Origin of the sequence: Gilliamella sp. wkB292 (assembly GCF_001690235.1) — a bacterium.
GTDB classification, from domain to species: Bacteria; Pseudomonadota; Gammaproteobacteria; order Enterobacterales; family Orbaceae; genus Gilliamella; species Gilliamella apicola_F.
Window position 1 is genome coordinate 57672 of the sequence record NZ_LZGO01000020.1, and the last position, 41120, is coordinate 98791.

Consider the following 41120-nt stretch of genomic DNA (forward strand, 5'->3'; position numbering starts at 1 on the left):
ACAAGGTGATCTGCTTGGTTACGAATTTGAGCTAACTCTTCAAACTTACGGTCAGCTTCCGCATTCGCCTCAGCATCATTTACCATTTTTTGAATCTCTTCTTCACTTAAACCAGAAGAAGCTTTAATAGTAATATTTTGTTCACGTCCTGTGTTTTTATCTTTTGCTGATACATGTAAGATACCGTCAGCATCAATATCAAATGTTACTTCAATTTGTGGCATACCACGCGGTGCAGCTTGAATACCATCAAGATTAAACTGACCTAATGATTTGTTATCACTTGCACGTTTACGTTCACCTTGTAACACATGAATGGTTACCGCTGATTGATTATCTTCAGCTGTTGAGAACACTTGACTATGTTTAGTTGGGATAGTTGTGTTTTTCTCAATCAAGGTAGTCATCACACCACCCATTGTTTCAATACCTAAAGATAATGGTGTTACATCAAGTAATAACACATCTTTAACATCACCACCAAGTACACCACCTTGTACTGCTGCACCTACTGCTACAGCTTCATCAGGGTTAACATCTTTACGTGGTTCTTTACCAAAGAAGTCAGCAACCGCTTTTTGCACCATAGGCATACGAGTTTGACCACCGACTAAAATAACATCTTTAATATCAGATACTGATAAACCAGCATCTTGTAGTGCAGTTTTAACCGGATCCATTGAGCGTTTTACTAAATCTTCAACTAATGATTCAAGTTTAGCGCGTGTCACTTTAATATTTAAGTGTTTTGGACCTGATGCATCAGCAGTGATATATGGTAAGTTGATATCAGTTTGTTGTGCTGATGATAATTCAATTTTCGCTTTTTCTGCCGCTTCTTTTAAACGTTGCATTGCAAGTGGATCATTTTTAAGATCGAATCCTTGTTCACGTTTAAATTCATCAACTAAATAGTTAATTAAGCGTGAGTCAAAGTCTTCACCACCTAAATGAGTATCACCATTAGTTGCTAATACTTCGAATGTTTTTTCGCCATCAACATCATCAATTTCGATAATTGAGATATCAAATGTACCACCACCAAGGTCATATACAGCAATAGTGCGGTTACCTACATCTTTATCTAAACCGTAAGCAAGTGCAGCGGCTGTTGGTTCGTTAATAATACGTTTAACATCTAAACCAGCAATACGACCCGCATCTTTAGTTGCTTGACGCTGTGCATCATTAAAATACGCTGGAACAGTGATAACTGCTTCAGTTACTGGCTCACCAAGATAATCTTCTGCGGTTTTTTTCATTTTCTTCAATACTTCAGCAGAGATTTGCGGTGGCGCAATTTTTTGACCTTTGACATCTACCCATGCATCGCCATTATCAGCTTTAACAATTTTATAAGGCATAATAGCAACATCACGTTGTACTTCGGCATCATCATAACGACGACCAATTAAACGTTTAATTGCAAATAGTGTATTTTGTGGATTGGTTACTGCTTGGCGTTTAGCGGGTTGACCAACTAAAATTTCACCATCTTGTGTATATGCAATAATTGACGGGGTTGTACGATCGCCTTCGGCGTTTTCTAATACTTTTGCTTGACCATTGTCCATTACTGCAACACATGAATTTGTTGTACCTAAATCAATACCAATAATTTTACCCATAATCTTTTCTCCTCAAAACCTGTATTTTATTTCTTGTATATAAGTCTTAAATATTTATTTTCAAGAGCTTATTTTTCACAAAGAAATGTTATTGTTTCCACATAAATGGGAACATTATTATCAATATCAAGGGGGAAAAAAAATTATTTTTTCTTAAATCTTGATTATCAGCTTTTCTACACTTATTATTGCCGCTCTTTTTTATTATGATAATTATTTATAGGATCCTTATGGAACAAACTAAACTTGCAAACCCAGGTCCACTTGGCTTGATGGGATTTGGCATGACCACCATTTTATTAAATATTCATAATGCAGGATTTTTCCCTGTGATGACAGCAATCGTTTCTATGGGTATTTTTTATGGTGGGCTTGCGCAAGTCATTGCTGGAATTTTAGAATTTCGCAAAGGTAACACGTTTGGTACAACTGCATTCACCTCTTATGGTTTCTTTTGGATTGCATTAGTGGGAATTTGGTATTTACCAACATCACCAGCAACTGCACCAACTGATGCAACTTTTGTCGGTATTTTCCTTGCGTTATGGGGGATTTTTACCGCTTTCATGTTTATAGGTACCTTAAAAGCTAATCGTGCATTACAATTTGTTTTTGCTAGTTTAACGATTTTATTTGCTTTATTAGCAATTGGTAACATTTGTGGCAACCATGACATTATTCATATAGCTGGTTTTGAAGGTATTATCTGCGGAGCTAGCGCTATTTACCTTGCCATGGCCGAAGTACTTAATGAACAATATGGTCGTACAATTTTACCAATTGGCGCGCCTAAAGGTGCTGCACATTAATAATATTAAGTCGTCATGCAATGACGAATAAGCGAGTAATAAAAACGGGGGTATACCCCGTTTTTTTTATAAAAAATTACTCAATTAATGAATTATTTAGTGTGTTTGGTGAGTAAAGCCTTGCATACATTTACAAGAGATTGAGTATGCTTGGTGATTATTTGCTCTGATAGATAATTATCTTTTGAAGAGCTAGCATTCTTGATAAGAATTTTACTATCTTGATCGATATTACCAGATGTAATCATTAAGTAGTTGGTTAATTGTGTTGCCATTTCACCAGAATGAAAAGTCACACCATCTAAAGTTAGCATTGATGTTTTCGGTTTTAAAAAAATTAAATCATCCCCATTACCAATACTATCGATAAAAATAAATTTTTTATCTTTTATTTGTTCCGAATAGCTTTCTAACATTTTTAAACCATATTGGCCACCATTACCATCGTCGTATAAAACAAACGCAATTTTTTTCTTTTCTTTTTTATCAAACTTATGAATTAAATTAATAATTGTAATAATACTTGAAGTATTACAAACAAAATTCTTTTGATTGGGAATGCCATTTTTGTATTTTAAAACAATAAAAAATAATAAAATGGTCGAAATAATCGACAATATGCCGGAAATACTAAAAAATCCCTCAAATTGAATTTTAGGAATAAAAACAAAGTAATTTAATATCAGTGACGCGATAAATAAGATAATAATAGGTAAAATACCTACAAAATAACCTAATTTACTAAATTGAGGCGTGAATGCGTATTTTTTCTGAAGATTAAAATTTTTAATACCTGTATCATAATAAGTACAAATAATTAATTCAGCATTATTTAAATCACCAATATAAGCATTGTAATAATTTTCATATCGTCTTGTTGCTAACTTTAATTTTGCTAATTTGGCTTCAACACTATAACCTAATTGAATCAGTTCTTTCGATATTACTCTTAAAAAAGTAATTTTCTCTTTAGACGTAAATCGTTTACCAAAAATGACACAATATCTTAGTACAAGGTCTTTAAATTTATCCATTTTTAATCATTATTTGAATTTAGAAAAACTGTTAGTGCGATTTATCATTCACACTAACAGCGAAACAAATAGATAATATTAAAATGATGATTATCTATTGAAGATGTAAGTTTAATCAATAATCATCTTCGTTTTGAGATTGGGCTAAATTAGCCATATTGCCAATAGCTTCTTGAATATTTTCTTGTCCTGCCTCAATAGACTCTTTTGCTAAATCCAGTAGTGATAATGAATCCCTATTACATACAGCATTAATGACCATTGGCAAGTTCATACCGGTAATTATCCGAACATTCATACCTAATTTTTCCCACTCAGGCAAACATCGCATTGATGCGTTATAAGGCGAGGCACCAAACAAATCGACAAAAATTAATACACCTTTACCACTATTAAGTGACTTTGAACAATTAAACAAATCGGTTTTTAATTGATTAATATCTTGTCCTGGATTGAGCGATAATGATGCAAATTTATCTTGTTCGCCAACAATCATTGTGACACTATCTTTAATCCCTTCAGCCATCTTGCCATGACTAACTAATAATACACCTATCATATTATTTTCCTCGATTATTCAAACATTTTAATCGCTTCACTTAACGTTACTTTTTTCAAAGAAGGGGTTGCTTGAAAATAGATATCCATATTGGGATAGCTGTTTTGTAAATCGATTAGCAAATCAAGTTGTTGTTTATTAATTGATACTTCTTTAATTATTGACGTTGCTCCCGGTACAAGTGGTAAACCTCCAATATTAAGATTGGTTATTGGCACGCCCGCTTTAATAATTTTATACATGACTTCAATATTTTTAGTAATCAAAATAACATTAAAATCATCATACTGGCGATCATTCCAATATCTTACTGCACCATCTTCTTTTAATACTCTTATTTTATGTCCTGTACTGGCACCAGCACCTAAAATAATATTTTTAGTAAACTCATCATTTGCAGAGTAATCATCAGCTACAAACAACGCATTTGCTCCGGCTGCTTTAGAAACATTAGTGGCAACTTGACCATGAATAAGGCGACTATCTACGCGCGCTAAAACGACTTTTCCCATAATTTAACCTCTATATTTTTTAACTTTATAAAATGCCAATAGCTGCTAATACACCGAGTATTACTGTTAATCCAACTAATGCTTGAGTTACCTTTAATCCTTTCTTATAAAAATAGAAATATAATCCCATCACAACCATAAGTGGCAAAACACCAGGCAAAATTTTGTCCAACGTGTCTTGGATCACAAAATCTTTGCCTGATAAAGTAAATTTTAAACTTGATGATACTTTAATATAACTAGCAGCTAAAATACCCATCATGAACAACCCTAAAATGGATAGTGCTTCAATAATCATCTGCATTTTATTACCAACAACTTCAGTTGCCGCATTTCGACCTAATTTAAAGCCTAACTGAGCAAAATAATACCCCACAAAAAGTTGATAGATAACAAAAGCAAAGAAAGGAAATAAAGCACCGATTGCTAGACCTTCTTGAGCCCAAGGTAGCGCAATGGCTATGAAGATATACTGAATGGTTCCTGAGTCAATCGCGTCACCAATTCCCGCTAAGGCCCCCATTAAACCCGCTTTGGTATTATAAAGTACATCATTATCAATACTGATCGATTTTTTCTGATAAACTTCATCAGCTCTTACAGATTCTAATGAAGCCATAATGCCTGAGATAGTGCCGCCTCCCCAGGTTATCTGAGTATTAAAAAACAGCAAATGTCTTTGGTAAGCAGCAGCTAACTCACTTTTTGATTTATATAATTTTTTAAGAATTGGCATTAATCCCCACATTAAAGAAGCAGCTAGATAACGGTCAAATGAGTGTGGGATCTCATTAGCATAATACCACCGTAACCAAGCAAAAGTGATATCTCGTTTAGTAATTGCCTCTGGTTTTAGATCGATACTTTCTTGTACTATTTGTGTCATTATAAAATTCCTCTTTCTGATCTATTAATCAAATAGTTACAGATTAATAATCATCATCATCAATTTGATTGTTATTATTTGAATTACTTCTTGGTTGATCTGCGACAGAATTAACTGCTTCACTTTTTGCTAGAACAAAAATAAATGCAATGATAGCGCCAACAATCGCGTAAGTGACCATGGTGATATTAAGTGGTTTTGCCATTACAGCCATAAAATACGCAAGTAAAAAGAAAATAATGTAACTTTTTTTACCAATAACATAGATAGTTAATGCAATACCAACAGCAGCAAGTCCGCCACCAATAACATTAAGAATGTGGAAAACTAATCCCCCTGCATTTGTTTTAATAACATCCGCAATAATTGGTGCACCAAAATACAGTGCTACAAACATAAATGGGACGAAAAGAACAAAGCTACAAATTATTGGTAGTATGATGATTGATAAAGTTAGACCAGAGCTATTTGCCTCTTGTGCATACTTTTCAGTTAATTTCATAATCATCGTATTAAAGAAAAATCTTAACTGATATAGGTAAGATCCCAATAATCCAACAGGCACTGCAACAGCAACTGCGGCAGTTGGTTCCATTTTACCCAGTAAAGCGACAGGAACCGCAACGGCTGTTGCTATAGCGGGTTCTGATGGCATTTGCCCGCCTGGTGAAAAAACGCCCATGTAGATTAGCTGAATAGCTGCTGTGGTTATCATGGCATTATGAATATCATTAAAGACAATACCGACAATTAAACCCGTCATCATCGGTGTAAATCTGAGTGTCAAAGTTGCGCCACCTAGTCCGCGAGACATAACCATCGCAACCCATATTGAAATAATAGCGGCTTGTAGAAATGTAACATGCATATCTTGCATATCTAAACTCCTTGATATTGTTATTATCAATTAAACTTTAAAATAACCCCTTAAGAAACAACGGATTGCAATTGTAAATTATTGACAAAATTTTCTACATCCTGCACACATTTTTCACCCATACCTTGTAAACATTCAATGGCATAAGCTGAAGTATGAGGTGTGACAAGCACTTTTGGATGCTGGACTAAGGGATTATCGTTATATGAAGGTTCAACGTACATTACATCTGTTGCATGTCCTGCAACAATACCACTATCTAGGGCGTTAATTAATGCACTTTCGTCAATCAATTCGGCTCGTGCGGTATTTGTAATATAAACACCTTTTTTCATCAAAGAAAATTGAGGTTGTTTTAAAATATGGTAGCTTGTTTCGTTTAATGATGCATTTAAAGAGATGATATCAGCATTTTTTAGCAAATAATCTAACTCAACAATTTCAATATTGTGTTTACTCGCCCATGTTTTGTTAACCTTAGGATCAACAACCAGCAATCGAGCATTAAAACCGTGTTTAAATATCTCTGCTACGCGGCTACCAATATTCCCACATCCTATAACACCAACAGTTTTACCCGTAACATTGATGCCTAGAAAAGAGGCTCTTTTTTTCCATTCATTTGCCTTAACCGCAGCTTGAGATTGAACTGTTTGTCTAATTAATGCTAATAAATTAGTCACAGCATTTTCGGCAACCGCATCACGCTCCACTAAAGGCGGCACAATAGTGACGATAGTTCCATGCTCTTTAGCTGCTACAACATCAACATTATTAAAGCCGATGCCATGGCGTGAAAGTAGGAGTAGAGGTTGTTTTTTATTATCAAAAAACGCCTTGTTAAAAAAGGGTCTAACACTTGCTATAACAATATTGAATTCTTGCAATGCGTCGGCGAGTTCTATTCCGGGAATATTATTTTCGAAAGTAAAATGTTTTACTTCACCAATTTTTTCTAATCGTTTTAAATGATCAGGAAAATATTTTCCAAAACTACTTGAGTTGATTATTGCAATTTTATAATTTTTCACTCAATGCTCCTAATTAATCATACACCCTTACGTATTAATTATCGGAAAATAAAGATAATTTACTTTCCAAACAGCCATAATGTGACTGGTAACATTTAGTATAGTTTATAAGATTTAGAAAAAAGTGAATTTAGATCACAGATTTAATAAAAAACTTTTCTATTAAATAGAGCCCAAAAACCAGAGATATTGGAAAGCCAATAAAACCATTTTTGATAAAAATCTTAATGCAATTTAATCGATCAATTATCAAATTAACCAATCCAATTGAATCATACTGAAAATGAGTATCGGTAATAGAAATAATTAATCACGGCAGGTGAATGATAAGATCCCGAACAGATAGGACCATAAAGAAAGCATTTAGACTTCACTGAAAATAAAAAAGGGCATATAGCCCTTTTTATAATTAACTCAGATAAATAAGCGAGTATTTAAATTTGATATATTACTTTTTATAAGCATCATTATGCACGCCTATCGCAGCACGACCTGATGGATCATTGAGGTTTTTGAATGATTCATCCCACTCAATCGCTTTTGCAGTTGAACAAGCAACAGTTGGACCACCCGGTACACAGTGAGCAGCACTTTCAACTGGGAATAATTCATCAAAAATTTCACGATACATATATGCTTCTTTTGAAGCTGGTGTGTTATACGGAAAACGGAATTTAGCATTTGCTAATTGCTGGTCAGTAATTTTACTTTCAGCAATCTCTTTTAATGTGTCAATCCAGCTATAACCTACACCATCAGAAAACTGTTCTTTTTGACGCCAAACAACAGATGCGGGTAAATAAGACTCAAATGCTTCACGGACAATATGTTTTTCCATTTTGCCGTTGCTGCCACACATCTTATCTTTAGGGTTAATACGCATAGCCACATCTAAGAATTTTTTATCCAAGAATGGAACACGAGCCTCAACACCCCATGCTGCCATTGCTTTATTAGCACGAGCACAATCATACATATGAAGTGCCGCTAATTTACGAACCGTTTCTTCATGGAACTCTTTGGCGTTTGGCGCTTTATGGAAATACAAATAACCACCAAATACTTCATCGGCACCTTCACCCGATAAGACCATTTTAATGCCCATCGCTTTAATTTTTCTAGCCATCAAATACATTGGTGTAGAAGCTCGGATGGTTGTTACATCGTAAGTTTCAATAAAATAAATCACATCACGAATAGCATCAATACCTTCTTGAATAGTAAAGTTAATTTCGTGGTGAACGGTACCAAGATGGTCAGCAACAGCCTGTGCAGCTTTAAGATCAGGCGCGCCTTTCAAGCCAACAGCAAATGAATGCAATTGTGGCCACCAAGCTTCAGATTTTTCATGATCTTCAACCCGTCTTGCTGAGAATTTTTTGGTAATAGCTGAAATAACCGAAGAATCAAGTCCTCCAGAAAGTAGTACGCCATAAGGTACATCAGACATAAGATGGCTTTTAACCGACTCTTCTAATGCTACACGAAGTTCGTTAATGTCAGTTTTATTATCTTTGACATTTTCGTAATCCATCCAATCGCGTTTGTAATAAGTTTTGATTTCACCTTCAGTGCTTGATAAATAACTGCCCGGCGGGAAAGCTTCAATTGTTTTACAAACTGGGACTAATGCTTTCATTTCAGAAGCGACGTAAAATGTACCATTTTCGTCATAACCCATATACATAGGGATAATACCAATATGGTCACGACCAATAAAGTAAGCGTCTTTATTAATATCATAAAGAACAAAAGCGAACATACCTTGTAAGTCATCAAGGCAATGAATGCCTTTTTCTTGATACAGGGCAAGGATCACTTCACAGTCTGATCCTGTTTGAAATTCATAACGATCTTTGTACTGATTTCGGAGTTCTTGATGATTATAAATTTCGCCATTAACTGCTAAAACTAATGTTTTATCTTTATTATAAAGTGGCTGGGATCCAGTATTGACGTCAACAATTGATAAACGTTCATGAGCAAGAATTGCTTTATCAGAAGCAAAAATACCAGACCAATCAGGTCCACGATGACGCTGTAGACTTGATAATTCTAGTGCTTTTGTTCGTAGTTGTTCTGGATCTGATTTAATATCAAGAATACCTAAAATCGAACACATTGATTTTCTCCATTTAAAATCGCATACGCGATACTATTACAAAATAAAAAACTAACTATATAAAAAATTCACACCATTGTTATTAGTAAAATAAGGTATGTCAAACTATCTGTTTAACAGCATACACATTATTCATACACAATTAAAGTACAATGTGATTATACTTTTCCTATTACTGCGAAAAGCTAAAAATTATTTTTTTAACCAGCGACCTTGTTGCTTAATATATTGCCCTGTTGGGGTTTTCTCTTGGGCTTTACTACCCGCTCTTTTTTCAACTTCACTTAAAGACACATTAGTTTCAGCAGAGACTTTTTGATATTGTGCTTTACGAGCCTGGTTAATTAATTGAGCAATTTCACTTGCATTAGCTTCATTTTTAACTACACCTAAATAACCATCATCTTGCTCACCGACAAAACCTTGTGCTTTAGCTTGACTCAATGCATCCATTGCTTGATCTAAATTTAATGCAAAAACGGAAAAAGATAAAACCATCGACAATAAAACACATGATACTTTTTTATAGATTGTCATAACAACCCCCTAAACAATTACATCATAATTTATTAAATTGAATATAAATAACAAAAGTTATTGATATACCATATTAGATTTTTATTTATTATTTTTAAAAATGCCAATCAAACACTAAAATCCAATCATTTAATATAAGCCAGATTTATTAATAATATTATCTAATGCTTTATCAACTTTAATATTAATTTGGTGATCTATCTTTACATTTAAATTAATATTAATAGGTTCACTTGGCGCTTCTACTTTAACTGTAGGTGAACATCCACTTAATATAGTGGCAAATATCACCATTGCAATAACATTTCGTAGCATAAAATAACCTCTTATTTAAAAGATTCCTTCTTTAAATGTGCTTCAATACGTTGACGAATCGGTTCACTAATGTGATCTGATAATTGTAAGCTCATCAATAATTTAACAATATTTTCTTGTAGATTGATATTTAAATTAACGGCTTTGCCTTTTTTTATTTTTGGATTTTTGCCTTGAATGTTAATCGCTAAATTTGCTATTTCATCAGCATAATTAACACTAGCCGCAAGTTTAGTATATTCAAAATTTTGTAACACATTGGTGACTAATTGCATGTTAGGATTGTTTTTTGCATAATCTTGCAATGCTGAATTATTAAATGCTAAATACCCTGATGCAGTTGTAGCAAGTTCACCGTTTTCAATAGAGACATTATACCTATTATTATTTGCTGTTGAAATCTGAGTTATTTTGATTGGTAACATACCATCAATAGATCCTTCACCTTTAAGTCCCTCAACCGGATAAGTGGTTAAGATATCTTTTAATTGGATTGCTTTTAAATAGACTCTGATAGTTTGCTTAAGTTTATTGAAATTTATTGTGCTATTGTTAACCAAAATTTTTCCAGAAAAAAGCTTGGACTCAAAGCGATGCCAACTTAATTTTCCTTTGCTTATGGCTTCAAAAGATGCTAAATATTCTCCGGCAAATTTTACATTTTCAAATAATATGCCGACATTCACATTTCGTATTTTTGTATTAAATGTTTCAATCAAGAATTTATTATCTTTAACTAAAAGTTGCCCACCACTTGATGCTGATTTAATTTCAACATTATCATAAATACCATCCAAATTTTGGATATTGAATCTTCCATCAATTATGACATCTTCAATATTGACTGGAATTTTAGATTGCATTGCAAAATTAAGTGTGCCATTAAGATTAGCTAACATTATGTTGGGTGAAATATTTACTTGCTCTGCATTTATTGTCGAGTTACTGACATTGAGTGAAAGGCGATCATTTTTTAGCCAGCCATTAAAAAGAATCGTTATTTTGGCATTTTTTATATCAGCTTGATTTAAGATAGTATTAAATTCAGCAGTGGTTATATCCACTCGAGATTCAGCACGATTTAACAATAAATTAGCTGAAAGTTCACCACTATAATTTTTATTGAATGAGGCGTGAAGTTGCAATGAATCTAGCTGCTTTTCGACACTAATTTTAATATCAATAAGTTCATTTTGTTGCTGATAAAAACGTAATGAATCAATATGTATTAATTTTGGAAGCCATGCATAAAAACTAGCGAAATTGGAAAAGGGGCTATCTGATTGTTCAGTATGACTTTTATCATCTATTGGCAATGAATCTGTATCGATTTTACTTTGATTTGCTTGCCAGTAAATTTCTAAATCTGTTGCCGATAAATTCGACCATGAAAATTTTAAATTTTTACCGGTAATTGTCAGTTGAGATTGTTTAGTTAGGGTCAGTTCATCAAAACATAAACCATTAAAACTAATACTCATACCTCGCCAATCAACTGTAAGGCCGAGTTCTTGTTTTAAAGTCTGCCAATACCACCATCCAAATGAACTAAATAATAGCACAATGAGTAATAGAAAAGATGGGATCGAATAACGCTTCTTTAAACGTACCATTTAATATTCCTAACCCATAACATTCATTGCCGGTTTTGCCGGCAATGATAATTAAATCACACTGATGTCTGTTCTCGTTGAGCAATATAAGCAAGCGCTTTATCTATGCGCGCTAAAGTACGTTTTTTACCTACAGCAAAAACGGTTGCATCAACCGATGGAGATTGACCAATACCCGTTACAGCAACGCGTAATGGCATACCCACTTTACCCATACCAACCTCAAGCTCAGTTGCGGTTGCTTCAATAGCATGATGAATTTTATCAATTTGCCAATCAAAATCAGCAATCGCCTCAATTTTCGCTTTAATCGTTAATAGTGGCGCTTTAGCAACTGGGCGTAGGTGTTTTTTAGCTGCATCAGCATCAAAATCATCAAAATCTTGATAACAATACGCACATGACTCAGCCATCTCTTTCAAAGTTTTACAACGCTCAGCAAATAATTTAATTATGGTTATAAGATCAGGACCTTTACTTAAATCATAGCCATGTTGGTTCATATGCCAAACTAAATGCTGCGCAACATAATCGGCATCCAAATGATTAATATAATGATGATTCAACCAAAGTAACTTTTCGGTATTAAATGCACTAGCAGATTTACTTACTGCATTTAACGAAAATAAATCTATCATTTCAGATATTGAAAATATCTCTTGATCGCCATGTGACCAACCAAGACGCACCAAATAGTTGAGTAATGCTTCAGGTAAATAACCATCATCACGATACTGCATCACACTTACTGCACCATGACGTTTTGATAATTTTTGCCCATCGTCACCTAAAATCATTGAGACATGCCCGTACTCAGGAAGCGGTGCACCTAATGCTCTAAGAATATTAATTTGACGAGGCGTATTATTAATATGATCTTCACCACGTATAACATGCGTAATTTGCATATCCCAATCATCAACAACTACGCAAAAATTATAAGTAGGTGAACCATCAGTTCGGCGAATGATTAAATCATCAAGTTCTTTATTGGCAATTTCAATTGGACCACGGATTAAATCATTGAAAACAACAACACCATCAACCGGATTAGCAAAACGCACAACATGCGGCTCATTATGATTATGCTGTTGTTGTACAGCATCACAACGACAATGCCCATCATAACGGGCTTTTTCCCCTTTTGCCATCTGCTCTTCGCGTAGTTTTTCTAGACGCTCTTTAGAACAATAGCAACGGTAAGCTGTCCCTTTGGCCAACATTTCGTCAATAACTTGATTATAACGATCAAAACGCTTTGTTTGGAAATATGGACCTTCATCCCATGACAATTTAAGCCAATTCATACCATCCATAATAGCTTCAATCGCTTCTGGTGTTGAACGCTCAAGATCAGTGTCTTCTATACGTAAGACAAATGAACCTTTGGCATGGCGAGTATAGAGCCAAGAATAAAGTGCAGTACGAGCACCACCAACATGTAAATAGCCTGTTGGACTTGGCGCAAAACGAGTTTTAATTTTCATGAAATAATCCTAATAATAACAAAAGTAAGCTTGGTCATGAAAACTCAAAACCAACGCTTTTTTTCTCTAATTCGACCCAATCAGTCAATAGAATAACTTTTTGATATAAATTCAGTTTAGTTGCTTATTCTAGCATGGTAAAAGGTTTCGGCAATAGCCGATTACTATCGGCAACATTATCGCGACAATCGTTAATACAGTTAAGTTGATTTAGACGATTTAATATAAACCGCTGAACAACTAAATCTATTGGTGTTTTAACTAAAAATTAATGTGCTTCATCCCAATTATTACCCACACCAACATCCACTTTTAACGGGACTGATAATTGGTAACAATTTTCCATAATAGATTTAATTTCAGTTCGATACGCATCAACTAATTCATGCTTAACCTCAAACACTAACTCATCGTGCACTTGCATAACCATTCTTATATTGCCAGCTGGCTGTTTTTTAATCCATTTGTTCATCTCAATCATGGCGATTTTGATAATATCAGCAGCAGTGCCTTGCATCGGTGCATTAATCGCTGCGCGTTCTGCGCCGCGGCGCTCAATACCATTTGTTGAGGTAATTTTTGGTAGATATAAACGTCGCCCCGATAATGTTTCAACATAACCATGTTCAGCGGCAAACTGACGCGTTTGTTCCATATAAATTTGCACACCGGGGTAGCGTTCAAAATAACGATCAATATAAAATTGTGCTTCTTTACGAGCTACATTGATCTGTTTCGACAAACCAAAAGCACTCATGCCATAAATCAGCCCAAAATTCACCGCTTTTGCTCGACGCCTTTCTTCTGATGTCACTTCTCTTTCTGATTTACCTAAAATTTCGCCCGCAGTTACACGGTGAATATCTTTGTCATGAGCAAAAGCATTAAGTAGACTTTTATCTTGCGATAAATGCGCCATTATACGTAGCTCAATTTGGGAGTAATCAGCCGAGATGATTTTATACCCTTCTGGGGCGATAAACGCTTGACGAATGCGGCGACCCTCTTCATTTCTAACTGGAATATTTTGTAAATTTGGGTCATTAGAAGATAAGCGCCCAGTCACTGTACCAATTTGGTTATAATTGGTATGGATACGATGATCAATAGGGCTAATCATTAACGGTAATTTATCGGTATAGGTATTTTTTAATTTTGCCAAGCCGCGATAGAACAAAATTATACGTGGCAATTGATAATCGTTAGCAAGTTCACTTAATACCTCTTCACTGGTTGAGGGATCGCCCTTAGGTGTTTTTTTCAATACCGGCAATTGATGTTTATCAAATAAAATAGCTTGTATTTGTTTTGGCGAAGCTGGATTAAATTTTTCGCCAGCCAGTAATTGTAGTTGCTGCTCGGTTTCCCTAAGTTTGGTGTCCAATTCCTTTGAATATTCATTGAGTAACTTAGCATCGACTAATACCCCTGTTCTTTCCATCTCGGCAAGTACCAGAGCAAGCGGCATCTCAACATCAGTAAAAAGTTTGATTAATTTTGGATCTTTTTCAAGGCTTGGCCACAATTTATTATGCAGCTGTAACGTAATATCCGCATCTTCAGCGGCATATTGGGTGGTTCTTTCAATATCAATGGCATCAATAGTTAGCTGTTTTTTATCTAACTTAGTCAGCTCATTATAAGTAATAGTTTTATGATTCAAGTAACGATTAGCCATACTATCCATATCATGGCGTTCGGTGCTATTTAAGACATAAGATTCAAGCATCGTATCAAAAGCAATGCCTTGCACTTTAATATCATAATTAGCCAAAACACTATAATCAAACTTAGCATTTTGCGCGATCTTTTTGATATTAGGATTTTCTAAAATTGGTTTTAATTTTGCTAATACTTCATCAAGTGGTAACTGATCTGGAACTCCTAAGTATTGATGAGCTAGAGGAATATAAGCGGCTTGATAAGGAACGACACTTAACGATATTCCAACGAGTTTAGCATGCACATGATCAACACTATCTGTTTCTGTATCAAAAGCAAATTGCTTACTACTACTTAACTTAGTGAGCCATTGCTCAAGTTGTGCTGAAGTTAAAATGCATTGATAATCAGTTTCACGCTTCGCTTTAGCTGTACTCTCATCGTCAGTAAACAGCGAAAGATTATCATTAATTTCGGTTACTCGTCCTTTCTGCTGTTTTAAAAAGCTACCAGCCATTAACTCTTTTTGCCAGCGGTGAAAACCGTAGTAGGCAAATAATTCGTTTAATGCATTGACATCAATATCACTTACCATCAGTTGTTCGCTAGTAAAATCCAATTCTACATCAGTTTTAATGGTGGCAAGTAGATAAGAGAGTTCAGCCTCTTTTTGGTTATCAATCAGTTTTTGTTTTAAAGATTTTGCGCCACGAATTGAAAGTTTTTCAATTTCATCAAGACGAGCATAAATATCTGTGATGCCACTAAATTCAGCTAATAAGCTTTGAGCTGTTTTTTCACCAATACCAGGAACGCCAGGAATATTATCGGAAGAATCGCCACGCAGTGCTAAATAATCAATAATTTTCTCGGGTGGAACACCAAATTTTTCCATCACCCCTTGAGGATTAAGTACGGTGTTATTCATAGTGTTAATTAAAGTAATGTTATTACTCACTAACTGAGCCATATCTTTATCACCAGTACTAATTAGCACATCCAAATTTTCGCTTTCAGCTTGTCTGGCTAACGTACCAATAACATCATCGGCTTCAACACCTTCAATACATAGTAAAGGTAATCCCATCGCTTTCAAAATAGTATGAATAGGCTCAATTTGCGGTCGAAGATTTTCAGGCATCGCCTCTCGGGTTGCTTTATATTCGCTATAAATCTCATTACGAAAAGATCCCCCTTTAGCATCAAAAACCACAGCGATATGAGTCGGATTAAATTGGTTAATTAAACTACGAATCATATTAATGACACCAAAAATAGCCCCTGTTGGTTCACCTTTGGCATTAGTTAACGGAGGACATGCAAAAAAAGCACGATAAAGATAAGAAGATCCATCAATTAAGATAATGGGTGTGTTATTTGGCATCATAATCACCTAGGTTATGCTATATAATAGTCAATAGTATAACCTAATTGGCAATAATATTCTTATTATGACCGATAATATAACGTAAAAATGTTTAATGTAAGTCATACACTTTAGTATAAAAAACGCGTAAAAAACTGTATCTTACACTGTGACTGTTATATAATATCGTATCTATTTTTTGCCTGAGTATTTGATAAATGACACAATTAAGTCTAGCTGCGCAAAAAGTCAAAGCGGCCTTAGCTGATAAAAATCTTGAAACGCCATCATGTCGTCTAGCTATGGATAATAGTGAGCGTAAGGCTAAAATTGAGGCTCATTTTCGTGAAATTATGAAGTTAATGGAACTTGATTTAACAGATGACAGTCTGGCTGAAACACCACATCGAGTTTCTAAGATGTACGTTGATGAGATTTTTTCGGGGCTTTACTATGAAAACTTTCCGAAAATCACCTTAATTGAAAATAAAATGCAAGTTGACGAAATGATAACCGTTAGGGATATTACGCTTACCAGTGTTTGCGAACACCATTTTGTCACCATCGACGGCAAAGCAACAGTTTCTTATATTCCTAAAGATAAAGTGATTGGTTTATCAAAAATTAATCGTATAGTTGAATTTTTTTCGCAGCGCCCTCAAGTACAAGAACGACTGACCCAACAAATTTTAGTCGCACTACAGACCTTATTGGGAACGGTCAATGTAGCAGTATCTATTGATGCAACCCACTATTGTGTTAAAGCGCGAGGCATTAAAGATTCAAGCAGTAGAACAACGACAACAGCTTTGGGCGGCGGGTTTAAAACAAACCCAAGTACTAGACAAGAATTTTTACGAGCACTCAATCATTATTAACAACAATAACCCGATTTGATTGATATTGATGTTAAGCCCAAACTTAGCATTAAATATCGGTCCAAAACATATTAAAATAAGTGATGTAAGACAATAACAAATCCGGCTTTATATTGCGTGCATCTTCAAGAAAGATTGGTATAATTCTCGGCTACTTAATATAAATAACATTGTTTTCATGAAGATTATCCGTGGTATCGCTAATTTAAAAAATCAATTTTCTCAATGCGTTTTAACATTAGGAAATTTTGATGGTGTGCATTTGGGTCACCAGCAATTAATTCATCATCTTATTAAACAAGGTAAAAAATTAAATTTACCGACTGTTTTAATGTTATTTGAACCACAGCCATTAGAGTTTTTTAATCCTAATAATGCGCCCTCACGGTTAACATCATTTCAAGAAAAGGTGATTTTTATTAAAGAACTTGGGATTGATTATATTATAGCGATTCCATTTACTCAGACCTTTGCCCGCATGTCAGCTGATTGTTTTATTCAAGATTGGTTAATCAATAAGCTAAAAGCCAAATTTATCACTATTGGTGATGACTTTCGATTTGGATTCGAACGGCAAGGTGATATCAACCTTTTACAACACTATGCACATCAACACGATTTTACTGTGGAAAATATGCCAACATTTGTTTGGAATCATTTAAGAATTAGTAGCACAGCAGTGCGCCAAGCTTTGTTGAATAATGATTTTCAATTAGCACACAGTTTATTAGGGCGTGATTACACCATCCAAGGTCGTGTGGTACACGGTAATGCGTTGGCAAGACAACTTGGTTTTCCAACAGCTAATATTCATCTACATCGCAAAAAGCCAGCATTGCAAGGGGTTTATGTGGTTAAAGTTAAAAATTGCTGTAACCAACAATATTATTTTGGCATTGCTAATATTGGCTTAAGACCGACTATTCAAGGAAAAAAAGCAGTTTTAGAAGTGAATCTATTTGACTTTTCGGGTGACATTTATGGACAATATTTAGACGTGACATTTGTCCAAAAATTACGCGACGAGAAAAAATTCAACTCATTGGCTGAGTTAAAACAACAAATTACACAAGATGTTTGCACTGCCAAACAGATCAGTGCACAATTAACCCATTAAAAAGAAGTAGTATCAACCAAATTAACTGGAATAAATCAGCATGACAGATTATAAAAATACACTAAACTTACCGGAAACGGGCTTTCCAATGCGAGGCGATCTTGCTAAACGAGAACCGGCAATGTTACAAAATTGGTACGATAAAGAACTTTATCGTAAAATCCGCCAAGTAAAAAAGGGTAAAAAAGCCTTTATTTTGCATGATGGACCTCCATATGCCAATGGCAAACTTCATATTGGTCATGCAGTTAACAAAATAATTAAAGATATTATTATTAAATCAAAAGGTTTAAGTGGTTATGATTCCCCATATATTCCAGGTTGGGACTGTCACGGTTTACCGATTGAGCAAAAAGTTGAAGAACAAGTAGGAAAACCGGGCGTAAAAGTAACACCTGCTGAGTTTCGTCAAATTTGTCGTGATTATGCCGCTTCACAAGTTGAACTACAAAAAGCCGACTTTATTCGTATGGGTGTACTGGGTGATTGGCAAAATCCATACCGTACAATGGACTATGATACTGAGGCGAATATTATTCGGGCTTTAGGTAGAGTGATTCAAAATGGTCATTTAGTCAAAGGCGCTAAACCTGTTTATTGGTGTACTGATTGTATGTCATCGTTAGCTGAAGCCGAAGTTGAATACTACGATAAATCTTCACCAGCCATTGACGTAAAATTTAAAGCGATGGATAACCAAGCTGTTGCCAGTAAATTTGGTGTTAATACTGATTTAACTATCTATGCCGTGATTTGGACAACAACACCTTGGACATTACCAGCAAGCCGAGGTATTGCCTTAAATGCTGACGTTGAGTATCAACTAGTACAAATCAATGATAAAGAGTGTTTAATTTTAGCGACTGATCTTGTCGAATCCGTTATGAAACGTGCCGAGATCTCAGCGTGGAAAATTATTGGCAGCTGTAAAGGTGATGCTCTAGAACTATTACGCTTTAAACACCCTTTCCTTGACTTTGACGAACCTATTGTACTGGGTGATCATGTTACCGTTGATGCCGGTACAGGTGCAGTGCACACCGCACCAGGTCACGGCGCGGAAGACTTTATTGTCGGTCAAAAATATGGTCTTGAAGTGGCTAATCCTGTTGGTGGCAATGGCTGCTATTTACCGGGTACAGGTGCAGGTTTAGATGGCTTATTTGTATTTAAAGCTAACAAAGTTGTAATTGAAATTTTAAAAGAAAATAATGCATTACTGCATTTTGAAAACATTGAACATAGTTACCCATGTTGTTGGCGACATAAAACACCGGTCATTTACCGAGCAACACCACAATGGTTCATCAGCATGGACAAGCAAGGACTACGTACACAATCATTAAAAGAGATCAAACAAGTTCGTTGGATCCCTGATTGGGGACAAGCGCGAATTGAAACCATGGTAGCAAACCGTCCAGATTGGTGTATTTCTCGTCAACGCACATGGGGCGTACCAATGACGTTATTTGTGCATAAAGAGACCGAAGCGCTACACCCAGACACATTAGCGTTAATTGAAAAAGTCGCTAAATTAGTTGAACAAAATGGTATTCAAGCTTGGTGGGATGCTGATATTAAAGATCTATTAGGTCCTGATGCCGATGATTACCGTAAAGTACCCGACACATTAGATGTCTGGTTTGATTCCGGATCAACTTTCTATTCAGTCGTTGGTGTTCGTCCGGAATTTGCAGGTCATGAAGCAGACATGTACCTAGAAGGTTCAGATCAGCACCGTGGTTGGTTTATGTCTTCATTAATGTTATCAACTGCGATTGATAACAAAGCTCCTTATCAGCAAGTATTGACCCATGGCTTTGTGGTTGATGGTCAAGGCCGCAAAATGTCAAAATCACTTGGCAACATTGTGACACCACAAGAAGTGATGAATAAACTGGGAGCAGATATTTTACGTTTATGGATCGCATCAACTGATTATTCGGGTGAAATGAGCTATTCCGATGAAATTATCAAACGCTCAGCCGATAGCTATCGTCGAATTCGTAATACAGCTCGCTTCTTATTAGCTAACTTAAATGGCTTTGACCCAGCTAAGGATATGGTAAAACCGGAAGATATGGTGGTGCTAGATCGATGGGCTGTTAGTATGGCTAAAGAAGCGCAAGAACAAATCATACAAGCTTATGAAAACTATGACTTCCATAAAGTTGTTCAACGTATTATGCAGTTCTGTTCGATCGAAATGGGCTCATTCTATTTAGATATTATTAAAGATCGCCAATATACAGCAAAAAGCGACAGTATTGCTCGCCATAGTTGCCAAACAGCGCTATATCACATTGCGCAAGCCATGGTACGTTGGATAGCGCCGGTATTATCGTTCACAGCGGATGAAATTTGGCAATACTTACCAGCATCACAAAAATCAGAATTTGTGTTTGAAGATGAATGGTATTGTTCACTCTTTAGTTTATCTGATAGTGAAGCATTAAATAGCGAATATTGGGCACAAATTTTAGCTATTCGTAGCGAAGTCAATAAAGTGCTTGAACAAGGTCGTAACGATAAAGTGATTGGTGGTTCACTTGAGGCTGCTGTGACACTTTATGCCGATGCAAAAATTGCTGATGCTTTAGCAAAATTAGAAAATGAGTTACGTTTTGTTTTATTAACTTCACAAGCTAGTGTTAAAACTTTAGAGTCTGCGCCTGAATCAGCAATACAAAGCGATATCAAAGGTTTGAAAATTGAATTGGCTAAAGCGCAAGGTGATAAATGTCCTCGTTGCTGGCATTATACTGTCGATAATGATCCAACAACGCATTTATGCAAACGTTGTGAACAAAACATCCATGGTAATGGTGAAATCAGACATTTTGCTTAATAAATAGTCATTAATTCATCAAACAAGGGTTATAGGCAACCACACTATAACAATTTAATTTCTTTACCGCCGACAATTGTCGGCGGAAACATAATGAGCATATACGCTATGAAAAAAAACAATGGGCTTTACTGGCTATTGTTAGCAATAGTCGTTTTTATTGTTGATATTGCAAGTAAATTCTGGATATTAGATCGCTTTGCTTTATATGAGTCAGTTAATCTTTTACCTTTCTTCTCAATCACTTATGTGCGTAATATTGGTGCAGCCTTTAGTATTTTTGAAGGTCAACGTTGGATGCTTGCATCTATTGCATTAATTATTAGTGCTGTAATTATCTATATGTTATATCGCAATACAGGCAGACAAAAATTAGAAAACTTTTCATTATCATTAATTTTAGGGGGCGCATTAGGAAATTTATTCGATCGCCTTTACCATGGTTTTGTTGTCGATTTTCTTGATGTCAATTTTGGTGATTGGCACTATCCAACATTTAATATTGCAGACTGTGCAATTTGCGTAGGTATTGGATTATTTATTCTTAGCAGCTTAAAAAAACCAAAGAAGACCATCTAACATGCAAATTATTTTAGCGAATCCACGAGGCTTTTGTGCCGGTGTTGATCGTGCGATTACTATCGTTGAACGAGCGCTAGAGTTATTTGGCGCGCCAGTTTATGTCCGTCACGAAGTTGTTCATAACCGCTATGTGGTTAATCGCCTTAAAGAGTTAGGGGCTATTTTCATTGAAGAGATCAATGAGGTGCCAGACAATGCAATTTTAATTTTTTCAGCACATGGTGTGTCTAAAAGCGTTCGTGAAGAAGCCAAACAGCGCCAACTTCGTATTTTTGATGCCACTTGTCCATTAGTCACTAAAGTGCATATGGAAGTGGCTCGATCGAGTTATCGAGGTGAAGAAGTCATTTTAATTGGTCATGCTGGACATATTGAAGTCGATGGCACCATGGGGCAGTACAATAATCCAGAAGGTGGAATTTATCTGATTGAATCCATTGAAGATGTTGAAAAACTAAAAGTGAAAAACGAACAATACCTTTGTTTTACTACGCAAACCACACTATCAGTTGATGATACAGCTGAAATTATTGCTGCACTAAAAAAGCGTTTCCCAAATATCCGCAGCCCTCGTAAAAATGACATTTGTTACGCCACAACTAATCGTCAACAAGCGGTTAAACAGCTTGCTTCACAAGCAGATGTGGTATTAGTTGTTGGATCTAAAAACTCGTCTAATTCAAATCGTTTAGCTGAACTCGCTAGACGCAATAGCAAGCATGCTTATTTAATTGATTTTGCCTCTGATATTGATCCCGCTTGGTTAGCCAATGCCCGCACAATAGGAGTGACGGCAGGCGCTTCTGCACCCGATATTTTAGTCCAACAAGTTATCGATCACTTAAAAAATTTAGGTTGTACAACACTCACCGAAACCGACGGTATTTTAGAAAATATTACATTTGAAATACCTAAAGAACTTCGGATTGAAGTAAAAGCAAACTAACAGTTTAATTTGATTGTTTTAGTTGTTCAAATTTTGCCAGTAGCTGATCATGGGTCTCGACATGCTCAGGATCAGCAATAATCGCATTTTGAATAGGACAAACACGTTGACAGGTTGAATGATCATAATAACCCACACATTCAGTACATTTACTGGGATCAATTTCGTAGGTGTCAAACCCCATCGAGATCGCCTCGTTCGGGCACTCAGGTTCACACATATCACAATTAATACACTTAGAGGTTATTTTTAACGCCATTACTTTGTTATTCTTAATTCACTTAAAAAATTTGCGCCATTATAACGCAATCCTTAATAAAACCTAAGATAAGATGCAGTAAGCAAATTCAAAATTAGTCTGTTTTATAAAAAAGTAATGTATCAGTATACCCTTATCTAAATAAGGTAATATAAACTATTAGATTAATTAAATGAGTATTTTTGTTGAAATTCAAAAATATATTTCAATTTTTAATGCTACAACCAAAGAGAGCCTTAACACACTTAAAATTGCTTAAAATATTTTCATAATTATTACAATTTATTATCGTTAGTTATCAATGACATTTGATTTTATACGATACAATGACAAAAAATTTTATAAAAAATAATAGGATGAAAAGATTGTCAAAGTTTTTAAAAATTAAAAATATTGCTATAACCTTTATTATATTAGCCATTATTTATCTTGTTTATTGGATTTTATCCCCTTCTGAAAAAGCGATAAATTATATTACCGCCCCAGTGACCAAAAGTAATATTGAAAAAACTGTTCTTGCCGATGGAACTATCAGTGCTTTTAAGCAAGTAAGCGTTGGTGCTCAGGTTTCGGGTCAAATCAAAAAATTATATGTGGAATTAGGCGATGAAGTTAAACAAGGCGATATGATTGCCGAAATTGATGATCTTAAACAAAATAATGATTTAAGACAGTCAGAAGCTTCATTAAATAGTTTAGAAGCTCAACGTAAATCGAAAAAAGCAAAATTAGTTAACTATCAACTTACTTACGATCGTCAATTAAAGTTAGTCAATAAAGGGGTCGGTATTCAATCTGATTTAGATGCCGCTAAAGCTGATCTTGATGGAATTAAAGCCGATATAGCAGCACTAGATGCAGATATCATCAGTGCTCAAGTTGCCGTTGATACCGCTAAAGTGAATTTAGGGTATACTAAAATTCGTTCACCAATTGACGGTGTCATTGTGGCAATTCCAGTTGATCAAGGACAAACCGTTAACTCTGTTCAAAGTGCGCCAACAATAGTCAAAGTCGCACAACTGGATAAAATGACCATTGAAGCACAAATTTCTGAAGCAGATGTGATTAATGTAAAAAAAGGCATGCCTGTTTATTTCACGATATTAGGCCAGCCCAATAAACGTTTTGAGGGGTTAACACTACGAGCAATCGAGCCTGCACCAGACTCAATTAATACCGAAAGTTCATCTAACTCAAGCACCTCCTCTTCAACAACTAAAACAGCTATCTACTATAATGGTTTGTTTGATGTTGATAATCCAAATCATATTTTACGCATTTCGATGACAGCTCAAGTTTATATAGTATTATCACAAGCTAAGGATGTGCTTGCGATTCCATCACAAGCTATTGAAAAGAATTTAGATGGCGATAAAGCTATTGTTTACGTACTTAATCAACATAATGATATTGAAGAGCGAAAAGTCAGTTTAGGTGTCAATAATAATGTTAATGTTGAAATCAAATCTGGGCTTAAAGAAGGAGAAGTCGTCATTGTGAGTAGTATCAATGGCGCACAACTCAATCCTAATGGACGGACCCCAAGGATAAGATTCTAATATGACAAATAATAATCCGCTGATTAAACTGGAAAATATAGTACGTGAATTTCCTGCTGGCGATTCAACCATAAAAGTGCTTAAAGGTATCAATTTGTCGATTAACGCTGGTGAAATGGTTGCCATTATTGGCGCTTCAGGATCGGGCAAATCAACTTTAATGAATATTTTGGGCTGCTTAGATAAACCCAGTTCGGGGGTTTATACTATTGGAGGTCGAACCACTAATCAATTATCTCCCGATGAATTAGCCGAATTACGTCGTGAACATTTTGGTTTTATCTTCCAACGTTATCATTTATTAAGTGCCCTTACTGCGCAAGGGAATGTCGAAATTCCAGCAATTTATGCTGGCGCATCTAATGAATTTAGGCAACAACGTGCTGTTGAAATTTTAACGCGATTAGGGTTAGAAGATAAAATTAATAACAAGCCGAACCAATTATCTGGTGGTCAGCAGCAACGAGTCAGTATTGCGCGCGCGTTAATTAATGGTGGGCAAGTAATTTTAGCCGACGAACCAACCGGCGCGCTAGATCGTAAAAGCGGTTTAGAAGTTATGGCAATATTGCGCGAACTTCATAAACAAGGACATACCGTCATCATTGTGACTCACGATAGCAATATTGCTCAAAGTGCACAGCGCATTATAGAAATCAGTGATGGAAATATTATTTCAGATGCTAGCAATCCTAGCTATCATGATGATGACGATAATCGACAAATTAAACAGATAGAAACAACCAAAACACAAGATAACTGGTTAGCCAAATACTATCGTTTTCGTGATGCATTTAATATGGCAATATTATCTATGTTATCGCAGCGACTACGTACTTTTTTAACCATGCTTGGTATTATTATTGGTATCGCTTCTGTTGTATCAATGGTGGCATTAGGGCAAGGAACCAAGCAAAAAATTCTGTCTGACATTAATTCATTAGGAACAAGCACGTTAGAAATTTATGCTGGTAATGGATTTGGTGATCGTAATGCCGATAAAATCACAACATTGCGATCTTCTGATGCTGACTTTTTAGCTAAACAAAGTTTTGTCCATAGTACCACGCCTAACCTTTCAACTAGTGTCTATTTTCGCGTTAATAATTTGGCGGTAACAGGAACGGTTAATGGGGTTGGTGAACAGTATTTTACTGTACGTGGTTATAATATAACTAAAGGTAAAGCGTTTGATCACACAAGTGTTCTGTCGTCCGCGCAGGATGCTGTCATCGATGAAAATACCGTTAATCGCTTATTTAACAATCAAGATCCAATTGGTAAAATTATTATGGTTGGGCAACTACCAATTAAAGTCATTGGTATTGCAACTAAACAACAGCAAGGCTTTGGTAGTAATGAAAGCCTGAATATTTGGTTACCTTATACCACAGTGATCAATCGTATGGTTGGGCAAACATCATTAAAAAGCATTACTGTTAGAGTAAATGATAATGTTGATCTATCCGTAGCAGAACAAGCGATTAATAAGATTATGCTACAACGCCATGGCACCAAAGACTTTTTTATATTTAATTCCGATAGTATTCGTGAAACCGTTAACTCTTCAACATTGGTGTTAACCCTATTGATATCAACTATTGCGTTAATTTCACTGTTGGTTGGCGGTATTGGCGTAATGAATATTATGCTGGTATCAGTCACAGAAAGAACGCGAGAAATTGGGGTAAGAATGGCGGTTGGTGCTCGCTCTAGTGATATTCTTCAACAATTTTTAATTGAAGCAGTGTTAGTCTGTTTAATTGGTGGTATTTTAGGAATTATACTATCATTTGTGGTTGGACTGATTTTCAATTATTTTGTCTCTTTATTTGCTATGAGTTTTTCAATCATTTCAATTATTGCGGCATTTAGTTGTTCAAGTATCATTGGTATTATTTTTGGTTATTTTCCTGCCAAACGAGCGGCAAAACTTGATCCAATTTATGCACTAGAACGTGAATAATAATCCAATAAAATCCCTTTGCTGAAATAATTCAAACAAAGGGATTGGTTAATTTACAGCTCGCTAATTGATCAAAACAATGAATATTTGCTATGTATTTATCAATTATTTAAAAAGTAATAAATTACTCATTACTGTTTTCTTGATTATCATGTGCTTTGACATTTGGATCTAAACCAACTAAAAAAGCAGTAACTCTCGCATAATCTTTAATAAATGCATCATCACTCGACACATCTAACCCTTGAGCATTGATATAGAATTTACGATTAACAATCAAAGTTGGTATGGATGTTGGCTGCATTTCTTTAATAGCATTAGCTTGTTGCGTCATAAAAGCTTTAACTAAAAAGCTGTCTTTGGTTTTATCATAAGTTTCAGAATCCACTCCGAGTTTAGCAAATACAGCTTTAATATCATCTGGCGTTTTTATACTATGATCTTTTTGTACTGCATTATAAAGTGCTTGTGAAACATTATCTTCAATACCAAGTACATTAGCAATCGCCCATGCTTGAGCTAAATCTTGAGCAAGTGGACCAAAATCCAATAAATGATAACGTTTAATTTTGATATCTTGAGGGATAGCTTTAGCAATAACTTGTGAACCATGATATTGGTTTTCAAATCTATAGCAACTAGGGCAATTAAACGAAAAAAATTCGATCACTTCTTTGTCTGGCGATGGGTTAGTGGGTAATACAATATATTGTTTATCCACTTCAATCGGAGCTTGAGTCGTCGCCGGAGTGGTTGTTTGCGATGCGTCTGTTTTTGCATTAGAAGGCGCTTCATCGGCAAAACAATTTACCGAAAACAGTAATACTCCCATAGCAATAAGCGTTTTTTTCATTTAACTAATTCTCCTTATTCTTTAATAATGCCGCGAGCTTTTAATAGTGCGGTTTTAAAATCTTCTTCATAATCTTTTTTTAGTCCAGGAATGACTTCACTTTTATCAGCATCACGCATCTTTAAGTGATAGATTAACACTTCATCACCCAGATCTTTTAAATCGCCCTCGAAACCAGCTTCCTGACCGAGTTTAACTAAAAATTGTAACAAACTGAGATCTGAATCATTTTCCCAAGCTGACTTTAATAATTCCATTACTTCATCAATACGATGACATTTCATAAATTATACCTTTTTTGAATCTTCAAACCCATTGAAGATGATGATTTAATATTTTATTTTGATATTGTGTTACTTGTTAGTTTAAGCATAACACTATTGATAAAAACAATTTATCAAAATAAATGATGTAAACATGTTTAATTGAATTTATCAACTATTCCATACCTGAAAAACCAATACAGATATATTTCATTTTGCAATTACAACACTTGATAATTTAATCTAAGTATAAAGGCTATGTTATAAATTGTACGATTTAAAATAACTTTGCTATATAGTAATGCTATTTTGTGTTTTGGCAATGTAAAAGAGAAATAATTTATGCAGAAAAGTGCTATTACCGCATTCATTTTAGCTGGAGGTCAAAGCTCACGCATGAATGGTGATGACAAAGGCTTAATCTTATTAAATGATAAACCTCTTTATCAACATGTTATTGATCGCATTGCGCCTCAAGTCGGCACACTAATGATCAACTGTAATCGTCATTTAGATCAATATCAAAAAGCAGGTTATGCCATATTTAGTGATGATTTAGACGGTTTTTTAGGACCACTTTCGGGCATCTATAGTGGATTACGTCGGACCAATACCGATTGGAACTTATTTGTTAGTTGTGATACCCCTTATTTACCCAAGGATTTAATTGCCCGTTTAGCAAAATATACGATAAATTATAGCGCTATCTACCCTTTTGATGGCAAATACTCGCATCCAACGATTTTACTTATACATCGTTGTGTACTTGTACAATTAGAACAATATTTAGCACTAGGAAACCGCAAACTAATGCTATTTTTACAGCAAGTACAAGCTAAAGGCGTAGATTTTAGTGATACGCCAACATCTTTTGTGAATATTAATACCTATGACGAATTAGCCAATGCACATTTATCCTAAATAAAATTTTACGATAACCATGATTGCAATAGTCTCTCTAACCTATCAATTTCATCTATTTGAGTTGACCATGAAGTACAAAAACGTAAACAGCAGTTATGGTCATCAATAGGACCTAAATTATCAACCGCGTAATGAGCAATAATTTTTTCAGCCAGTTGGTTTGGAAAATTAACAAATAGTTGGTTAGTTTGTGGTTTGCTGGCAAAAGTTAATCCAGCTTTTTCAAAGACAGTTTTTAGTTTATTAGCCATATTATTACTGTGTTGTCCCAACTGGAAATACAGATCATTTTGCATCAACTCATTCATCTGTACAGCAACGATCCAGCTTTTTGCTAATATCGCACCTTTTTGCTTCATACTAAAACGAAAGTCTTGATTAATAGATAGATTATTAAAAATAACCATTTCACCAGCAAACGCCCCGACTTTGGTTCCACCAATATAAAATACATCCGTGTATTTAGCTAAATCAGGCAAAGCCAGATCATTATCTTTTGCTGCCAATGCCATCGCTAAGCGGGCTCCATCTAAATAGAGAAAAAGATGATTTTTTTGGCAAAATTGATAAAGATTTTTAAGATCTTGCTGACTATATATTGTGCCTAATTCGGTGGTATTAGAGATGTAAATAAGCTTAGGTTGTACCATATGTTCATCACTGTGATGAAATAATACAGGTGCTATCAATTCCGGCGTAAGTTTTCCATCTGCTGTTGGTACCGTGATTACTTTATGCCCTGTCGCTTCAATCGCTCCGGTTTCATGCACGTTAATGTGTCCGGTATTAGCGGCAATTACGGCTTGATAGGGTTTTAAAATATGTGAAATGACCGTTAGATTGGTTATTGTGCCACCAGGCATAAAATGCACATCAGCATGAGGAGATTGTAATCGTTTTTGGATATTTGTTATAGCTTGTTTGCAATATTCATCTAAACCATAACCCGCTAATTTCTTATTATTAATATCAATAAAACTTTTTAACAAACTGGGGTGAACTGTTTGATTGTAATCATTCAAAAAATCGTTCATATTATTCTCTTTTTGAACATCTGCTGCAAAAATCATGTAATATTGTTTATCTATAGAATATAGTACATTAACATAAACTAGTGATGAATAAAAAAAAGATTATCGGAATTTGTGGTTATAGCGGTAGTGGCAAAACTACATTGTTAAAACAGGTTATTTCACTACTTATTAAACAGGGCTTTAATGTAGGCTCATTAAAACATGCTCACCATGACATCGAATTAGATATCCCAGGTAAAGATAGTTATGAGTTACGTAAGGCCGGCTCAGTACAAACAGCCATCGTATGCGATAATCGTTATGCAATCATCCATGAAACCCCCAATAAACCAGCAGATTTGGCCACAGTGATAAATCAGTTTACTGATGTAGACATCATATTAATTGAAGGATTTAAACACGAAAAAATACCTAAAATTATCTGTCATCGTCAAACCATTAATCATCCCGTTTTTATCGATGACTTAACGCTTGCTATCGCCAGTGATAACCAATTAGATATATCGATTCCATTACTGGATATCAATCAACCACAACAAGTTGTGAAGTTTATACTCGATTACCTATTTAACTGATCTAATGATGATTTTCTGATTGGCAATAAAACGTATTGAGTAAAGTTAATTTTTTATAGCGATGTAACTCATTTACTAGCTTGTTTAACATAAATAGCCAATTGAAAAAAAGAAAGATTAATATTCCAAACAAAAATTTATAAGCATTGGATAAAACAATGTAAATGATATGTTAATATAGCTAACCTTTAGCCATATCATGATTTAAGTAATATGCATCCATTATTAAAAAAGATATTAATCAAAACAAGAAACGTAGTTATTGGATTAATGCTGTTATCTATTTTTCTTATTTTAATAATGCGTTGGATCGATCCGATTGGCTCAATGTTAATGGTGGAAAGAAAAATTGTTAATTGGGGCATCACACAACAGCGGGAATGGAAAGATTGGGATGCAATTTCAGACAATATTAAAATCGCAGTTATTGCTTCAGAAGATCAGAACTTTGCAACACACTGGGGCTTTGATTTTGATGCAATTAATCGAGCATTAATACATAATCAAAATGCAAAAAAAATTCGTGGCGCAAGCACTATTACCCAACAAGTAGCCAAAAATATTTTTTTATGGCCATCACGAAGTTGGCTACGTAAAGCAATAGAATCTTGGTTTACTATCTGGATTGAGTTAATTTGGTCAAAACAAAGAACCCTTGAAATCTATTTAAATAGTGTAGAATGGGGTGAGGGGATTTTTGGCATTGAAGCAGCATCTCGTTATTATTTTAATGTCAGTGCAAACCAATTAACGCCTTATCAAGCGAGTTTACTTGCAGCAACGTTACCTAATCCAAGAAAATGGAGCCCAGCCAACCCCACAAACTATGTCCAAAAAAAAGCAGAATGGATTCGAGCGCAAATGGCTAACCTTGGCGGTAAAAATTATTTAAAACAAATGGAGTAAAGACTGTTTTAAATTAATGTCTGAATAAATTCGGGTACCACCTGACTTGCAGGGCCATAAATTTTAGTTTGAAATAAACTTTCACCTAAACTTGGTTCTAAATTAAGTTCAATCGTTTTAGCACCGGATTGATTAGCAATTTGAACAAAACCAGCAGCAGGATAGACATTGCCCGATGTGCCAATTGAAATAAAATAATCTGCTTGTGATAACGCATCATAAATTTGATCCATCTGTAATGGAATTTCACCAAACCAAACAATATGCGGTCGTATTAATTTATTTTGTTGATAATTAATATCGTTGAAACAGTCAATAATTTCTCCTGTTTTTTCATTACGCGCTTTTAATAATTCTCCATGCATATGAATAATATTTTTCGATCCAGCTTGTTCATGTAAGTTATCAACATTTTGAGTTACAACCAATACATTATTTGAACCGAGTTTTTGTTCTAATTCAGCCAGTGCAATATGAGCTTGATTAGGTTTTACCGATGGATCTTGCAATTTTCTTCGTAACATATTGTAAAAATTATGCACCGCAATGGGATCACGACGGTAACCTTCATAAGTGGCAACATCATTAACATCATAACCTTCCCATAATCCATTTTGGGCTCGAAAGGTTGATAACCCCGATTCGGCTGAAATGCCAGCCCCAGTTAAAATGACAATTTTGGGTGTTTTTAACATATCTATTTTCCTTTTTATTGATAAGTTAAATAATTTACCGTGATATAAAAGATTATTGGCTATATTCGGTGGTAAATATATGTAAGGCTGGTTGACTTAATTTTTGATATTGGCTGTAAGCACTTGCTACTTTAAGCCTTATTTCATCTTTTGATTCACCATCCAACCAACTATTAATCATAGCATGAATACTATAAGCTTCTGGTGCCATACGGTGCAAGGTTAAGATCAATGGATTAATACCTAAATGAGATAGTGGTGGAGTAAAATATTTCTGACTTTTACAAGCAAATACAGCAGCATAACGCGATTTTTGCTTTTCTTGTTGAGTTTTGGATAATGTGATCCAACGCCAACTACCTGGTAAATAACTGCGCCAAGATGACGTTTCCATTAATGCGTTATGCCCAATATAAACAACAAGATCAGCATTACCACCAGCATTGATTTGCTTTTTATCTACTGATAATGACAGCGAATTTTTTCCCGCAGAATAGTCAATAAAATCATTTACCGTATCATCAATGTATTTACCATCATAGGCTTGAGCGATAAGGTAAACATCTTGATTTTGATGCTTATAGATAATCTCTTCTAATATTTTACCATCTTTAGGCTTATTAACTTGTATAACTTGCCACTCTTTTTGCTTAGCAAAATAGGTTTTAAAACCGTAAGCCGCGCCCCAATAGAGATTATTTTTTGGATCTTGACCATTACCAATCGCAGCTGGAACAGGTGCTATACCTTGATATTTGTTATCACATAATGCGACCAGAACATGAATAACTTTTGTGTCGGCTAAACATGAAAAAGATAAAAAAAACGATAAGAATGATATCAACCATAAATAAGGACTAATTTTGTTCATAACTGATACTTTCCCCATCAATTTCATATTTAACTATAACTAAATTTTTATACATCACTTTGCAAGAAATACATTCCAGCATACCGGCAGCATTCTGTTTAATCAATGTATCTTTCCAGATTTCATGATTTCGCTAAATAACACCGTTTTGACCAATAACGGCATTTTTCATCTATATAATAAGTACATTGATTTTCTTGATTATACAATAATTATTTTCCAGCTAATGCGAGTCGACATTTAATACAATTTGCAAAACTTTATCAGTCAGATTATAGCGCATTAAATCGACATAAGTATAAAAATAACCCTATCCAAGCCAAAAGGTAAAACACGTCCTTTATCAGGAAAAGGTTCAAAGCTGTAGTTACCGCTTGCTACGATATCTAGTTCTAAATAGATTGCTAGCCAGTATGGTGAGATAGCTAATTTGACCAATATCCTTACCAAATGGAACATCATGGGCCCAATAACGCCTGGTTTTTGAGTTGATTTGCCAATCAGTCGACAAAAAGAGAAGCACCAAGTAAATAGTAAGGTAATCAACATTGGTTTACGCTTAACCATATAGCTTAGTGTGATAACTTAAAAGCAGTTTCCTTATAAATTTTATGGTTGTAATGTAAAAAATAAATAGGCTGTTTTATGTTATCTAATTTTAAATAAAAAAATTAACCGCCTTAAATAAATAGAGTGAACCCTTGCTTAACGATCGAAAGTTGATATTAATTAATTTTACAGATGATATGATATTATCAATTAGTTGAATAAATTTTTATAAGGTATTTTAAATGAAAACAATTGGCTTAATCGGCGGTATGAGTTGGGAAAGTACCGTTACCTATTATCAAGTAATTAATCAAATGGTAGCAAAATCATTAGGGGGATTACATTCAGCGAAAACGCTATTATATAGCGTAGATTTTCAAGAAATTGAACATTGTCAAGCCAATGGTGAATGGGATAAAAGTGCACTGATTTTAATTGATGCAGCCAAAAGATTACAAATAGCAGGCGCAGATTTTATTGTCATTTGCACAAATACTATGCATAAAGTCGCAGATCAGATTCAAGCAGCAATTACTATTCCAATTATTCATATTGCAGATGTCACAGCTAAAAAATTGATTCAACAAGGTATTAAAACTGTAGCATTGTTAGGTACTAAATACACAATGGAGCAAGATTTTTATAAATCAAAATTAATTGACCAAGACTTAACAGTATTAATACCGGATCAAGAAGATAGAAATGTTGTTAACCAAATTATTTACGATGAACTCTGTAAAGGGATTATTAAACCTGCATCTAAACAAGCTTACTTAACTATTGTTGATAAATTAGTTGAACGCGGAGCACAAGGTGTTATTTTAGGCTGCACAGAAATTGGTTTATTAATTTCACAATCAGATCGAAATATCCCTTTTTTTGATACAGCCTTAATTCATGCAGAAGCCGCCGCTATGCTAGCAATAAGTAACTAAGCATTATCATTTTTATCGTTAATATATTCTAAAATATCTCCAGGTTGGCAATCTAAATATTCACAGATTGCCTCAAGTGTGGCTAATCTAAAACCTTTCACTTTACCTTGTTTAAGCAAAGATAGATTTTGTTCTGTAATACCGATAGCCATAGCTAAATCTTTAGATTTTACTTTCCGTTTAGCGAGCATTACATCTAGATTTATAGTAATTGGCATGTTTAATTCCCCTATACAAACTGCTGATTTTCTTCCGCTAGTTGGCATGCTTTTTTTAATATTTGTCCAATAACCATAATACTGATAGCTGGAAACAATACCATAATATCATCACTTGAAAACGAAAAAGAAAAATAACGTTCAGCTTGGTTGAAACTTAAAATTAAAGTTAATAAAGGCTCAGATAAAATACTAAAAATAGACCAGATGACTAACATTTTCCCAAAAATATAGCAGTGATTAGCTGACCTTTCTGAAAAGAAATCAGATTGACTGTATTTTAAAAAAAGTAATCGCAACTGATAAAATGCATAAATTAAAATAAAGATTTGTATAGTATCAATTAATGTTGCTAAAAAAGCCTGCCAAAACTCGAGTTCAGTTGGATCAACATCAACACTGTTAGATATAAAAAAAGAATACCCTCCTGAGGATAATCCAATATTTTCAATATTAAAAAAGTAATAAAGTGATGGTGATAATGCACCAATCAACATAACTATGATAATAAGGGTTGTTAATAGTACCATAAATCGACAATATTGATTTAAGCGTAAGTTTAATCGAGCTAATGTTGTGTTCATATTTATTTCCTTTTTTATAAAGATTGAGCACAGTCTAGCCTATAAAAATAGAAATAACAATAACAAATTAAAGTAAAACGATAATTTTTTATCGTTTAATGTTTATTTTAAATAAAATAGCAAAATCAATAGTGAGTAAAATTTAGTTATAAAAAAACCTTACTTTGTTACAAGTAAGGCTCAGGAAGTTAACATTAACGAAAAAAAATTATGCTTCGATTGCAACTCGTAATTTTTTCATTGCATTTTTTTCGAGTTGACGAATACGTTCTGCAGAAACACTATACTTATCAGCTAAAACTTGCAAAGTTGATTTACTATCGTCGGAATCTAACCAACGTGCTTTAATAATATCCTGACTTCGTTCATCCAATTGTGATAAAGCATCATGTAATTTATCTGTTGCGTCATTTTCCCAATTATCATTTTCAATTGATTTTGAGAAATCAGAATTACTATCTTCTAGATAAAGTGCTGGAGCAACAATAGAATTATCATCGTCATCACTATCTACATCAAATGACATATCTTGAGCAGACATTCGCGATTCCATTTCAAGGACATCTTTAGGTGTTACGCCAAGTTCATCTGCCACCATATCGACTTCTGCATTATTAAACCAACCTAAACGCTGTTTATTTTTTCTTAAATTAAAAAATAATTTTCTTTGTGCTTTTGTGGTTGCGACTTTAACAATTCGCCAATTTTTAAGTACATATTCATGAATTTCAGCTTTTATCCAGTGTACAGCAAAAGAAACTAATCGAACCCCCATTTCAGGGTTAAAACGACGCACAGCTTTCATTAATCCAATATTACCTTCTTGAATTAAATCTGCTTGTGGTAAACCATACCCAGAGTAACCTCGAGCAATATGCGCAACAAAGCGCAAATGAGATAAGATTAATTGTCGTGCAGCATCAACATCATCATGATAATAAAGTTTTTCACCTAACGATTTTTCTTCTTCTGCTGTTAGCATCGGATAGGTGTTAATCATACGAAGGTATGATTCTATATTGCCTTGTGGGATTAAAGCACTTACTGGCATTTTTAAATCAGTACTCATTTAATTCCCTCCTTCATTTAAACTGATTTTGTTGCATAATTTTAAGTATGCAACAATTTAAATTCTAACTATTATATTAGACTACAAAAAAGTCAATTAGTTCACATTTTATTAAAATTTTTAACAATAAGTAACTATCTTATTTTTGTAATTAAGTAATGTACATTACTTTCAAATATTTTTTAGTCGCGATTAAGGCTGAAAGCCATCCAATAATTATTGAAAACAAGATAATTAATACACTTTCATCCCATGAAAGCCCTTCTAAAGTAAATTTTGTTCCAAAAACAGTTGAAACGTGCAAAATAATTGAATCAATTTGCCAAATGAATATTTTGGATAATATTAACGCAAGTACTGCACTGATAAACCCAATAAAAATCCCATTATACAAAAATGGTCTTAATATAAAACCTTCAGTAGCACCAATTAATTGCATCACCAAAATGGTTTGACGGCGGGAAAAGATACTTAATCTAATACTATTGCCAATAACAAGTGATACAGCAATAATCATGAAAATCGAAATTGTCCAGACTATTGATTTTACCATGTCTGTCAATGCCATTAATCGCGTAAACCAGCTATCATCAAGTTGTACATCATCAACTCCTTCTATTTTCAAGATTTGTGATTGTAATCCATGTAAAATGCTAGTTTGCTTAGCCTCTTCTTTAGGAAAAAGAATAGCAACAGCAGGTAAAGGGTTTTCATCTAAAAGATCAAGCGCTGTTGCAAAACCAGACCAAGTTTTAAATTCTTCTCGTGTATCATCTCGTGAAAGATAATCTATTTTCTCAACTTCCGGGTATGTTTTAAATTTACTGATTAATTCTTTAGTTTGTTCTGCCGTAAGTGATTTGTTGATATACACGGTTAAGTTTGGAGTTGGATACCATTGATGCGCTGCTTGATTTGCATTTTTCCACAACAAATAACTAATCGTTGGTAATGTTATTGAAATTGCAATGACAAAGATTGTCAATATTGAAGCAAAAATATGCTGACGAAAATCATTAAATACGTTATGCCATGCATAACTAATTTGTCTTTTCCATCGGGATAAAAAGCTATTTTTATTTTTTAATTTTGACTTAATAGTGTTAATGTTAGCGTTTATCATTATGTTATTCCTCTAAACGCCCTTGATTTAAATTTAGTATTCGATGATGTTTACGACGAATAAGCCCCATATTATGGGTTGCCATTAATACGGTGACGCCTGCTTGGTTAAACTCTTCAAATAGCTTTAAAATATCTTTCGAAAGTTTATCATCTAGGTTACCGGTTGGTTCATCAGCTAATAAGACGCTTGGGCGATTAACAATAGCACGCGCTATTCCCACGCGCTGTTGTTCACCACCTGATAACTGTATAGGATAGAATTTCATTTTATCTATCAAACCGACTTTATCGAGCGCGGCCGAAACACGCCTACGAATTTCTTCTATAGGTTTTCCTAAAATAATTAATGGAATAGCCACATTATCATAAACGGTATGATCCATTAATAATTGGTGATCTTGAAAAATCATCCCAATTGTGCGGCGTAAAAACGGCATATCTTGTTTTTTCAAGCTAGATACATTGATACCATTTAATAATACTTTGCCGTCGTTAGCTTTTTCTAATCCACAAATTAAACGCATCAAAGTACTTTTACCTGCACCAGAGTGACCTGTTAAAAATGCCATTTCTCCGGATAATAATGTAAAGTTTATATTTTGAAGGGCGGGCTTTCCACCTGAGTAAACTTTACTTACATGCTGGAATTGGATCATGAGTTCTCTCTATTCATCTGTTTGTTCAAACAGCGCATTAATAAAATCATCAGCAACAAAAGGTCTTAAATCTTCAATTTTTTCACCAACACCGATGTAACGGATTGGAATATTAAATTGATCAGCAATGCTAAATATAATACCACCTTTCGCAGTACCATCTAATTTAGTTAATGTCATTCCTGTTACACCAACAGCCTCATTAAATAATTTAGTTTGGCTAATGGCATTTTGGCCTGTTCCTGCATCTATTGTTAACATGATTTCATGTGGAGCAGTCTCATCTTGTTTTTTAATCACTCTAACTATTTTTTTCAATTCATCCATTAGATGTGATTTATTTTGTAAACGACCTGCTGTATCGGCAATTAAGACATCTATTTTTTTTGCCTTTGCTGCTTGTATTGCATCAAAAATAACTGAGGCAGAATCAGCATTAACATGCTGTGCAATAACGGGGATATTATTTCGCTCACCCCAAACTTGTAATTGCTCAACTGCTGCTGCACGAAAGGTATCGCCTGCGGCAAGCATGACTGATTTACCTTGTTGTTGAAATTGACGAGCTAATTTACCAATTGTCGTTGTTTTACCAACACCATTTACTCCTACCATTAAAATAACAAATGGCTTATGACTTTCAATATCAAGCGGTTGATCAACCCCGTCTAAAATAGACTTCATTTCATGCTTTAAAATTTCATGAAGTGCATCTGCATCTTTTAACTCTTTTCTTGAAGCTTGTTGTGTTAATGAGCTTATTAATTTTTGTGTAGTATCAAATCCTACATCTGCAATAATCAGTTGTTCTTCTAGTTCTTCAAATAATTCATCGTCAATTTTTTTGCCTTTGAATAAATTTAAAAAACCCGATCCAATATTTTGTTTAGTCTTGAAAAGACCTTTTTTTAAACGAGCAAAGAAACCTTCTTTTTTTTGTTCAACCATAAATAAATTGTCCCATGAGCATAACTGATAATCATTTTATCTTATTTTAGAATAAACCCCAATGTATTCAATAAATGTGAATAATATTATTGAGTTATATTATGATAAAATAATGATAATAAGTGATGATTTAGTATTTATTAATGTGATCTATTTAAGCCTAAAGATCATTTACGCTGATAGATTGCCATTCACCTAACGGCAGATGCTGAGTAAAGAGATTATAATTGCCAATTTGAACACGTATTAAACGTAAACAAGGATAACCAACCGCAGCACACATTCTTCTAACTTGACGATTTTTTCCTTCCGTAATAGTTAAACTCAACCAAGAAGTAGGAATAGCTCTACGTTCTCGAATAGGCGGAACGCGTTGCCATAGATTAGTCGGTGCTTCTAGCTTAGTCGCTATAGCTGGGGCTGTATAGAACTCTTTTAACTGAACACCTTGAGCGAGTTTGTCTATAGCTTGTTGACTTATTACCCCTTCAACTTGTACCCAATAAGTTTTTGGTAATTTAAATTTTGGTGAGCTGATTTTTGACTGCAATTTACCATCATTGGTCAGTAATAATAATCCTTCACTGTCAGTATCCAGCCGACCTGCGGGATAAAATTTGGGTAATGAAATAAAATCTTTTAATGTTTGATATTTTTCATGGGGAGAAAATTGCGTAATTACATTGTACGGTTTGTTAAAAGCAATTAATGAGCGCATTTTATTCCTATCCATTTAACTATTAACTATGTTCAATAACAATATTTTTAATAATATAGTAAATCATTATCGATTTTCTAGCACTGTTAGTCATAATTATTCAGCCGTTAAACCGTAAAAAGCAAAAAAGCCCAGCATCTCTGCTGGGCTCTCGCGCTAATTTAAAAGTCTGGCGGCACCCTACTCTCACATGGGTAATACCCACACTACCATCGGCACTACGGCGTTTCACTTCTGAGTTCGGCATGGGGTCAGGTGGGACCACCGCGCTATTACCGCCAGACATATCCTGTCTTCTCTTTATCTCAATTGACAAACATTATCACATATCTTCATCAATCGCTCAATCCGGAACAAACTGTTTTATCAATCTTTAACCATCTTTCGATGACTTCTTACTCTCAACTTCGCGTATCCAAAACAACTCCGAGTTGTAAGGTTAAGACTCTCGGTTCATTAGTATCAGTTAGCTCAATGTATCACTACACTTACACACCTGACCTATCTACGTCTTAGTCTCAAACGGACCTTACTGATTCTCATCAGGGAAAACTCATCTCGAGGCTAGTTTCGTGCTTAGATGCTTTCAGCACTTATCTATTCCGCACGTAGCTACCGGGCAATGCAATTGGCATCACAACCCGAACACCAGCGGTGCGTTCACTTCGGTCCTCTCGTACTAGAAGCAAACCCTCTCAATTTTCCTACGCCCATGGCAGATAGGGACCGAACTGTCTCACGACGTTCTAAACCCAGCTCGCGTACCACTTTAAACGGCGAACAGCCGTACCCTTGGGACCTACTTCAGCCCCAGGATGTGATGAGCCGACATCGAGGTGCCAAACACCGCCGTCGATATGAACTCTTGGGCGGTATCAGCCTGTTATCCCCGGAGTACCTTTTATCCGTTGAGCGATGGCCCTTCCATTCAGAACCACCGGATCACTATGACCTACTTTCGTACCTGCTCGAGCCGTCACTCTCGCAGTCAAGCTAGCTTTTGCCATTGCACTAACCTCCTGATGTCCGACCAGGATTAGCTAACCTTCGTGCTCCTCCGTTACTCTTTGGGAGGAGACCGCCCCAGTCAAACTACCCACCAGACAGTGTCCCTTACCTCGATTCAGAAGTATAGGTTAGAACATCAAACATTAAAGGGTGGTATTTCAAGGTCGACTCCACACACACTGGCGTGCATGCTTCTTAGTCTCCCACCTATCCTACACATTAAGGCTCAATGTTCACTGTCAAGCTATAGTAAAGGTTCACGGGGTCTTTCCGTCTTGCCACGGGTACACCGCATCTTCACGGCAATTTCAATTTCACTGAGTCTCGGGTGGAGACAGCCTGGCCATCATTACGCCATTCGTGCAGGTCGGAACTTACCCGACAAGGAATTTCGCTACCTTAGGACCGTTATAGTTACGGCCGCCGTTTACTGGGGCTTCGATCAAGAGCTTCTGCTTACGCATAACCCCATCAATTAACCTTCCAGCACCGGGCAGGCGTCACACCGTATACGTCCACTTTCGTGTTTGCACAGTGCTGTGTTTTTATTAAACAGTTGCAGCCAGCTGGTATCTTCGACTGATTTCACCTAC

The 41120-nt window shown here is 35.0% G+C and carries 38 protein-coding genes, 2 rRNA genes and 1 pseudogene (1 of these 41 only partly in view); 12 read left to right on the plus strand and 29 right to left on the minus strand.

Annotation, left to right across the window (positions count from 1 at the left end; translation table 11 throughout):
* Positions 1-1628, minus strand: partial view of a molecular chaperone DnaK gene (dnaK, locus tag A9G09_RS01715; RefSeq protein ID WP_065633192.1) — the 5' portion only. It extends 286 nt beyond the left edge of the window; only the first 1628 of its 1914 coding nucleotides appear in the window; its start codon is at positions 1626-1628; its stop codon lies off the left edge, out of view.
* A 230-nt stretch (positions 1629-1858) separates the two neighbouring features.
* Between dnaK and satP the strand changes: the two genes are divergently transcribed.
* Positions 1859-2437 (plus strand): acetate uptake transporter, encoded by a 579-nt coding sequence (gene satP, locus A9G09_RS01720; RefSeq protein WP_065633193.1) that lies wholly within the window; start codon positions 1859-1861, stop codon positions 2435-2437.
* A gap of 92 nt (positions 2438-2529) precedes the next feature.
* Here the strand turns inward: satP and A9G09_RS01725 are convergent, their stop codons facing one another.
* The 12 genes from A9G09_RS01725 to polA form a co-directional block, all read right to left on the minus strand.
* Positions 2530-3471: a hypothetical protein gene (locus A9G09_RS01725; RefSeq protein ID WP_065633194.1), complete on the minus strand. Its 942-nt coding sequence runs from the start codon at positions 3469-3471 to the stop codon at positions 2530-2532.
* A gap of 115 nt (positions 3472-3586) precedes the next feature.
* Positions 3587-4030 (minus strand): PTS sugar transporter subunit IIA, encoded by a 444-nt coding sequence (locus tag A9G09_RS01730; RefSeq protein WP_065633195.1) that lies wholly within the window; start codon positions 4028-4030, stop codon positions 3587-3589.
* A gap of 14 nt (positions 4031-4044) precedes the next feature.
* Positions 4045-4542, minus strand: a complete 498-nt coding sequence (locus tag A9G09_RS01735) for a PTS sugar transporter subunit IIB (RefSeq protein ID WP_065633196.1) — start codon at positions 4540-4542, stop codon at positions 4045-4047.
* Between the two features lie 25 nt (positions 4543-4567).
* Entirely contained in the window at positions 4568-5428 is an 861-nt protein-coding gene (locus A9G09_RS01740; RefSeq protein WP_065633197.1) for a PTS system mannose/fructose/sorbose family transporter subunit IID, read from the minus strand.
* 43 nt (positions 5429-5471) lie between these two features.
* Positions 5472-6305 carry a PTS sugar transporter subunit IIC gene (locus A9G09_RS01745; RefSeq protein WP_065633198.1) on the minus strand — a complete coding sequence of 278 codons (834 nt, stop codon included), beginning with the start codon at positions 6303-6305 and terminating at the stop codon, positions 5472-5474.
* Positions 6306-6355: 50 nt separating this feature from the next.
* The gene (locus A9G09_RS01750) at positions 6356-7336 is read right to left on the minus strand and encodes a D-isomer specific 2-hydroxyacid dehydrogenase family protein (RefSeq protein ID WP_065633199.1); all 981 of its coding nucleotides are present in this window, start codon (positions 7334-7336) and stop codon (positions 6356-6358) included.
* A gap of 448 nt (positions 7337-7784) precedes the next feature.
* Positions 7785-9458, minus strand: coding sequence for an asparagine synthase B (gene asnB, locus A9G09_RS01755; protein ID WP_065633200.1), 1674 nt, complete (start codon positions 9456-9458; stop codon positions 7785-7787).
* Positions 9459-9650: 192 nt separating this feature from the next.
* Positions 9651-9995 carry a YdbL family protein gene (locus A9G09_RS01760; protein ID WP_065633201.1) on the minus strand — a complete coding sequence of 115 codons (345 nt, stop codon included), beginning with the start codon at positions 9993-9995 and terminating at the stop codon, positions 9651-9653.
* Between the two features lie 129 nt (positions 9996-10124).
* Entirely contained in the window at positions 10125-10310 is a 186-nt protein-coding gene (locus tag A9G09_RS01765) for a YnbE family lipoprotein (RefSeq protein ID WP_065633202.1), read from the minus strand.
* Between the two features lie 11 nt (positions 10311-10321).
* Positions 10322-11923: a YdbH domain-containing protein gene (locus A9G09_RS01770; RefSeq protein WP_065633203.1), complete on the minus strand. Its 1602-nt coding sequence runs from the start codon at positions 11921-11923 to the stop codon at positions 10322-10324.
* 56 nt (positions 11924-11979) lie between these two features.
* A complete protein-coding gene (gene gltX / locus A9G09_RS01775; protein ID WP_065633204.1) occupies positions 11980-13410 on the minus strand; it encodes a glutamate--tRNA ligase in 1431 nt (476 codons plus the stop codon).
* Between the two features lie 268 nt (positions 13411-13678).
* On the minus strand, positions 13679-16459 hold the full coding sequence (gene polA / locus A9G09_RS01780; RefSeq protein WP_065633205.1) for a DNA polymerase I: 2781 nt from the start codon (positions 16457-16459) through the stop codon (positions 13679-13681).
* A 197-nt stretch (positions 16460-16656) separates the two neighbouring features.
* Between polA and folE the strand changes: the two genes are divergently transcribed.
* The 5 genes from folE to ispH all read left to right on the plus strand — a co-directional run bounded on the left by folE (position 16657) and on the right by ispH (position 22809).
* The gene (gene folE / locus A9G09_RS01785) at positions 16657-17316 is read left to right on the plus strand and encodes a GTP cyclohydrolase I FolE (protein ID WP_065633206.1); all 660 of its coding nucleotides are present in this window, start codon (positions 16657-16659) and stop codon (positions 17314-17316) included.
* 178 nt (positions 17317-17494) lie between these two features.
* Positions 17495-18433, plus strand: a complete 939-nt coding sequence (ribF, locus tag A9G09_RS01790; protein WP_065633207.1) for a bifunctional riboflavin kinase/FAD synthetase — start codon at positions 17495-17497, stop codon at positions 18431-18433.
* Positions 18434-18473: 40 nt separating this feature from the next.
* Entirely contained in the window at positions 18474-21281 is a 2808-nt protein-coding gene (gene ileS / locus A9G09_RS01795) for an isoleucine--tRNA ligase (protein ID WP_065633208.1), read from the plus strand.
* Between the two features lie 108 nt (positions 21282-21389).
* Complete coding sequence (gene lspA, locus A9G09_RS01800) at positions 21390-21860, plus strand: signal peptidase II (protein WP_065633209.1); 471 nt, start codon at positions 21390-21392, stop codon at positions 21858-21860.
* Between the two features lies 1 nt (position 21861).
* Positions 21862-22809 (plus strand): 4-hydroxy-3-methylbut-2-enyl diphosphate reductase, encoded by a 948-nt coding sequence (gene ispH / locus A9G09_RS01805; RefSeq protein WP_065633210.1) that lies wholly within the window; start codon positions 21862-21864, stop codon positions 22807-22809.
* Between the two features lie 4 nt (positions 22810-22813).
* Here the strand turns inward: ispH and A9G09_RS01810 are convergent, their stop codons facing one another.
* Complete coding sequence (locus tag A9G09_RS01810; RefSeq protein WP_065633211.1) at positions 22814-23068, minus strand: YfhL family 4Fe-4S dicluster ferredoxin; 255 nt, start codon at positions 23066-23068, stop codon at positions 22814-22816.
* Positions 23069-23433: 365 nt separating this feature from the next.
* On the opposite strand from A9G09_RS01810, the gene A9G09_RS01815 reads away from it, so the two are divergent.
* The gene (locus A9G09_RS01815; protein WP_218056786.1) at positions 23434-24630 is read left to right on the plus strand and encodes an efflux RND transporter periplasmic adaptor subunit; all 1197 of its coding nucleotides are present in this window, start codon (positions 23434-23436) and stop codon (positions 24628-24630) included.
* A 1-nt stretch (position 24631) separates the two neighbouring features.
* Positions 24632-26596, plus strand: a complete 1965-nt coding sequence (locus tag A9G09_RS01820; RefSeq protein WP_065633213.1) for a MacB family efflux pump subunit — start codon at positions 24632-24634, stop codon at positions 26594-26596.
* 124 nt (positions 26597-26720) lie between these two features.
* Here A9G09_RS01820 and A9G09_RS01825 read toward each other — a convergent pair whose 3' ends face one another.
* Both A9G09_RS01825 and A9G09_RS01830 read right to left on the minus strand, forming a co-directional pair.
* The gene (locus A9G09_RS01825) at positions 26721-27449 is read right to left on the minus strand and encodes a DsbA family protein (protein WP_065633214.1); all 729 of its coding nucleotides are present in this window, start codon (positions 27447-27449) and stop codon (positions 26721-26723) included.
* 14 nt (positions 27450-27463) lie between these two features.
* On the minus strand, positions 27464-27733 hold the full coding sequence (locus tag A9G09_RS01830; protein WP_065633215.1) for a YihD family protein: 270 nt from the start codon (positions 27731-27733) through the stop codon (positions 27464-27466).
* Positions 27734-28054: 321 nt separating this feature from the next.
* On the opposite strand from A9G09_RS01830, the gene mobA reads away from it, so the two are divergent.
* Complete coding sequence (mobA, locus tag A9G09_RS01835; protein WP_065633216.1) at positions 28055-28633, plus strand: molybdenum cofactor guanylyltransferase MobA; 579 nt, start codon at positions 28055-28057, stop codon at positions 28631-28633.
* A gap of 8 nt (positions 28634-28641) precedes the next feature.
* Here mobA and A9G09_RS01840 read toward each other — a convergent pair whose 3' ends face one another.
* Positions 28642-29670, minus strand: a complete 1029-nt coding sequence (locus A9G09_RS01840) for a low specificity L-threonine aldolase (RefSeq protein ID WP_065633232.1) — start codon at positions 29668-29670, stop codon at positions 28642-28644.
* 83 nt (positions 29671-29753) lie between these two features.
* On the opposite strand from A9G09_RS01840, the gene mobB reads away from it, so the two are divergent.
* Both mobB and mtgA read left to right on the plus strand, forming a co-directional pair.
* Positions 29754-30245 (plus strand): molybdopterin-guanine dinucleotide biosynthesis protein B, encoded by a 492-nt coding sequence (gene mobB, locus A9G09_RS01845; RefSeq protein WP_065633217.1) that lies wholly within the window; start codon positions 29754-29756, stop codon positions 30243-30245.
* 213 nt (positions 30246-30458) lie between these two features.
* Positions 30459-31151, plus strand: a complete 693-nt coding sequence (gene mtgA, locus A9G09_RS01850; RefSeq protein ID WP_065633218.1) for a monofunctional biosynthetic peptidoglycan transglycosylase — start codon at positions 30459-30461, stop codon at positions 31149-31151.
* A gap of 8 nt (positions 31152-31159) precedes the next feature.
* Here mtgA and cobB read toward each other — a convergent pair whose 3' ends face one another.
* The 3 genes from cobB to A9G09_RS01865 form a co-directional block, all read right to left on the minus strand.
* Positions 31160-31846 carry a Sir2 family NAD+-dependent deacetylase gene (cobB, locus tag A9G09_RS01855; protein WP_065633219.1) on the minus strand — a complete coding sequence of 229 codons (687 nt, stop codon included), beginning with the start codon at positions 31844-31846 and terminating at the stop codon, positions 31160-31162.
* Positions 31847-31898: 52 nt separating this feature from the next.
* The gene (locus A9G09_RS01860) at positions 31899-32717 is read right to left on the minus strand and encodes a hypothetical protein (protein WP_065633220.1); all 819 of its coding nucleotides are present in this window, start codon (positions 32715-32717) and stop codon (positions 31899-31901) included.
* 282 nt (positions 32718-32999) lie between these two features.
* Positions 33000-33266, minus strand: a complete 267-nt coding sequence (locus tag A9G09_RS01865; RefSeq protein ID WP_218056787.1) for a hypothetical protein — start codon at positions 33264-33266, stop codon at positions 33000-33002.
* Positions 33267-33508: 242 nt separating this feature from the next.
* Between A9G09_RS01865 and A9G09_RS01870 the strand changes: the two genes are divergently transcribed.
* Entirely contained in the window at positions 33509-34201 is a 693-nt protein-coding gene (locus tag A9G09_RS01870) for an aspartate/glutamate racemase family protein (RefSeq protein ID WP_065633222.1), read from the plus strand.
* Here A9G09_RS01870 and A9G09_RS01875 read toward each other — a convergent pair.
* From A9G09_RS01875 to A9G09_RS12985, 9 genes and pseudogenes are all read right to left on the minus strand, one after another.
* Entirely contained in the window at positions 34198-34419 is a 222-nt protein-coding gene (locus tag A9G09_RS01875) for a helix-turn-helix transcriptional regulator (RefSeq protein ID WP_065633223.1), read from the minus strand. The genes A9G09_RS01870 and A9G09_RS01875 overlap by 4 nt on opposite strands.
* 11 nt (positions 34420-34430) lie before the next feature.
* A complete protein-coding gene (locus tag A9G09_RS01880; protein ID WP_065633224.1) occupies positions 34431-35003 on the minus strand; it encodes a DUF2975 domain-containing protein in 573 nt (190 codons plus the stop codon).
* Positions 35004-35211: 208 nt separating this feature from the next.
* On the minus strand, positions 35212-36072 hold the full coding sequence (gene rpoH, locus A9G09_RS01885; RefSeq protein WP_065633225.1) for an RNA polymerase sigma factor RpoH: 861 nt from the start codon (positions 36070-36072) through the stop codon (positions 35212-35214).
* A gap of 151 nt (positions 36073-36223) precedes the next feature.
* Entirely contained in the window at positions 36224-37195 is a 972-nt protein-coding gene (gene ftsX, locus A9G09_RS01890; protein WP_065633226.1) for a permease-like cell division protein FtsX, read from the minus strand.
* 4 nt (positions 37196-37199) lie between these two features.
* On the minus strand, positions 37200-37853 hold the full coding sequence (ftsE, locus tag A9G09_RS01895) for a cell division ATP-binding protein FtsE (protein WP_065633227.1): 654 nt from the start codon (positions 37851-37853) through the stop codon (positions 37200-37202).
* 9 nt (positions 37854-37862) lie between these two features.
* Positions 37863-38795, minus strand: a pseudogene (gene ftsY, locus A9G09_RS01900) (signal recognition particle-docking protein FtsY); the annotation flags it as partial.
* A 166-nt stretch (positions 38796-38961) separates the two neighbouring features.
* Positions 38962-39519, minus strand: a complete 558-nt coding sequence (locus tag A9G09_RS01905; RefSeq protein WP_065633228.1) for a pseudouridine synthase — start codon at positions 39517-39519, stop codon at positions 38962-38964.
* A gap of 167 nt (positions 39520-39686) precedes the next feature.
* A 5S ribosomal RNA gene (gene rrf / locus A9G09_RS01910) occupies positions 39687-39802 on the minus strand.
* A gap of 152 nt (positions 39803-39954) precedes the next feature.
* Positions 39955-41120, minus strand: a 23S ribosomal RNA gene (locus tag A9G09_RS12985); the annotation flags it as partial.

Bases quoted from the DNA above. Each gene is read 5' to 3' on its own strand.
- satP (WP_065633193.1), top strand. From the start codon at position 1,859: ATGGAACAAACTAAACTTGCAAACCCAGGTCCACTTGGCTTGATGGGA.
- A9G09_RS01725 (WP_065633194.1), bottom strand. From the start codon at position 3,471: ATGGATAAATTTAAAGACCTTGTACTAAGATATTGTGTCATTTTTGGT.
- A9G09_RS01730 (WP_065633195.1), bottom strand. From the start codon at position 4,030: ATGATAGGTGTATTATTAGTTAGTCATGGCAAGATGGCTGAAGGGATT.
- A9G09_RS01735 (WP_065633196.1), bottom strand. From the start codon at position 4,542: ATGGGAAAAGTCGTTTTAGCGCGCGTAGATAGTCGCCTTATTCATGGT.
- A9G09_RS01740 (WP_065633197.1), bottom strand. From the start codon at position 5,428: ATGACACAAATAGTACAAGAAAGTATCGATCTAAAACCAGAGGCAATT.
- A9G09_RS01745 (WP_065633198.1), bottom strand. From the start codon at position 6,305: ATGCAAGATATGCATGTTACATTTCTACAAGCCGCTATTATTTCAATA.
- asnB (WP_065633200.1), bottom strand. From the start codon at position 9,458: ATGTGTTCGATTTTAGGTATTCTTGATATTAAATCAGATCCAGAACAA.
- A9G09_RS01760 (WP_065633201.1), bottom strand. From the start codon at position 9,995: ATGACAATCTATAAAAAAGTATCATGTGTTTTATTGTCGATGGTTTTA.
- A9G09_RS01765 (WP_065633202.1), bottom strand. From the start codon at position 10,310: ATGCTACGAAATGTTATTGCAATGGTGATATTTGCCACTATATTAAGT.
- A9G09_RS01770 (WP_065633203.1), bottom strand. From the start codon at position 11,923: ATGGTACGTTTAAAGAAGCGTTATTCGATCCCATCTTTTCTATTACTC.
- gltX (WP_065633204.1), bottom strand. From the start codon at position 13,410: ATGAAAATTAAAACTCGTTTTGCGCCAAGTCCAACAGGCTATTTACAT.
- polA (WP_065633205.1), bottom strand. From the start codon at position 16,459: ATGATGCCAAATAACACACCCATTATCTTAATTGATGGATCTTCTTAT.
- folE (WP_065633206.1), top strand. From the start codon at position 16,657: ATGACACAATTAAGTCTAGCTGCGCAAAAAGTCAAAGCGGCCTTAGCT.
- ribF (WP_065633207.1), top strand. From the start codon at position 17,495: ATGAAGATTATCCGTGGTATCGCTAATTTAAAAAATCAATTTTCTCAA.
- ileS (WP_065633208.1), top strand. From the start codon at position 18,474: ATGACAGATTATAAAAATACACTAAACTTACCGGAAACGGGCTTTCCA.
- lspA (WP_065633209.1), top strand. From the start codon at position 21,390: ATGAAAAAAAACAATGGGCTTTACTGGCTATTGTTAGCAATAGTCGTT.
- ispH (WP_065633210.1), top strand. From the start codon at position 21,862: ATGCAAATTATTTTAGCGAATCCACGAGGCTTTTGTGCCGGTGTTGAT.
- A9G09_RS01810 (WP_065633211.1), bottom strand. From the start codon at position 23,068: ATGGCGTTAAAAATAACCTCTAAGTGTATTAATTGTGATATGTGTGAA.
- A9G09_RS01820 (WP_065633213.1), top strand. From the start codon at position 24,632: ATGACAAATAATAATCCGCTGATTAAACTGGAAAATATAGTACGTGAA.
- A9G09_RS01825 (WP_065633214.1), bottom strand. From the start codon at position 27,449: ATGAAAAAAACGCTTATTGCTATGGGAGTATTACTGTTTTCGGTAAAT.
- A9G09_RS01830 (WP_065633215.1), bottom strand. From the start codon at position 27,733: ATGAAATGTCATCGTATTGATGAAGTAATGGAATTATTAAAGTCAGCT.
- mobA (WP_065633216.1), top strand. From the start codon at position 28,055: ATGCAGAAAAGTGCTATTACCGCATTCATTTTAGCTGGAGGTCAAAGC.
- A9G09_RS01840 (WP_065633232.1), bottom strand. From the start codon at position 29,670: ATGAACGATTTTTTGAATGATTACAATCAAACAGTTCACCCCAGTTTG.
- mobB (WP_065633217.1), top strand. From the start codon at position 29,754: ATGAATAAAAAAAAGATTATCGGAATTTGTGGTTATAGCGGTAGTGGC.
- mtgA (WP_065633218.1), top strand. From the start codon at position 30,459: ATGCATCCATTATTAAAAAAGATATTAATCAAAACAAGAAACGTAGTT.
- cobB (WP_065633219.1), bottom strand. From the start codon at position 31,846: ATGTTAAAAACACCCAAAATTGTCATTTTAACTGGGGCTGGCATTTCA.
- A9G09_RS01860 (WP_065633220.1), bottom strand. From the start codon at position 32,717: ATGAACAAAATTAGTCCTTATTTATGGTTGATATCATTCTTATCGTTT.
- A9G09_RS01865 (WP_218056787.1), bottom strand. From the start codon at position 33,266: ATGTTGATTACCTTACTATTTACTTGGTGCTTCTCTTTTTGTCGACTG.
- A9G09_RS01870 (WP_065633222.1), top strand. From the start codon at position 33,509: ATGAAAACAATTGGCTTAATCGGCGGTATGAGTTGGGAAAGTACCGTT.
- A9G09_RS01875 (WP_065633223.1), bottom strand. From the start codon at position 34,419: ATGCCAATTACTATAAATCTAGATGTAATGCTCGCTAAACGGAAAGTA.
- A9G09_RS01880 (WP_065633224.1), bottom strand. From the start codon at position 35,003: ATGAACACAACATTAGCTCGATTAAACTTACGCTTAAATCAATATTGT.
- rpoH (WP_065633225.1), bottom strand. From the start codon at position 36,072: ATGAGTACTGATTTAAAAATGCCAGTAAGTGCTTTAATCCCACAAGGC.
- ftsX (WP_065633226.1), bottom strand. From the start codon at position 37,195: ATGATAAACGCTAACATTAACACTATTAAGTCAAAATTAAAAAATAAA.
- ftsE (WP_065633227.1), bottom strand. From the start codon at position 37,853: ATGATCCAATTCCAGCATGTAAGTAAAGTTTACTCAGGTGGAAAGCCC.
- A9G09_RS01905 (WP_065633228.1), bottom strand. From the start codon at position 39,519: ATGCGCTCATTAATTGCTTTTAACAAACCGTACAATGTAATTACGCAA.